We start from the raw sequence: 57,671 nt of genomic DNA, 5'->3' as shown, positions 1-57,671 counted from the left end.
TCGGTTCTGAAATTGTTAACTCTGATGGCAGACAATTTCAAACAGAAAATCGTCCACAAATGTTAAACTTATCTGTGGCATATTTATTCTAAAAGGTTGTTTGTAAATAAATTTATTGGATATATTTGTTCCAAATTGTATTTTTGCAACCTCGTAAATTATTAAAATGGCAAAAAATAATAAAAAAGAAGAATTTGCTACAGAGCAATTCGTAGAAAAATTAGATAGAACAGCTTTCAACGTCGAATATTTTGTTGAAAAATATGCTAAAGCAATTGGTATTGGTTTAGGCGTAATTATTGTAGCTGTTTTAGGTTATTTTGCTTACTTAAAATTAGTCGTTGAACCTAAGTCAGAAGACGCGTTCAAAGAAATGGTTCAAGCAGAACGTCTTTTCGATCAAGATTCTATCAATGTAGCGCTTAATGGAAGTGCAGGAAGTTTTCAGGGTTTACAACAAATTGTAGATGAATATGGAAATACTGACGCTGGTAATTTAGCACGCTTCAAAGCAGCTAGTTCATATTATAAATTAGGCGATTATGCATCTGCTGTAAAATTATTAGAAGATTTTGATACAGATGATAAGGTAATGCTTGCTCAAAAATACGGGATGCTAGGAAATGCTTTAGTCGCTTCTAACAAAATGGAAGAAGGACTGCCTTACTACGTAAAAGCAGCTGAAGCAACAGAAGTTGAAACTTTACAATCAACTTACTACACAAAAGCAGGTGAAATTGCGATGGAATTAGGTAAAAATGCTGATGCTTTAAAATATTTTCAAGCTTTAGAGGATAAATATCCAAATGCAAATAATGGTGAAACTGCGAAGTTTATTGAGCGTTTAAAATACGCTTCTGAAACTGCAAAATAATTCACTTCAAAAGATAATTACAAGCCGAACAAATTGTTCGGCTTTTTTTATTGATTCAAATCAAAGTTTATCCTAAATCATTTTTGTAATTTTACCATTCAAATTTTAAACAAAATGGCAACAGAAAATAAAAATTTATCTCAATATAATAAAGCAGAATTACCAAATGTAGCGGGCTCTAAGTTTGCAATCATTACATCTGAATGGAATAATCATATCACATTTAATTTGCGAGATGGAGCAAAAGATACATTGATTGATTTGGGCGCAAATCCTGATGATGTTACTTTATATGAAGTTCCTGGTAGTTTTGAGTTGATTTATGGAGCTGATAAAGTTGCGCAAACTCATCCAGATTTGGACGGAATTATCGTTGTTGGATGTGTGATTCGTGGAGCAACAGCGCATTTTGATTATGTTTGTCAAGGTGTGACGCAAGGTGTAAAAGATTTGAATATCAAACACAATATGCCAATTATTTTTTGTGTTTTAACAGACGAAAATGAACAGCAATCAATTGATCGTTCTGGCGGAAAACATGGAAATAAAGGAGTTGAAGCTGGTGTAGCTGCGGTTATGATGGCGGATATGAAAAAGAAATTAGGTAAATAATTTTAGAATGATAGATTCAAAACTTTATCGATGCCAATAGCAGAAGATTTTAAATCAATTTATACGAAAAATTGGGAGATTTATTTTTCTCAATGTGATCCGACAGGTAAGATGAAATTGTCTGAAATGGCAAATCTTTTTCAATTAACTGCTTCAGAACACGCGATAAAAGGAGGTTTAGGTTTCTTTGATTTACAAGAATTTAATCAATCTTGGGTAATGAATCGACTTCGAATTGAGATTGATGAATTACCTTCTTGGACAGATTTTGTTGATGTAAAAACTTGGATTGAAGTATTGAAAGGTGCAAAATCTATTCGTGATTTTACAATCGAGAAAAATGGAAAAAAATTAATTGGAGCTTCAAGTTTGTGGGCGGTTTTCAATACAGAAAAACGTCGTCCTGATATTCTTCAAATTGATTCATCTCACATTGAACGTTTTCCTGATCTGAAACCAACGGAAGTCGAGAATTCGATTTTAAACATCGATTTTGAACCAACAGAAGTTATTCAATATAAAGTTCAGTTTTCTGATTTAGATATCGTAAAACACGCAAATAATACCAAATATTTGGATTGGTGCTTGAATACTATTGATCCTGAAATCATATTAAAACATCGTATCAAAGCGATTGATATGAATTTCTTGAAAGAATTAAGTTTACATGACAAAATAGAAATTCAGAAATTAGAAACTGAACATTTAATTCAGTTTAAAATTGTTAATCAAGAAAAAGTAAACTTCGTTTGTCGATTGGAGTTGAGGTAAAGTTATTTGAAGAAATGTCATTCTGAATGTAGCATTAGCGCAATGAAAAATCTAAAATTATTACAATAAAAAAAGGTTTCATATCGAAACCTTTTTTATCTATTTTTCTTTTGTCAAAACAAATTTAGCAGAATCGGCCGACTCTATTTTCTTCTGATTTTTATTTAACTGAGTAATTTTTCCTTCTTCAACCAAAAAAGCATTCGGAACATTGGCAATTTCAGGAAAAACAATTGTATTTCCATCTTCTTTAAACTGAAAAGTTCCAGTTGTCATAATAGCCATTTTATCTAACCCCAAACGTTTTGTAGAATAGACATATCCTTTGTTTGGTAATAATTTTATTTCCATTTCAACCTCTTTGCAATCTTTCTCATAACAAGGCAAAATTCCTTTGTAAGCTCCTTCGTATTGAATAGATTCTTCGGCAGTTTTTGCTTCAACTTTTACTGAATCTTCTACATTTTCTACTTCATTTTTTATAGGTTCTGTTTCGCTTTTACAACTTGACACAACAAAAGCTGCGATTGTAAATGTGGCTAAAATTATTTTTTTCATTTTTTAGAATTTGATTTAAAGGTAAGTAAATTTTGAGCCAAAAAAAATCCTTCCGAATATTTTCAGAAGGATTTATATAATGTTTTGTAATCTTATTCGATTAGAAAATTTCTTTCGCAGCAAAGTGGAAAGCAGCTTCAATAGCAGCATTTTCGTCAGAATCAGAACCGTGAACAGCGTTAGCATCGATAGATTCAGCATATTTAGCACGGATTGTACCTTCTGCAGCCTCAGCTGGGTTAGTAGCACCGATTAAAGTACGGAAATCAGCAACTGCGTTGTCTTTTTCTAAAACTGCAGCAACGATTGGTCCAGAAGTCATGAATTCTACTAAATCCTTGAAGAAAGGACGCTCTGCGTGGATAGCGTAAAATGCTTCAGCATCTTGTTTTGCTAATTGAGTCATTTTAGCCGCTTTAATTTTGAAACCAGCGTCAGTAATGTCTTTTAAAATATCTCCGATGTGTCCTTTTGCAACTGCATCAGGCTTAATCATTGTGAATGTAATGTTTGCCATTTTATTGAATTGTATTTATTACTTAATTTTTGAGGTGCAAAATTACAAAAATGATTCGAATGTTTGTGTTTTATGATTAAAATTTCTTGTTTTAATAAAATACATCAATTATTATTCATTTAAGATTATTCCAATTCGATAATATTTCTTATTTTTAAAGTAAATCCAAAGTTATGAACACAAATAATCTTTCCACATTTCATCATAAAACGAAACTCAAAAAGGTTGGTGATAAATATTTTCTGCCTTTCGAAATTTGGAATTATTTAGATTTAGGTTTAATGTTTTTACTTATTTTGTTTTTCGCTTATGCATCAAGTGAAATCAATATTATTTTTATTTCAATGATTGTAATTTTTGGAATCCGAATAATAACGACAATTAATGATAGATTTTTTGTAGAAATTAAAACATCAAAATCGTTAAGTGAGAATATTAATTTAATCAAAGAATTAGCTCAGCGACAACTTAATTTTACCGAATCGTTGGATGAACAAGGTTTGTTTCTTTTTGAATATTCGGAACGAAATATTTTTTATAAATATAATTATCGAAGACGAGATTATATCGAAACAGTTGTAATTTATTGTGAAGACAATTCGATTTGGGTGAACTCTTTTAATCAACGTTATTTGGGGATTTTTAGACGATATAATCTAAAACAATGGATAAAATTAATCCAATTAAAAAGCGAGAATTAATCTCGCTTTTTAATTTTAATATCTTTCGATTAAATCGTTTCCTATTTCGTTGATAGAATCATCAGTTTCTTTTGGGTTTGGTCCCCATTGATTAGAACCTGGTTGGCTATCTGTAACTAATGCTATTATTAATAAAATAGCTCCCACAAGAGGAATTAAACCAATTAAATAATACCAACCACTTTTTCCTGTGTCGTGTAATCGTCTTACAACAACTGCTAAAGAAGGGATAAAAGTTGCTAATGCATACAACATTAAAATTCCATAAATTAAGTAAAATAAAATTCCAGGACTTTCTCCGTCGCTTCCAATAGCTACAGAGATAATAACTAGAATATACATTACAAATGAAATGATAACATTACATAATGTATAATACCAATATTCGCTTCTGCGGGCTCTTCCCGAGAAATTGGCGTAATTGTCAAACATTACTCGTTTGTATATTTCAATCATAGATTAAGTTGTTAAATTATGTTAAAAATATTAAAATAAATTTTATTACGTAACTCTTAATCTGCTTTTAAACGTTTAGTTTTGAACATTTCTGGCTTATAATTAATAATAAAAACACCAAGAATAATTAGAATAGTAGCGACGATAAACTTTGATGAAATTTGTTCGTCTAATATTAACCAACCCAAAATTATTGCAATAATCGTATTGAAATAAGAAAGAATAGAAACTTGTATTGGAGAAATTTTGGTCAACGCATAATGAAATGAAAAAAACGTAATCACAGAACCAAAAACAGCTAAATAAAGCATGGCAGAAATACTTTTTGTACTCCAATTTTCGAAATTATAATTTTTTGTAAAAGCGAAAGCAAAAATAATTTAAACAATTCCAGCAAATATAAATTGGTAAAAAAGATTGAGAGAAATATTTTTGGATTGAATATTCATTTTTTTAATGAAAATAGTTCCTGTTGCCCAACCTGTAATTGCACAAAAAAGTAAAATAATTCCAGTTCTATATGCTAGATTTGCTAATTCTTGATTTCCCTACCAAAAAATAAATATTCCACCCCCAAAATAAAGTAAAACACCTAATAATCCACGCTAACTGAATTTTTGTAAGCCAATAAAAATACTTCCTAAAAAAACGAGAATAGGTGAGGTTGCACTAATTAATGCAGCTAAAATACTCGATAAGTTTTCTTCTGCAGCAGTAGTTAATCCATTTGCCATTATCAGCATTAATGAAGCGAGATAAGTTGATAAGAAAGGTTTTTCCAGACAATCTATTTTAATTCCTTTTTAGATAGTAAAATAATTAGCATAATTAGTCCTGCCAAAAATTGACGAATTTCAGCAACAAACCAACTAGGAATAGTTTCTACAGCTATACGAATTCCGAGGAAAGTTGTTCCCCAAACAATTGCAACTATACTAACGGCAATCAATAATTTGATCTCTTTCAAGATAAAAAAGTTAAAAGTGTTAATTCTAAAATAGAATTATAAAAATAAAAAAAAAGCGACTTGATAAACCAAGTCGCTTTTAAAGTATTATAATAGAGATTTATTATTTAACAAAATCCTCTGCTTGTTTTAGTGCAGCATCTAATCCAGAAACCTCTTTACCACCTGCTGTAGCTAAGAAAGCTTGTCCACCACCGCCGCCATTGATGTGCTTCGCGATTTCTTTTACAATTTGTCCTGCGTTATAACCTTTTTCATCTACAAGGTTTTTTGCGATAGAAATTGTAATCGATGGTTTTACGGCATCATTCGTACCAACAACGATAAATGCATTTTCGATTTCTTTTGTTAAATCAATTGCATTTTGTTTTGCGGCATTTGTATCTAAATTCGTTTTAACCGCTAAGAAATTAACACCATTAATCTCTTTAATCGCAGCTTTCCAAGTCGCTTTCTCAGCAGCAGCTTGTTGCGCAACAAAAGACTCTAATTGCTTTTTCAATTCTGCATTTTCATCTAATAAATGTTGAACCGCTTTTACCGCATCATTTTTCGTTTTAAGTGCAGCTAAAACATCATTGTAATTTTTCTCAGCATCTTTGTATGCTTCGATTGCTTTGTTTGATGTAATTGCTTCGATACGACGAATACCAGCAGCAGTAGAAGATTCAGATAAAATTCTGAACAAACGAATATCTGCTGTGTTTTTTACGTGCGTACCACCACATAATTCGATTGAAGATCCGAAACGAATGACACGAACTTTATCACCATATTTTTCACCAAATAGAGCCATAGCTCCATCAGCAATAGCTTCGTTGATATCACAATCTCTTTTTTCGATTAATGGTAAAGCTTCTGCAATTTTATCGTTTACTTTTTGCTCAACAATAGCCAATTCTTCATCTGTCATTTTAGAGAAATGAGAAAAGTCAAAACGTAAATAATCGTCTCCAACATACGAACCTTTTTGTTCTACGTGCGTTCCTAAAACTTCGCGTAAAGCTTCGTGCATTAAGTGTGTTGCAGAGTGATTTTTCGTTGTCTCATTACGTTTTTCTGTATCAACTTTTGCATTGAATGTAGCGTTTACATTTTCTGGTAAAGTTTCAACAAAATGAATTACTAAGTTGTTTTCTTTTTTCGTATCAACAACTTCTATTGTTTCATTCAAAGTAGAAATAGATCCTGTATCACCAATTTGTCCTCCAGATTCTGCATAGAATGGCGTTTGGTTGAATACCAATTGGAAAAATTCTCCTTTTTTATTTTTTACTTTTCTGTAACGTGTAATTTTTACTTCAGCTTCTGTGTTATCATAAGCGATAGAGGTTTCCTTTCCTTTATCATCTAAAATAACCCAGTCATCCGTTACTAAAGCAGTTGCTTTTTTCGAACGTTCTTTTTGTTTCGCCATTTCAGCTTCAAAACCAGCTTCGTCAATTGTGAAACCGTGATCTTCTGCTACAATACGAGATAAATCTGCGGGGAAACCAAATGTGTCATATAATTCGAAAACCACATCACCAGGAACAACTTTAGAATCTCCTAATTGCTCAATGATTTGATTTAATCGATTTAATCCTTGTTCAATTGTACGTAAGAAAGATGCTTCTTCTTCGCGAATAACGCCAGTTACAATTGTTTCTTGTTTCACTAATTCTGGGAAGAAATCACCCATTTCAGCTTTCAAGATTGGATATAATTTATAGATAAAAGGTTCTTTAAGACCTAAGAAACGATATCCGTAAGAAATTGCACGACGTAAAATACGACGAATTACATATCCTGCTCCTGTGTTTGATGGTAATTGTCCGTCTGCAATTGCAAAAGAAACTGCACGTAAATGGTCAACTACAACACGAATAGCGATATCTGTTTTTTCTGCTGTTCCGTATTTTACACCAGAAATTTCTTCTAATTTTTGAATTGTTGGTTGAAAAACATCTGTATCATAGTTAGATGATTTTCCTTGTAAAACCATTGCCAAACGCTCAAATCCCATACCTGTATCGATATGGCGAGCCGGTAAAGATTCTAAAGAACCATCCGCTTTACGTTGATATTGCATAAATACCAAGTTCCAAATTTCGATAACTTGTGGATGATCCATATTAACCAATGTTTTACCATCAACAGCTAAACGATCAGCTTCTGGACGAATATCAACATGAATTTCAGAACATGGTCCACATGGTCCGATATCACCCATTTCCCAGAAATTATCTTTTTTATTTCCGTAAAGAATTCTATCTTCAGCAATATGTTGTTTCCAAAGTTCTAATGCTTCTTCATCTAATGATGTTCCGTCACCTTTATCACCTTCAAAAACGGTTACATAAATTTGATCTTTAGAGATTCCGTATTTTTCTGTTAGTAATTCCCACGCCCAAGCGATTGCTTCTTTTTTGAAATAATCACCAAAAGACCAGTTTCCTAACATTTCGAACATCGTGTGGTGGTAAGTATCTTTTCCTACATCATCCAAATCATTATGTTTACCAGAAACACGAAGACATTTTTGTGTATCCGCGATACGATTACTTTTTGGAGTTCCGTTTCCTAAAAAATATTCTTTGAATTGTGCCATCCCCGAATTATTGAACATTAATGTCGGATCGTCTTTCAAAACAATCGGCGCAGAGTCTACTATTAAGTGGCCTTTTGTCTCAAAAAAATGCAGAAATTCTTTTCTTATATCTTTGGATTTCATTTAATTAAATTATTTTTATCATTTGATTAACAAGTTTACTCGTACAATATTCGTTACTTTGCAAACGTTTTACAAAGATAATAAAAGGTTGGTTAAGTAATGGAAAATAAAAACTATAAGTATAATTCTGTGAAATTTTTAATGAGTTGGGCGAAGAAAAGAGTCCAAAAAACTCCTAAAACAGCATTATACGTATTACTATTTTTATGTCTATCGACAATATCTGCTGGAATGATTGGTTATCATTTTAATGATTCTGAATACGCATCGAGAGCAGGGAAATTCAAAGACGACAAAAGCAAATTATTAGCTGAGTTGGAAAGAATGGAAAATGAAAATCAGCAATTACATAAAAAATTCAAAGAAGTTGAAGAAGCTTTGACAGAAATCGAAGAAAAAGATCGCAATATTTATCGTACAATTTATGATATGCGTGTCAATGAAAATATCGATTCTGTAAACAAAGAAATTGATAATTATACAGCAGAAGATATCGAAAAATTGATTGATAAAATTGAAATTGAATCAAAATCGTTGGACGAAGTATTTCGTTCTGCTGGTGTAAAAGATGCCAATTTATCATCAATGCCAGTTCTAAAACCTGTTGCAGATAAATATGTAAGTAGATTAGCTTCTGGTTATGGATCTCGTTTTCACCCAATTTTGAAAGTGAATAAAATGCACAAAGGTTTAGATTTTGCAGCTTCTACAGGAACACCAATTTATGCAACTGGAGATGGTTCTGTAAAAGTTTCTGAATTTAATTCGGGTTACGGAAATATGGTGGTCTTGAAACACGGAAATGGTTACGAAAGTTTGTATGCTCACATGTCTCGTGCGAAAGTTCGTAGTGGACAAAAAGTGAAAAGAGGTGATGTAATTGGTTATGTTGGGACGACTGGATTGTCGACAGGAGCGCATTTGCATTACGAAATTCACAAGAATGGAGAACCTGTAGATCCAATTATGTATTTCTACAATGATGTAGATCCAGACGATTTCATTAAAATTTATCAAAACTCTAAAAAATTGTCATTATCTTTGGATTAAACGCTGATAATGAACGTAGACCTGCCTGATAAACTATATTACTCGATTGGCGAAGTCGCCAAAGCCTTTGATGTAAATGCATCGTTGATTCGATTTTGGGAAAAAGAATTTGAAATTATTCAACCCAAAAAGAACAAAAAAGGAAATCGATTATTTACCAAAAATGATATTGATTGTTTCAAGAATATCTATTATTTGGTCAAAATAAAAGGCTATACGTTAGAAGGCGCAAAACAAGCGATTGGTAAAAAAGGAATTGCGACAACAACAGATGAAATAGATGTTGTGAAGCGATTAGAAAATATAAAAGATGAACTCATCAAACTTAAAATGAGTTTTGAGTCGGAAGAAATTTTAGAAAAAGATGAACTGAATTAAGTTCATCTTTTTTGGTTATAAAACTTTTGTTTCAATAAATTTAAAGCCAATTGCAAGTATAAAACTTATAATGATTAGAATCCAGTTTGGTTTTAGTTTAGTTTTTAATTCAAATAGTTTCGAAAAAATTTCAATCACTCTTTCTTTGTCAATAATTAAGATAACAAAGACTAAAACTTGATAAAAAATAGAAGAATTTAGCGCAACAATTTTATAGAAATAATCTTGTAGAATAATATTGATTAAAATTGTAGTTAATAACAAGCATGCAAAAATTCTTGTCCTTCTAAAAAGTAATGTGATTGCACCAATCACTTCAAAAATTCCGATGATTATTGGATACCCTTTGGTAAAACTATAAAAATTCCACATCAATCGATGACCTTCAGAAAGATGATTATTAATGCTGTTATCCATATTTGTGAATTGAGTAGGTTTTACAATTCCATACACAAACATTGATATTGAAACCGTAAATATTGCTGACCAATAAAGTATATAGATTAGTTTTTGTTTCATTTATTTTTTAAAATTATTTAGAATAATCATTACAATTTTTATAATTAATACAATAATAGTGATTGGAAGTAAGAAGAGTAAAATGGAGTATAAACTCCAAAAATCATTTAAAATTTTAAAATATTGTAAAAAAAATAAGCTAATCAAGTAAAGCCAGAATAAAAAAACTAAAATGAGAAGGTTATTTATTTTGAATATTTTTCGTTCAACGAAATAAAAAGTCAAAATAATCAAAAGTGGTATTGCAATAGTATAAACGTAAAACATATTTTAGGTTAATAGTTGGTTATAAGCTACGATGAACTCTTCCAATTGTTGTAAAGTTACTTTATCAATAATTTTTCCTTCCGAATTTACTTTTCCTTTAACACCTTGAATGAGTAAAGTTGTTTCATTATTGAAGTTTGTCATCAACGTTTTCATTATCAATTGCAATTCTTCATGTCCTTTTTCTCCATTTGCAGACGCAGTGATAATTCCTAAAGGTTTTCCATCAAAAATAGTTGTAGAAACGCACCATTCTAATACATTTTTTAATCCACTCGGAATACTAAAAATATATTCGGGCGTACAAATAATTATTCCATCAGCTTTTTCTATTTCAGTTCTAAAACCAAGTATTTCTTGCGGCGTATTTTCGATAGAACGTTCTGGATCAAAATGAGGAAGAGTTTTTAATTCATCAAAAACAGTACATTTGAAATATTGAGATGTAGAAGAAATAAAATTTTCTATGATTTTTTGATTAGATGAATTTTCGCTTGTGCTTCCATTAATGATGAAAATATTTTTCATTTTCGTTGATTTGAACATCTAAAATAGATAATTATTCTTAACTTATCTTAAGAAAATCTTCTGCTAAGATTTCGTAAATTTACAGATTCAAACGAAAACTCAATGTACTTAATATACGATACAGAGACAACTGGTCTTCCGAAAGATTGGAATGCGCCGATTTCTGACTCCGACAACTGGCCGCGTTGTATACAAATCGCTTGGCAATTGCACGATGAAATGGGGCAAATTATTGAACATCAAGATTATTTGGTGCGTCCAGATGGTTTTGATATTCCGTATGATTCTGAACGTATTCACGGAATTTCAACTGATTTAGCAACCGAAAAAGGTGTTCCATTAAAAGAAGTTTTAGATAAATTCAACGAAGCTTTAGGTAAAGCTAAATTTATTGTTGGACAAAATTTAGGTTTCGATATTAACATTATGGGAGCCGAATTTTATCGTCTGAATTATGAAAATAATTTAGCCGAAAAACCTGTTTTGGATACCTGTACCGAGGTGACTGCTGAGTTATTGAAACTTCCTGGAGGTCGTGGAGGTCGTTACAAATTACCAACGTTAACGGAATTGCATCAATATCTTTTTGGTGTTTCGTTTGGCGAAGCGCATAACGCAACTGCCGATGTGGAGGCAACTACGCGTTGTTTTTTCGAGTTGATTCGTAAAGGTATTTTTACAAAAAACGAGTTAGAAGTTGAGGATGATTATTTTGTTCGATTTAATGAAATTAATCAGACAAATATTCAGCCAGTTGGACTAAATCACGTCAATCTTAAAAAAGCTTCACAAGAAATTGCGAAAATAAAAGCCAAAGAAGGAGGAGATGATGAGGTAGTTGAAATTTCGGAAGAAGTTTTAGCACAGTTTGAAAAAGCAAAATTTGCACATTTACATAATCACACACAATTCTCAATTTTACAATCAACCATTTCTGTAAGTGATTTGGTGAGCGCTGCAGCAAAAAATAAAATGCCTGCAGTTGCGATTACCGATCATGGAAATATGATGTGTGCATTCCATTTTAATGCGGCAGTTCAGAATCACAACAAAGCAGCAAAAGAAAAGAATGCAGAATTAATTGAAGAAGGAAAAGAACCAACGGAAGTATTGATTACGCCAATTATTGGTTCAGAATTTTTTGTGTGTGAGAATCATTTAGACAAATCTAAAAAAGATAATGGTTATCAAATTGTTGTTTTTGCAAAGAACAAAAATGGTTATCATCATTTAGCAAAAATGGCGTCGAAGGCGTATACAGATGGTTTTTACTATGTGCCTCGAATTGATAAATCGATTATCGAAGAATATAAAGAAGATTTGATTGTTTTATCTGGAAATTTACAAGGTGAAGTTCCAAATAAAATTTTGAATCTTGGTGAAAAGCAAGCCGAAGAAGCCTTACTGTGGTGGAAAGAGCAATTTGGCGATGATTTTTACATCGAATTGATGCGTCACGGACAAGAAGATGAAGATCGTGTTAATCAGACTTTGCTTGCATTTGCGCGAAAACACAATGTAAAAGTTGTGGCGACAAATAATACGTATTATATCAATCAAGACGATTCGAATGCACATGATATTTTATTGTGTGTGCGCGATGCAGAAAAGCAATCTACACCGATTGGTCGTGGTCGTGGATTCCGTTTTGGTTTGCCAAATCAAGAATATTATTTTAAGTCGGAAGCAGAAATGAAACAATTGTTTCAAGACATTCCCGAAGCAATTATTAATATTCAAGAAATTGTTGATAAAATAGAAGAATACACGCTTTATCGAGATGTATTACTTCCAAAATTTGATATTCCCGAAGAATTTCATCACGCAGAAGATGATGAAGATGGAGGGAAAAGAGGTGAGAATGCTTATTTAAAACATTTAACCTACGAAGGTGCAAAAATTCGTTATCCAGAATTGACAGACGAAATTAAAGAACGTTTGGATTTCGAATTAGCCACAATTGAAAAAACAGGTTATCCTGGTTATTTCTTGATTGTACAAGATTTTATTGCTGCGGCGCGTAAAATGGGCGTATCGGTTGGTCCAGGTCGTGGTTCGGCGGCAGGATCAGCAGTTGCTTATTGTTTATGGATTACCAATTTAGATCCAATTCAGTACGATTTACTTTTTGAGCGATTCCTAAATCCTGATCGTGTATCTATGCCCGATATCGATATCGACTTTGATGACGAAGGTCGATCGTTGGTAATGGATTATGTGATTGATAAATATGGAGCAAATCAAGTAGCGCAAATCATCACTTATGGTACAATGGCGGCGAAATCTTCGATTAAAGATACGGCGCGTGTATTGGATTTACCATTGTTTGATGCGAACCGTGTTGCAGGTTTGATTCCGAATATGAAGTTATCTAAAATCTTCAATTTAGATGAAGCTGCATTAAAAGGAGCCTTAAAACCAGAAGAGTTTGATGCTGTAAGCGAATTAAAACGTTTATCGAATGGAGACGATTTAGCTGCGGAAACTATTCAGCAAGCAAAAATCTTAGAAGGTTCTGTTCGTAACACGGGAATTCACGCGTGTGGGGTAATTATTACGCCAGATGATATTACGAATTTCGTACCTGTAACAACAGCTAAAGATTCAGATTTATATGTAACGCAGTTTGATAACTCGGTTGCAGAAAGTGCCGGATTATTGAAGATGGACTTTTTGGGGTTGAAAACCTTAACCTTGATTAAAGATACCATCAAATTAGTAAAAGCGAGAACAGGAATCGAAATCAATCCGGATGAAATTCCGATTGACGACGAAAAAACATATGAGCTTTTCCAGCGTGGCGAAACGGTTGGGGTTTTCCAATACGAGTCACCCGGAATGCAAAAATACATGAAGGATTTACGTCCGACAGTTTTCGCGGATTTAATTGCCATGAATGCCCTTTATCGTCCTGGGCCTATCGAATATATTCCGTCGTTTGTTCGCCGTAAAAATGGTGAAGAACCAATTCAGTACGATTTGGATGCGATGGAAGAATATTTATCAGAAACCTACGGAATTACGGTTTATCAGGAGCAAGTAATGTTGCTTTCGCAAAAATTAGCAGGTTTCTCGAAAGGTGATGCCGACGTTTTGCGTAAAGCAATGGGGAAAAAGCAAAAAGCTGTCTTGGATAAAATGAAACCAAAATTTGTTGCGCAAGCTTCAGAAAAAGGGCATGATCCTAAGATTTTAGAAAAAGTTTGGACAGACTGGGAAGCCTTTGCATCCTATGCCTTCAATAAATCGCACTCGACGTGTTATGCATGGGTAGCGTATCAAACAGCTTATCTGAAAGCACATTATCCAGCAGAATATATGGCGGCTGTTCTTTCAAATAATATGAATGATATCAAGCAAGTGACCTTCTTTATGGAAGAGTGTAAGCGAATGGGATTGGCGGTTCTTGGTCCAGATATCAATGAATCGATTACGAAGTTTAACGTAAACGAAAATTATGAAATTCGTTTTGGAATGGGAGCTGTAAAAGGTGTTGGGCAAGCCGCAGTAAACTCGATAATTTCTGAACGTGAAGCAAATGGTCCGTTCAAAGATATATACGACTTTGTTAAACGTGTCGAATTGCGAACAGTGAACAAAAAAACAATCGAAAACTTAGTTTTAGCTGGAGGTTTTGATTCGTTTGAATTTCATCGTGGACGTTATTTTTTTATCGATAATACGACAACTAATTTGGAAAAACTAATCAAATACGGAGCAAATTTTCAAGAGCAAAAAAACTCTGCTCAAACCTCTTTATTTGGCGATTTTGGTGGTGATTCTGTTGTAGAAGATGTGGTTCCGATGTTGCCAGATTGTGAGAAATGGAATATGTTACAACGTTTGTCGAAAGAGAAAGAAGTTGTTGGAATTTATATTTCTTCGCATCCTTTGGATGATTTCAAACATGAGTTGAAAATGGCTTCAAATTGTAGTATTTCTGATATCAATGCGAATGAAGATAATTTTGTTAACAAAGAAGTTTCGATTTGTGGAATGATGTCAAATATTCAACATAGAATTGCCAAAAATGGAAACGAATTTGGTATTTTTACGTTTAGTGATTACACCGATTCGATGGATATCATGGTTTTTGGTAGCGATTATATGAAATATAGACACTTTATGCAGGAAAATATGTTCTTGAATTTGAAATTGAATATCTCGAAAAAAGAATTCAAAGACAAAGAAGGAAATGTAACGCAAGGTCGTGTGTATAAAAACATCACAAATATTTTGTTGTTGAATGAAATTGTTGAAAAACAAGCCGAAAAAATGACGGTGAAGATTGAAGTTCCAGAATTTTCGGAAGAAACATTTAGCAAATTATCAGATATTATGTTCAAATATCAAGGAGATAAATTATTAAAAATTCAATTAATTGATCCAAAAGATTATTTGAATAATTTAGATTTACCAGCAAGTAAAATCAAAATTAACATTTGTCGAGATTTGTTGAAAGAATTAGATGAATTGCAGGAAATTACATTCAAACTGAATTAATTATTCGTTTCATCTATTCAATAATTGATAGATAATATGAACGAAATTTTTCAAGAATAAAATTTTATGTAGATTTGTAAACTTAAGATTAGATAAAAAAAATATAAGATTATGGCATTAGAAGTAACAGACGCATCATTTGCATCAGATATTATAGAGTCAGGAAAACCAGCAATGGTTGATTTTTGGGCTGTTTGGTGTGGTCCTTGTAGAATGGTTGGTCCAGTTGTGGAAGAGCTTGCTACAGAATATCAAGGAAAAGCAGTTATTGGTAAAGTTGATGTAGACACAAACCAAGAAGTTGCAGCAAAATATGGAATTCGCAACATTCCTACAATTTTATTCTTCAAAGACGGAGAAGTAGTAGACAAAGTTGTTGGAGTTGTTCCAAAAGAGCAATTAGTAGAAAAATTAAACGCGATTTTATAATAAATTAAATCGCTGATTTTGAAATAAAAGAATCTCGGATGCAAAATTTCCGAGATTTTTTTTGAAAAAAGTTTAGGTTTTATCAGAAAACCGCCTATATTTGCAATCCGAAATCGATACAGATTTTGATCCGGTAGTTCAGTTGGTTAGAATACTTGCCTGTCACGCAAGTGGTCGCGGGTTCGAGTCCCGTCCGGATCGCAAAAAGTTCGTTCTTTTACACAATATATTTTTTATAATTTCTGATCCGGTAGTTCAGTTGGTTAGAATACTTGCCTGTCACGCAAGTGGTCGCGGGTTCGAGTCCCGTCCGGATCGCAATTTTTTATAAAAATTCATAAAAAATATATCAATTTATAATTTTCTGATCCGGTAGTTCAGTTGGTTAGAATACTTGCCTGTCACGCAAGTGGTCGCGGGTTCGAGTCCCGTCCGGATCGCATCTATTTCTTTTTCTATTTTAGTGCGATCGAAAATTATAAATAAAAAAACAGACTGATCCGGTAGTTCAGTTGGTTAGAATACTTGCCTGTCACGCAAGTGGTCGCGGGTTCGAGTCCCGTCCGGATCGCCAACTTTTATAAGCTTCACTTATTGTGAGGCTTTTTTTTGCTCCAAACTTTTTATTTTTGCATAACGCATAACGCATAACGCATAACGCATAACGCATAACGCATAACGCATAACGCATAACGCATAACGCATAACGTATAACGTATAACGCATAACGCATAACGCATAACGCATAACGCATAACAATGAATCATATTTATTTGGTGAACGCCTTGGTTACAGATGAAACGGGTAGAATGTTAGCTGTCCGAAAAAAGAAATCGAAATTTTTTCAGATGGTTGGTGGAAAACGAGAACAAGATGAAGAATTATTAACCACACTTCGACGCGAATTTTTAGAAGAGATTAATGTTGATATTCTACAGCACGATGTTTCATTTTTAGGGCAACACACTTCTATTGCCGTTAATGAAGTTAATACCGAAGTTTATGCAAATGTATTTCATGTTAAATTAAAATCATTAGAAACGCTTAAAATCGCTTCTGAGATAGAAGAAATGGCGTGGATAACGAAAGAAAACTACAAAGAATTTCAATTGGCTCATTTATTAGAAGAATTCAGTTTACCGATTTGGTTAGAAATGGTGTTTTAAATTTTTTTTCAAAATTTTTGTAACGTTTTTACTTTATGTTTACTTACTAATAAACACTAAATAATTAAGCGATGAAATCTATTTTGGAAATAACAGTTGAAAATAATGTTATCATAATAGACGATGAACAAGTTGCGTTGAAAAAAATAAAGTAACGATTTTGGAAGCTAAACAAACCCTTTTTTTAGAATTAATCGATCAACACAAAGAGATTTTACACAAAATCGCTAAGATGTATATGGATAATTCTGAAGATCAAAATGATTTGATACAAGAGATTGTTTTGCAACTATGGAAATCTTTTGATCGTTTCGAAGGTAAATCTCAATTTTCAACTTGGATGTATCGCGTTTCGTTGAACACGGCGTTAACTTATTTTAGAAAAGAAAAGAAAAAAGCAGATCGTCATACTTTTTTAGAAAATATTGATCAAGTAGATGAGATGGATTTTGGTGAAAAAGAAACACAACTCGAATTGTTTTATAAAGCAGTTCATGAATTGAATAAAGTAGAAAAAGCATTGATTTTTCTGTTTTTGGAAGGACAAAATCACAAGGAAATTTGTATGAACTTGGGAATTTCGGAAGTAAATGCACGTGTGAAATTGAACAGAACGAAAGAAAAAATACAAATCATCATAAAAAAATACGGTTATGAATTTTGATGAATTACAAAAACAATGGGACAATCAATCTTCAGATGAAGTTAAAATTGATCCAAATCTTGAGTTTAATCAAGAAGCAAATACCATTATTGATAAAGTACGAAAAACCTTGAAGAAAGAGTTTTATGTTCAATTATTAGGATTATTGTTTTTATATACTTTTCCTTTCTTATTTGATGCAAATACGCCAACAATTTGGTGGACATTGTTGTGTATTTCGTTGACTTTTTTGGTGCCGTTTATTTATGTTTTCAAGTTTTATAAACGATCATATCATCTGGAATATAATTCGCTAAAGAACATCAATTGGTTTTATTATAATTACAAATCTGCGATTGATATTTACAGTATTTACTCGTACTTGATTTCTATTTTAGTGTTGATGATTATTGGGATTTCGTATATCCAGCATCCTAACTCGTTGCAATTTGAATACAAATTTCAGTTTTATCTTTATATTTTTCTTACACTATTTTTTTATGTATTAATTTGCGTTTTATTATTAAAATGGTGGATTTCTACTTATTATAAAAAGAATCTGGTAGAATTAGAAAATATATTGCATCAATTAGAAGAGTAACCAAAAGTTACTCTTCTTTTGTTAATGTAATGCGTTAAACTTTAACATGTCATTGTGTAACCTTTGTGAATTTTGAACATCTATATTTTATAAAATTGATAAATGATTTAAAAACCAAATAGATGACAAAAATTTACTTTCTTTTTTTATGTTTTATAACGTTTGCAAATGCACAAGATTATAAAAAAGATACGATAGAATGACATGAAACGATTTTGTATGATAAAAGCAAATTTCGATTGAAACGTGTTGGTTCGGATACCAAGACGAAATCAATTTTAATCGGATTAACGGCTGATATTAATTTTAGTAAAGATTCACTTCCTAAGTTTACCAAAGAATTTGCAATTCCAATAAATGCGCCTAAAAAAGAATTCACTTTTCAACGTATTAATTTCAATTTTAGTAATAGTTTGAAATTAGATTCTATTCTTTTGAAAGTTGATTTAACGGCAATGAATAATGGGAAACCAGCTCAATCAATTTTAGAAAAACCTTTTGAAGTTGTTGTAAAAAAAGAATATCAACAGAATGATGTCTTTTCGATGGATTTACGTGATTTGAATATTAAATATCAAGATGATTTTTTCATCAAAGTAGAATTATTAACAGAAGTTGAAAAGCCAATTTATTTTAGTGGAGCTTTGCTGGCTAAATGTTTATATAAAACGACTGATTCTGATGTGTGGATGAAAACACCATTAGGAATTACGCCTGCAATCAATGCTGATATTTTGATAAAAAATAAAAAAGAAGCGACATTTAATTTAAGAAAAATATTCCTAAAAAATATACAACAAAGGAAGAGCTAAATAAATTGAATAATGAACTTGAATCAATTTCTGGCGTAGAAAATGACTAACAAAAAAGCCCTCGCTTGTTCAGGGCGAGGGCATATAGTTAAGTGCTTTTTTCTTTTTTCAAATAAAAATTTTGAATTAAAATTAATTAATATCTATAATATTCTGGTTTAAATGGTCCTTCAACCGTTACACCAATGTATTCTGCTTGTTCTTGAGATAAAACTTCTAATTCTACTCCTAATTTAGCTAAATGCAATTCTGCAACTTTTTCATCTAAATGCTTAGGTAAAGTATATACTTCATTTTTGTAAGCTGATGAATTTGTCCACAATTCGATTTGAGCTAAAGTTTGGTTAGAGAAAGAGTTTGACATCACAAAAGAAGGGTGTCCTGTTGCACAACCTAAGTTAACTAAACGTCCTTCAGCCAAAATGATGATGTCATTTCCGTTGATGTTGTATTTGTCAACTTGTGGTTTAATTTCTTCTTTCGTGTTTCCGTAGTTTCCGTTTAACCAAGCCATATCGATTTCGTTATCGAAGTGACCAATGTTACACACAACTACTTTGTCTTTCATTTTCTCGAAATGCTCTGCACGTACAATTCCAAAGTTACCAGTAGTCGTAATTACGATATCAGCGTTTGCAACCACTGTATCTAATTTTTTTACTTCGTAACCTTCCATAGATGCTTGTAAAGCACAAATAGGGTCGATTTCTGTTACTGTAACAATTGCTCCAGCACCGCGGAAAGAAGCCGCTGTACCTTTCCCAACATCACCAAATCCACAAACTACAACACGTTTACCAGCGATCATCAAGTCAGTAGCACGTTTGATAGCATCTACTGCAGATTCACGACATCCGTATTTGTTGTCGAATTTAGATTTTGTTACAGAGTCATTTACGTTAATTGCAGGCATAGGCAATGTACCTTTCTCCATTCTTTCGTAAAGACGGTGTACACCCGTAGTTGTTTCTTCTGATAATCCTTTGATCTCAGCAACCAATTCTGGGTAACGATCAATCACCATATTCGTTAAGTCTCCACCATCATCCAAAATCATGTTTAATGGTTTACGATCTTCTCCGAAGAATAATGTTTGCTCGATACACCAATCGAATTCCTCTTCGTTCATCCCTTTCCAAGCATACACAGGAATCCCAGCAGCAGCTATTGCAGCAGCAGCGTGATCTTGTGTAGAGAAAATATTACATGACGACCATGTAACATCAGCTCCTAAAGCAACCAACGTTTCGATTAATACTGCAGTTTGGATTGTCATGTGTAGACAACCTGCAATGCGAGCACCTTTCAAAGGTTGAGCAGCTTTGTACTCTTCACGGATAGCCATCAACCCAGGCATTTCTGCCTCAGCCAACGTAATTTCCTTTCTTCCCCACTCAGCTAAAGAAATATCTTTAACTTTGTATGGAATGTATTGCGTTTTTGTATCCATCAATTGATATATTTAACTAACTTTTTTTTTAAGTTTATAAGGAACAAATTTACAAACAAATTTCGATTAATAAAATGCCCGTTATCGATTATATTAACGATTTTAAACATACCCGCATTATTACGTGGAATGTAACAGAATCGAATGAAGAATTATTAGAATATCTTCATTTAGAGGACTATAGAATAGAAAAATATAATAATCTTCGACCTAAACAGGCCAGAGAATATCTTGGTTTGCGCGCTTGTCTAAAGAAATTGGACTTGGATTATGATGTAAATTATGACGAAAGAGGAAAACCTTTTTTACCTACAAATAAAGAAATTTCCATCACACATTCCTATGGATTGGTTTCTGTTGGCGTGAGCGAATATAATATTGGGATAGATATTGAATTGTCTCGACCAAGAAAAATTTTGAACATCAAACATAAATTTGCCCGTCCAGATGAAATAGCTTGGATACCTCAAGAACATGAAACTGAATATTTGCATGTAATTTGGGGAATGAAAGAAGGTTTGTACAAATTGAATGGTGGAAATCTTTGGAATTTTCTGAATCATTATCGTGCAGAAGAATTTGAATTAATAGAAAATAAACAATTTATTTGTTGGATTTCGGATGATGTAAAATCTCGAAAATATCATGCATTCTATAAAATGATTGGTGAATATTATTTGGTTTGGGTGTTGGATTATGAATAGATTGAAGTTAGAAATTATAATTACGAATTTAGATTTACGATTTAGAATGAATTATTTTAACTCACAACTTAAGAATGAACGATTTTATTGATTACATCTTTGCTCCTTATAAAACCTATTCTACACTGAATATTTTACTTGAAATAATTGCAACTTTATTTGGGATTATTTCCGTTTATTATACCTACAAACGTAATATTTTGGTTTATCCAACCACTATTATTTCGACGTTTATTTTCATCTATTTATTTTTTAATTGGGGATTATACGGCGAAACTATTATTAATATTTACTATACTTCAATGGCGATTTATGGTTGGATTTTGTGGCAAAAAAATCTCGAAGCAGATCATAAACATGTCGATGTTTCGTGGGCTTCGAAGAAAGAATATTTATATGCAACTTTACTTTTCGCGTTGAGTTTTATCTTTATTTTGACGATTTATTATTTCCGTCCAGTTATTCAAAATGGTTTTGATTTCAGTTTTATCAACCAATGTAAATTACATTATTCTAAAATTGATTTTGTAGACGCTTCGACGACCGCTATCTTTTTGATTGGAATGTGGATGATGGCGCGACGAAAAATTGATAATTGGTATTTCTGGATTATCGGCGATTTAATCATGATTCCATTAATGATTTATAAAGGAGCAGTTATTACATCTTTTCAATACCTTGTTTTGTTGGGTATTTCTATATTGGGTCTGATAGAATGGAAGAAAAAAATCCTCCAAAAATGATGGAGGATTTTGAAGTAAACTATTTTATGATGATTTTTTTGGTTAGAATTTCTTGTCCGTTGTCATAAACTTTTAAAAGGTAAATTCCTTTAGGAAGTGCTTGAATGTTTGTTTTGATTCCTTTGGATGTTTTAGTAGAAGGACTAGTGATTTTTCGACCATTTATGTCAACTAATTTTATTGAGAGATTTTGATTCGAATTCACTTCTATATTGACCCAGTCTGTAGTAGGATTTGGATAGATCGTGATATTTTGTTTTATTTTTTCTGAAATAGATAAGTTTTCACATTTGTCGAATAAATTTTTGAAGGTGATTTGATTTCCAATCGAAACCATCGTTTTGAAACAAGAATCAGAGAAAGTCAACGCTTCCACTTTATTATTTGCGATATTATCAACATGAGAGACGTCGATTGCAATAACTTTATCATTGTACAATGAAGTGATTTGAGGGAAAACAGTGTGAGCAATAATGATATGTTTTGTCTTAAAATTGGTTAAAATATCATCAACTTGTGTTTGAGAAAGAACTTGATTTGCCATTCCGCGGTACCAGTATAATCCGGAAGCACTACCACCTGTTACAGTAGCACAATTGCCTGTACATGATTCTCCATTCATTTTTTTTCGTCCGTAGTCATTCATTTCATCCAAAGGTAATTTTAGATCAGAAACCTGTGGACTTATGCCTGCGTGTACAAAAGTGTAATCACCTACTTGTTCTATAATGTTTTTGGTTCTGAACCATTTTCCAAACGCTGTATTTGGTTCAAAGAAATCGCCATATGTCTTTTTTAAATAGCTGGCGTTTTCTATATATTTCTTGTTGACATAGCGAAAATCGTATGTCATGGTCATCATATCGTGATTCCCGATGATGTAATGTACTTTTCCTCCTTTTGCTTCAGCTTCGTTTTCTAGTTTATAGATTAACCACAGAACTTCTGTAACATAAGGCCCGCGGTCTACCATATCTCCATTCACAATTAAATGCCCGTTTTCATATGTCCATTCCAAACGATCATTCATCACACCACCGTCAATTAACATTTTTTTGAAAGCTGAAAACTGACCTTCAATATCTGATGTCATAAAGAATTTTGTTGGAGCTTGATATGTTGATAACTCTGTTTGATGTTGTTTTCTTAAAGGAACATCAAATGTCGTAGATGTAGTGGGATCAGTCACTTTAAGAATAACCTTGTCATTTGTTGTATATGTTTCGTTTACAGCACCAGCTTCCGTAATATAAGTCACTGTTATTTGATCGTTATCATAAAATACATAAGGTCCGTCTTTGTGGAAAGGAACAGGAGTTGTGTTATCTTCACTCACAAAACAATCAAACGATACATCTGAGCTTCTTGTATTTTGATTTCTAATTTCGATAGAAATAATATTTTCACCATTTACAAAATTTGAAGAAGAAACGTTGTACTGAAAAAAACTATTTTCTTTGTCGTTCGGTATAAACGTACTTAATTCATACTCATGAGGAATATCTCCGGACTGAGGAAGAAGAGAGCTTCTTAAAATTTCTTTTCCATTGATATGTAAGATCGCTGCATCATCATGAACGATATTAAAAATAACTTCTTCAGGAAGTTTTGTGACATCATCTATTGTAATTTTTTTTCTGAAAAAATAGCGGATATATCCCTTTTGGATCAAAGTGTCTTCATCCCCGTCTCCAAATCCGAAATGACCTTTTCCTTCTTTCCAATTCTTTGTATCATATGTTAAGAGAGTCCACTCTTTTTGTTGATTAGAACCGTCATCTAGGTAAAGCCAGGTAGAACCTTTTTCAAAAAATAATGGGTCATTTGGTGTTGATTGAGCGAGTAAGTTGGTTTTGATTAGGAAAATAAATAGTAATAATAATAAATGTGTTTTCATGGATATGATTTTTTAGGAGCAAATATATCTTTTAAAGAAGGTTAGGGGATTAACAAAACTTTAAGTAATTATTAAATAATCAATTAAATGAAGACAGCCTAAAAAATCCTGAAAATAGTGAGTAAAAGAATAGCTGAAATTTATTATTTTAGCAATAATTATTAAAAAAACATCTACCTAAATAGAATTGTATGGAAAATCAACATTTATATCAACAAAACCAATTGGTTGCCGAGGCAACAAGCGTAGAAAGGGCAAATTTTTATAAACATACTTACGGTCACGTTGCCGGAGGGGTGTTAGTCTTTGTACTCATAGAATCTTTGATGTTAAAATCAGAAGCATTAGTGAGCTTCATGTTAAGTTTAACTTCTGGATATCTTTGGCTTATTTTATTAGCAGGTTTCATGGGAATTACATGGATTGCACAAAAAATGGCCTACGGATCGATTTCAAAATCTAAACAATATTTAGGCTACTTTTTATACATAGTTGCAGAAGCTTTAATTTTTGTACCAATGCTTTACATCGCATTGTATTATGGCGGAACTTATGTGATAAAACAAGCAGCTGTAGTAACAGGCGGATTATTTGTAGGATTGTCAGCTATTGTATTTTTAACAAAAGCAGATTTCTCTATTTTACGAGGAGCATTAACTATAGGATTTTTCTTAGCAATTGGATTGATTATTGCAGGAATGTTATTCGGGTTCGATTTAGGATTATGGTTCTCAGTTGGAATGTGCGCCTTAGCTGGTGGAGCAATTTTGTACAACACTCACCAATTAAAATATGAGTTCGGAACACAACAGTATGTTGCAGCGGCATTGTCGTTATTTGCTTCATTAATGTTATTGTTTTGGTATATTTTGAGAATTTTTATGAGTAGAGATTAATCATGAAGAAACAATAAATTTGTATATTGAACCGTAGCATTTTTGTTGCGGTTTTTTTATTTAAGATACTATGACAGATAAAGAAAAAGAAGACGATAGAATACAATCTCCGTTTCGACCAAAAGATTGGAATGAGATTAGAATAAATGATTCTTGGGCGTTGTTCAAGATTATGGCAGAGTTTGTAAATGGTTACGAAGTAATGTCTAAAATAGGACCTTGCGTGTCTATTTTTGGTTCGGCACGTACTTCTCCAGATCATCCATATTATGCATTAGCAGAGGACATTGCGTATCGATTAACGCAAATAGGTTTTGGTGTAATTACTGGTGGAGGTCCGGCAATTATGGAAGCTGCAAACAAAGGAGCGCAAAAGGGTGGAGGAACTTCTGTTGGATTGGGAATTACATTGCCTTTCGAAACAGAATTGAACAAATATATCGACCGTGAATATGAAATTAATTTCGATTATTTCTTTGCACGAAAAGTAATGTTTGTGAAATATTCACAAGGATTTATCGGAATGCCAGGAGGTTTTGGGACGTTAGATGAATTGTTTGAGTCGATGACATTGGTACAAACGAAGAAAACAGGACGTTTCCCAATTGTGTTAGTTGGAACTGAGTATTGGTCAGGTTTAATTGATTGGATCAAAGAAACGGTTTTGAGAGAAGGTTATATTTCTGAGAAAGATTTGGATCTTTTCCGTTTGGTTGATACAGCGGAAGAAGCAGTTGCTCACATCGAGAATTTCTACGAAAAATATAATATTAAGCTTAATTTTTAAGCAACGAAAAACCTCATCAAATGATGAGGTTTTTTTATATTTTTATGATTGAATTTATTTTAAATCAACTACTTCAAAAACCATATCTTGGTAATCATCAGCTTCATAAAAAATACCAACTTTATTTTTTGATATATTCGTTAAAACGGAATAAGCCGAAGAATTTGGTTCTATAGTTTTGAAAAAATTCCATGTTTTCGCTTGATCTTTACTTACTTTCAATCCCAGGTTTTGACGATCTTTTGAATCATGCAAATTACTAAACACAATATCTCTTCCTAAAACTAATGTCGATGCATTACAAGTAGGATCAATTAATTGTTCTTCCATTTTAGAAACCCACGTTTTTCCTTGATCTTTTGAGATAAATATTTTACGGAAACCAGCATTTTGAATGCGCGCATTTAACATCCAATCTTTGTTCGGAAGTTGTACAATATTTGTTTCGTCAGCTTTTTCTGCAACACTCGAAATTCGTTCCCACGTTTTTCCATGATCTTTACTTCCGAATACGTAAACACCGTCTTTCAATCGAACCAATGTATTCAAAATCCAACCTTCTTTTGTGTATGCGCCACGACCAGAAGTAATGAATTTAAAATCTTTTTTCCATTCCGTTGGCGTAATTTGGTCTGTAATATCAACAGGTTTTGACCACGTTTCTCCATTATCAGCACTTTTTACAAAATGTAATCGAAATTCATTTTTCGCAATTTTATGATTCATGTAATTGTAAAAAAGATAAATTTCTTTTGTCTTTTCATCCAAAACCATCGATACATCAGAAGCAGATTCTTGATCTGGAAAATCGACAACTCGCTTGATTGTTGACCATGTTTTTCCTTTGTCATCACTTGTCCTAATCACAATATTGATATCAGGATTGTAAAGCAAATCGCCACAATTTGGAACACGCTCGTCGATTGCCGCAATCAATGTTCCTTTTGCTGATGTAATGATACTCGGAATGCGATAACATTTGACATCCGATTGATTTTTGCTTGTAAATAAAACTTGTTTGTTGGTTTGGGCAAATCCTAGCGTATAAGCGAAGGAAAAAATGGTAAGTAGAATTTTCTTTTTTGTCATGGTGTGTAAATTAACCGACAAGTTATTGATTTTTCAACGATTTGAGAAAATGAAAAAGCCATTAAAATTTGTTTTAATGGCTTTTTTGAAAAATTAATTTTTAATCAGCTTCGCAGACGATTTTCGATTTTTAGCTTCAATGTCAAGAATGTAAATACCTTTTGGTAATTCTTTGATGTTAAATTGATGTATCGCTGAAAATTTTCCTGAAAACTCTTTGATCAGTTTTCCTGTTAAATCATAGATTTTTACTTTTTCTGAATTAATATTTAATGAAAAAGAGGAAGAAACTGGATTTGGAGTTACAGAGATTTTTTCTGAATTAACCTCAATATTATCTGTTGATAAATTTGCTTTTGCATTCCCGAAAATTCTAAATTCACCTGGATTTAGATTAACTGTAAATGATGAATTTGTATTGGTGACATTCAGCGTTGTTTCGTCCATCAAATTGTACCAATTTCCTGTAAATGGAAAAAGTGGCGCAATTGCTTGAGTGCTTGTTGTGAAGTTTGCAATAACAATTACCTCATATAAATCAGACGACGATAATAAATTATTTGTAATCTGAATACGCGGTTTTAAATCTCCAGATGTAATTGTATAATTATCAGTTTCGAAAACTTTGTTGTTTAATTTAAGTCCAATAATTTTTGCCCAAACATCATAAACAGATTTTCTATCAGTATTTGTTAAATAACCAATTTCGCTTGGAATAGGTTTTGGATTGGTGCGACATCCGTCATTATTTGTTCCATCTTCGCAATGATTTATCGAGTAATCATATCCTAATTCTCCGAATTGCCACAACATTTTAGGACCAGGAATTGTAAATAAAACTGCACCAAGAGCTTTTTGTCTTTCCAAAGAAGTTTTTAAATCTTTTATATTATAAGTTCCTGATGATGCACCATATTGTAAATTCTTGTACATCATTCTTTCTTCATCATGACTTTCTGCATAGGCAACCAAATGTTTTTTCGTAAAACCTTTTACAGTATGCTTCAACCAATCAAAGTTACTATCCGAAGCATATCCCATTGTATTTTGATTAAAATTATTAGTCGCTTTACCCCAAAGCATAATTCCTTTACCTTCGTTAATGCGATAATTCGCCCATTCTGTTTCCTCTTGTGCTGAACCATTATTTCCTAAATGCTCAAAAATGATGTAGGAATTCGGATCAATTGTCCATTGCATATCTGCATATTTTTTTAAAATTGCTACACGATCAGCTTGATATCCGTTTGTACAAGTTTCATCAGAAGGTGTACAATTTTGTGTAAATCCTTTTGTTAAATCCCATCTAAATCCATCAATTTTAAACTCTTCAATCCAATGTTTTAATGTACGTTGTACATAATTTTGAGTTGGTGTTAATTGATGATTTAAATCGTATCCAACATTGTAACTATGTTTTGAGGTTTGATTAACATAAGGATTTGTAGTAGTTGGTTCTCCAAAACCATCATTGTCGGGATCATTCATCCACATTCTAACCAACGGAGATCGACCATAAACATGATTTAAAGCAACATCTAAAATGATTGAAATTCCATTTTGATGACACAAATCGATGAATTCTTTCATTTTATCTGCTGGTCCATAAGCTTTATCCAAAGCAAGATGATAAGCTGTATTATAACCCCAAGAAATATTTCCTTCAAACTCCATTACGGGCATAACTTCGATTGCGTTAATGTTTAATTTTTTGAAATAATCAAAATCATCAATTAAAGATTGCCATGTTTTTGTCGAATTGAAATCACGAATTAATAATTCGTAAATCATCAAATTCTCTTTATTTGGGCGATTGAAATTTGAAACTTTCCAATTGTATTTTGCTTGATTTGTTTGTAAAACCGAAACTTCAAATTGTTGTCCAGTAGGATATACAGGCATATTTGGGTAAGTTGCTGCGGTAATATACGGATCATCATAAGGCGATAAAACTAAAGTCGAATAAGGATCTGCAGTTTTGATTCCATCACTTGTTCGATATTGAAACGTATAGATTTCACTTGCTTTAAGATTAGATAATTCAATCCAATATAAATCCTTGTTAGTTGTATCTCGATTCATCACATATTGATCAGAAAGTTGCCAATTATTGAAACTTCCGATTACATGAATGAACTCTTTTTGTGGAGCGTATAAAACCAAATATGCTTTTGTAAAATCATTAGCCAAATAATTAATTCCTTCATGTAAATTAGATGGAATGGCTACATCTTTAACCGTTGGTTTGATATTAATTGTAAAAGATTTGCTTATTGTTTGACCATTAAAAGTTGCATTTAATGTATAATTCTGATTTTGTGAAATGGTATAATTTTTATCAAATGAATTACTATCATTTACTTGATCAAAAGTATTACCGTTACCTTCTAATGTCCAATTCACATGAATTGTACTTGTTGCTTGGATATTAAAACTAGAACCGCTATTCACATTGGTTGTGCTGTTTTCTAGCGGATGAATTAGATTAACTTGCAAAGCACCAACATTGATAAAAATATCTGATGAGGTTTGTTGATTACCTTCTGCGTTTCTTACCACAAAAGCCATTTTAGTTATAGTTTTGTTTGGCTCTACATTGTAAAAACTTGTGATAGAAGGTGTGATTTCTAATTTATAAACATTACCAGATTGATGAATAAATTGAGGTTGAGAAGAATTATCTCCCCAAGAACCAATCACATTTTGCCAATCTTGTCCATCAACAGTTACACCCGTATGAGCATAAAGATTTCCTTGGTAATTTTCTAGTGGAGTTCCTGTTTTGTCAAAATACAAAGTGACCGATTTGTCTGCTTCTGGCGGACTAGGATCTGAAGTGATTTGCGCATCGATCTTTAAGAAAGAAAGGCAAATCAACATGAAAGTTAAATAAAATGTTTTCATATTATTGCGATTTTTGAATTATTAGATTAGATAAAAAAAGCTGTTAAAACATACAAGTATGTTTGTAACAGCTCTATTTTTAAATGAGGAATTTCTTTATTGTTTTACAAAAGAATAAGTTTCTTTACTGAAGTTTGCTGTTACAATGTAAGTCCCAGCTTCAGTAACTTTGATGTTGTCGCCACCTGATTTTAAAACTCCAGGAGTTCCAGAATCACCATAGTTTACATCCCAAGATTTATTTTGTCTGAATTTAAATTCACCAACTTTTAATTCTATAGTAGCTATCCAAGAATCTATTGTGCCATCGTAATTTAGAGCAGTGTCAGCATCCCAACCAAGCGGTGTTGCATCACCAATAACTCCCCAAGTGAAAGCTTCTATTTTGAAAGTTGAATCACTTTGATTAAAAGTTACTTTATATCTTCCGATATTTGGAATTTTAATATTATTTCCACCAGCGTCTAAACTTCCAGATACTGTTCCGTCAGATGCAGTTGTTGGGTTGTTACTTCCAAAGTTTACATCCCAAGATCCGTTTTGTCTGAATTTAATTTCTGCGTTAGCTTCTTCAACATTAATATAAGCAACTAAAACATTAGTTTCTTCACTTTTCCAGAAAGGAATATCTTGATTATCTGCCCAATTCGTAATAGAACCTACAACACCCCAATTCGTAGATAAATCTGTAGGATATGCTGTGATTGTGATTGTTTTTACAGCAGAAACTAGTGGTTGAGATTGTTGTGTACCTAATTCTGATTTTACACGATAAATATAATCTTGCTCCACATTTGGTTCAACACCAAGATCAATTACTTTATTATTAAAGTCTTTAAATGATATTTGAAACTCTGTTGTTGTAGAATTACCTATTAGAACTGTTGCATTAGCAAAGTTACTATCGTCTTTTGTTGTAAATTCTAAAGAATATTTTGGGACAACATCAAGTCCATATTCTGCTTTGTTCCAAGAGAAAGTAATAATTGAATCTTGATGCTCCTCTGTTAAAATAAATTGCGCATTATCGTTTGGTGTTACCAATTCTGGCGCTTGATAATCTGATGGATTTACAGTTAGTAAATCATCATCTTCTGAACAGCTTGTAATGGCAATACTACCAATTAAAGCAATTGAGATATATTTTATAAAATTTTTCATCTTAATAACCTGGATTTTGAGTTAAGTTTGGATTAATGACAATAATATTGTTTGGAATTGGGAAGATAACTTTTGTTGCATCTACAGAAGTTCCATTTTGAACGCCACCTTTCCAAGGCCAATTGTAATTGTTAGTATATTTACTGAAACGAATTAAATCAGTTCTACGCGTTCCTTCCCAGTACAATTCTCTTGATCTTTCAGCTAAAATGAAATCTAAGTTTAATTGTCCGTCAGTAATATTACCTGAAGTATTTCCATATGCACGAGTTCTTAATTCGTTGATTAAGTTTAATGCAGTAGCGCGATCTCCACCAATTCCTCCACGTAAAACAGCTTCGGCATAGTTTAAATAAACTTCTGCTAAACGAATTACTGGAACGTCTGTGTCAACATATTCTCCTGTTGCATCGTTTGCACTTTTTCCGTCTGAACGTTTGTTAGACCATTTGTAAACAGCATAACCTTCTCCAAATGTACCTATGTTGTTAATTTCAAAAGTTTGTCCATCTGTAAAGAACATCGCACGTTTATCTTTCCATGCAGTTGGATTTCCGTTACTGTCTTTTGTTGTAACAGCATCTGTAAATTGATTCACCAATGCTTTTGTAGAACGAGGACCTCCCCATCCACCATTTACACCGTAATCAGCAGCAACCATTTTTCCACCAATTGCAGCTTTTACTAAGAAAGTGGAACCTCCGTAGGTACGAGAATTATTTCCATCAAAGTTTAAAACGAAAATAGCTTCGTTTTGCGCGCCATTCGTATTATTATCAGCTAAAAATAATTCGTCATAAGCAGAACCATTTTTATTTCCATCAGTTGTGTTAAGCGTATATCCAGCTTGCATAGCTAATTTAGAATAAGTAATAGCTTCTGTATATTTTGCTTGACCAATCCAAGTTTCTGCATTTAGATATAAACGAGATAATAATGCTTCGGCAGCTGCTTTGTCTACACGTCCGTATTCGTTTGTACGACCAGCTTTTAATTCAGCTTCGATAGCTTTTAGTTCGCTTTCAACGAAAGTGAAAATCTCTTTACGATTGCTTTGTTTCGGTAATTCAGAAGAAACTTCTGTTACTAACGGAACATTCGCATATAAATCCATTAAGCTATAATAAGCATATGCTCTAATGAAACGCGCTTCAGCTACATATTCTTTCACTTCTGGAGTTGTACTAGATAAAGCTTCAGCATTTGCAATAAACGAATTAGAGAAAGAAACGGTTTGTGCTAAACGATAATACATCGCTTCAACAAAACTGTTACTTGCTCCCCAAGAAATCTCATGCAAGTTTGGTAAACCTGGATCTCCCCAGCCAACAATAGATTCGTCTGTTGTCAATACATTTAAGTTGAACATTAAACGAGTATATTGAGAAGCACCTTCGTCAATACCTTGAATATCTCCACTTCCCGCAGGTCCTTTTTGTCCCGTAAGCGCTAAAGAAGCGTATACTTTTGCTAAAGCAGATTTTGCTGTAGCAGCATCTTTGAATACATCAAATTGTGTATAAGTATCTGGATCATTTGGCATTAAATCTAAATCATCATGACATGAAGAAACAGAGAAAGCCAATGCCGCAGCTAAAATATATGTTGAAATTTTAATCTTTTTCATTGTAGTTTTCTTAGAAATTAACATTTAAACCAAATACATACGTTCTCGGTCTTGGATAAAAACTATTATCAATTCCGCGGTAAATTTCAGGATCTAAACCGCTGTAATTTGTGAATACAGCTACGTTTTGAACCGCTCCATAAAGACGAATATCCAATCCTTTGATTGCTTGTTTTAGGTTGTAACCTAATGTAATGTTATCAATACGGAAGAAAGATGCATCTTCTATAAAGTGGTCACTTAACAAATTAGTTTCTGTGATACTTGTGAAACCAGTGTTGTAGTAGCTTGAAAGCACATTAGATAAATAGTTTTGACCATTTCCTGTCGCTTTTTTGCTGTAACCTTTAGACGAAGCCATGTTGTTGTAAGCATAGTTTCCGATGTTAGCACGAGCAGTTGCACTTAAATCCCAATTTTTGTAACGGAAGAATGTATTGAATCCCATTGTTACTTTTGCGAAAGGACTTTTGTGAATATAACGGTCTTTTTCGTTGATGATTCCGTCGTTGTTCAAATCTTCGTAAGCTCCTTCGATTGGTTTTCCGTTTGCATCATAAATCTGCTTGTATACATAGAAACTAAATGGTTCTTCTCCTTCACGTTGAATTTGAATATTGTTACCAGTTCCTCCATCGATACCACCTGTTAAGTTATCAGTAGGTAAGTTGACAATTTTATTATCATTGAAAGCGATGTTGTATCCAAAAGACCAATCAAAATCTTTTGTTTTTACGATATCAGCGTTGATGCTAAATTCGATTCCTTTGTTTTCCATATCACCGATATTTTTATCGATCATATTTCCAAAGTTTGTAAATGGATCTACATAAACACTCGCAATTAAATCACTTGTCTTTTTCTTGTAAACGTCTAATGTACCATAGATTCTATTTTTGAATAAAGAGTAATCAATACCAGCATTTAATGTACTCGAAATTTCCCATTTCAAATCACCATTAAATGGTTGAGGACGATAAGTTTGATAGAATGTTGAACCAAATTGATAATAAGCAGTTGATTCTGATCCTTGATAACGCGTTAAGAATTGGAAGTTTCCTAATCCGTTTACATTACCAACTTTACCATAACCTACGCGTAATTTCAAATCATTTACAACAGAACTTCCTTTTAAGAATTCTTCTTTAGAAATATTCCATGCAATAGCTGCAGAAGGGAAATAACCCCATTGGTTGTCGTGGCTTAATTTTGAAGAAGCATCTGCACGCATAGTCGCTGTTAAGATGTAACGATTATCAAAATTATAGTTTAAACGTCCGAAGTATGATAGTAAAGAATAGTGATCGCGGTCTACGAATGTAAATTGATCAGAACCTTGTTGTTCTAATTCACTATCGTAATTGGTATTGTATGTGTTAAAGTATTGATAACTGTAACCTCCAACAACAGTTAATCCGTGTTGTCCAAAATCTTTGTTGAATGTTAAATATGCATCAAATAATTTGTTGTAGAATTGTGCGCTAAATGTTGTTTTAGAACCATCCCATGTCAAAGAAGAGTTTGGCATATTTGCAGTTGTTACATTGCGCCCATTCGCATTAGAAATATCATAACCTACATTAACTGTTGCAGTAACAGACGGTAAGAAATGTAATTTATAATCCATTTTTGCATTTCCTACAAAACGACGAACTTCTGATGTATCTCTGTTTTCGTTGATTAATGCAACTGGGTTAGTTGGCGCTAAATTGTGTTTAACAGATCCGTCCATCCAAGTGTGGTAACCTCCAAATATATTTGCTCCAGAATAAACTGGTTGAGTTGGATCATACTCTAAAGCAGCTCCAATTGCACCTCTGTTTGCAAATTGATTTTCGATATAAGAACCTCGAGCATTCAATTCAAATTTTAAGTGATCATCTAAGAAAGATGGACTTAAATTCATAGAAGCTGTTGTACGATTGATGTTATCTCCTTTCAAAATACCATCCTGATCTGTATTAGAAATAGAAAAACGAGAAGGCATTTTACCTCCAATATTTCCTGTTGCACTAAAGTTGTGATCAAAACCTACAGCTGTTCTATAAATTTCTTTCTGCCAATCTGTATTTGCGTTACCTAAACGAGCAATTTCGTCAGCTGTTCCTACAGATTTTACCAATTCACGGAATTGATCTGCATTCATTACATCAATATAACCTTCTGGTTGATAAATTGATGTAATTGAATTATAATTAAAACGGAATTTTTTACCTTTTCCTTTTTTAGTTGTAACCATTACAACCCCATTCGCAGCTCGAGAACCATAAATGGCAGTTGCAGAAGCATCTTTCAAAATAGTCATCGTTTCGATGTCGTTAGGATTTAAGAAATCCAATGGATTTCGAGAACCTCCAATATTTACTTCAGATAAAGGAACACCGTCTACTACATATAATGGTTGAGAGTTTAATGATAACGAACTATTACCACGAATGATAATATTTTGTCCATCACCAGGAGCACCACCAGCAGATGTTACCACAACTCCAGCGATTTTTCCAGTCATTAATTCTTGCGCAGAAGTGATTGATCCTTTATTGAAATCTTCTGAATTTAATTGATTTACAGAACCTGTAACATCTTCTTTTTTCGCTGTTCCATATCCAATTACAACAACTTCTTTTAAGTTTTCTGTTGTTTTAGACATACGAAGTTGTAATTGCGTTTGTCCTGCAAAAGTTATTTCTTGATCGTCATAACCAAAAAAACTGATAACAATTATATCACCATCGTTCGCTTCTAATGTAAAATTTCCTTTTTCATCAGAAACTGTCGATTCTCCTGTTGTAATGTTCGAAACATCTGCACCAGCTAAAACCGTGTTATTAGCGCTATCTTGTACTGTTCCTTTTATCGCAGTTTGTGCAGATAAAATAGCAGGGCTTGATAAAACTAATGCTAGAAGAGATTGTTTTAAAATCCTCATATATTTTTTGTTTTGTTTCGTTAATTATTAATTTATATTTTTACTTCTCATTACCAAATATAAGTTGTTTAATTGATTGATTGTGTATGTAATACACTAACTAGTTAAACGAAAACGTTTTCGTGTTAATAAATAATTAAATTAATTGTTATAGCATGTTAATTTTTAATAAAAAAGACGGAAATTAGTAGAATAAGATTGATGGTTAAGGTAGAAAGAAGATTATGAAAAAGAATTTGACATTAAAACAGATTGCAAAAGAGTTAGATGTTTCGATATCAACGGTTTCTAAGGCGTTGAAAAATAGCGAAGAGATTAGTGCTGTAACGAAACAAAAGATTCAGGCATTTGCAAAATTATACAACTACAAACCGAATAATATAGCATTAAGTCTAAAGAATCGTAAAACGAAAACCATTGCCGTGATTATTCCCGAAATCGTTCACGATTTTTTTGCGATGGTAATTAGTGGAATCGAAAATTTAGCCAATCAATATGGTTATAATGTCTTAATATGTTTGTCAAATGAATCGTACGAACGTGAAGTGATTAATATGGAGATGCTTGCAGCGGGTAGTATAGACGGATTTGTGATTTCTCTTTCGAAAGAAACTCAAGCCAAAAAAGATTATCATCATATCAAAGAAATCATCAACCAAGGAATGCCAGTTGTGATGTTCGACCGTGTAACGCGTGAGGTTTATACTGATAAAGTGATTATTGATGATGTACTTGCGACACAAGAAGCAATTCAGTATTTTATAAGTAAAGAACGCAAGAAAATCGGTTTTATCACAACGCCAGATTATATAAGTGTCGGACGCTTAAGAACCGAAGGATATAAAAGAACATTAGAAGCGAATGGAATTGCAGTTGACGAAAACTTGATTTTGCGTGTAGAAGACGAGAGTCAGTTGGACACTATGATTGATGAGTTTTTCGAAAAAAATAAATTTGACGCAGTAATGGCAGTAAATGAATTATATGCCGTAAAAGTTTTGAGAGCTGCATTGAAAAAAGGAATTAAAGTGCCAGAAGAGTTACATTTAATAGCTTTTACAGATGGTGTAATTTCCAAGAACTCAATTCCAAGCATTTCTACAGTCAAACAAAATGCATTCAAAATGGGTGAGATTGCTGCGCGTTTATTGATTCAAAAATTAGAGTCAGAAAACGAGCACGAACATTACATTACCGAAGTTGTCGGAACTGAATTATTACACCGAGAAACTACAACGATTTAGTAAGTTTTTTTTGGTTAAATAATTGTTACAGTTGCAATAATCCCAAAAAAAAGTTTTAACATTGTAAACAAATCAAAACATATTTTTACTTCTCAAATTACAAAAATATAGTTTTGATAAGCATAAAACGCTTATCGTAAAATACATAAAAAAATTACGATAATGGGAAAGCGTAGATTAGGATTTCTTGAAATCTGGAATTTAAGTTTCGGATATTTAGGAGTTCAAATGGGTTTCGCCTTGCAAAACGCAAATGCGAGCCGTATTCTAAGTTCATTTGGTGCTGATGTGCACGAATTGTCTTGGTTTTGGATTGTTGCACCGTTAATGGGATTGATTGTTCAGCCTATTATTGGTCATTATTCAGATAATACTTGGTCCAAATTTGGACGAAGAAAACCATACTTTTTAGTAGGAGCTTTATTGGCTTCTTTCGGATTAATCTTAATGCCACAAGCAGGTGCATTTACGGCATTGATGCCTGCATTATGGATGGGCGCTGGATTCTTGATGATAATGGATGCTTCATTCAATATCGCCATGGAACCGATGCGCGCATTTGTAGCTGATATGTTGCCTTCGGATCAACGTACATTAGGATATTCAATTCAAACTGTAATTATTGGTTTAGGGGCTGTTGTAGGTTCGTGGTTACCTTATATTTTGAGCAACTGGTTTGGTGTTTCAAGTGTTGCAGCGGAAGGAGAAGTTCCGTTTCACTTAATTTTATCATTCATTATTGGAGCAATCGCAATTATTGTAACCGTTTTAATCACCATTTTTACAACAAAAGAATATTCGCCAGAAGAATTAGACGCTTTCGAAAAAGCAGAAGGTAGAGAACCAATTGTTGAAGAAAAAGCAAGCTTAACACAGATTTTTACCGATTTTGGAAATATGCCAAAAACGATGAAACAATTAGGCTTGGTGCAATTTTTTACGTGGTTTGCATTATTCGGAATGTGGGTATTCGCTACACCAGCAATCGCTCATCATGTGTACGGTTTGTCTTTGAGTGATACACATTCAGAAACATATCAAAAAGCAGGAGATTGGGTTGGAATTATCTTCGGTGTTTACAACGGAATTTCTGCAATTTTCGCCTTCTTTTTACCTGCAATCGCCTTAAAATTTGGTCGAAAAACAACACACGCTATTTCATTAATTTGTGGAGGATTAGGATTAATTTCAATCTATTTTATTCACGATCCAAAATTATTAATCCTTTCCATGATCGGAGTAGGAATTGCTTGGGCAAGTATCTTATCGATGCCTTATGCAATTTTAGCAGGAGCAATTCCAGCTAAAAAAATGGGTGTTTACATGGGGATTTTTAATTTCTTCATTTGTATGCCTCAAATCATTAACGCTCTTTTGGGCGGTCCAATTGTAAAATATTTATATCACGATAATCCAATCTACGCCATTGTTACCAGCGGTGTTGCGCTAATTATTGCAGCACTTTTTGTAACGCGCGTAAAAGATGTGGATGAACCAATCAAAGCATAATCATTTTGAAAACTAAAGTATTTATTTTTGATTTAGATGGTGTCATCGTTGACACTGCAAAGTACCATTATTTAGCATGGAAAAAATTAGCGAATAATCTAAATATCGATTTTACGCATGAACATAACGAATTATTGAAAGGTGTTTCTCGTGTGCGATCATTAGAAATTATTCTCGGATTGGGAAATGTTGAAGCTTCTGATGAGCAGAAAAACGAATGGTTAGTTCAGAAGAACAAAGAATATTTAGAATACATCGATAAGATGGACGATTCTGAAATTTTACCAGGTGTAATGGACGTTTTAAACTTTCTAAAAGAAAACAATCAACCAATTATTTTGGGATCGGCTTCTAAAAATGCGCGTCCAATTTTGGAGAAAGTTAATATTTTAAACTACTTCGATGATATCGTGGACGGAAACGATGTTTCTAACGCAAAACCAGATCCAGAAGTTTTTATCGTTGGAGCGAAAAAAGCAAATCAAACAAACGAAAATTCAATTGTATTTGAAGATTCTGTTGCAGGAATTGAAGCTGCAAATGTTGCAGGAATGACAAGCATCGGAATTGGAGAAGCTTCGGTTTTGAATGAAGCAAAATACAACTTTAATAATTTTACTGAAATCTCAACAGATTTCTTGGTCGAATTAATCAATCAATAATTATACAAACTACATACAACAAACAAAATGAATCAAGATTATATCATCCCGAATGCGTGGTCAATTATCGAAGAAGGGTTTGAAAAAGATCGTGTAAAATCGTCTGAAAGTTTATTTTCTATAGGAAATGGAGCAATGGGACAACGTGCTAATTTCGAAGAATTTTATTCAGGTGATACATTTCAAGGAAGCTATATTGCCGGCGTTTATTATCCTGACAAAACAAAAGTGGGATGGTGGAAAAACGGTTATCCAGAATATTTTGCAAAAGTATTAAATGCGTCAGTTTGGATTGGAATTGACATCGAAATTAACGGTGAAAAATTTGATTTAAACACTTGTAAAGAAGTCAAAAATTTCCGTCGCGAATTGAACATGAAAGAAGGTTTATTAGATCGTTCATTTATTGCGGTTTTACCTTCTGGATTAGAAATTGCGGTTTTTGTTCGACGTTTTCTTTCTGCTGATTTAGATGAATTAGGAGCAATTAAATATGACATCAAACCAATCAATGGAGATGCGAAAATTGTCTTCAAACCTTATGTTGATGCAGCTGTAAAAAACGAAGATGCGAACTGGGAAGAGATTTTTTGGGAACCAATTTCTTCTGAAATTAAAGGTGAACAAGGTTTCGTTCAAGCGCGTACGTTCAAAACTCATTTTGAAGTCGTAACATTTATGCAGAATAAAATCTTAGTAAATGGAAGTTATCAACAAATCGTGCCAACAAATGCTGTTAAAACTGAAACAAAAGTAGAATTCACATACGAAGTTGAGGTAAAAGCAAATGATACAGCGACAATTGAGAAATTTGGAGGTTATGTAGTTTCGACAAATCATCCTAAAAATGAATTAATTAACGCTGCCGAAAATGTATTATCTCAAGCAAATGAACAAGGTTATGAACAATTGTTAATAAACCAAAAAGAAGCTTGGGCAAAGATTTGGGAAATGGCTGATATCACGATAGAAGGTGATACGAAAGCGCAACAAGGTATTCGTTTTAATATTTTTCAATTAAATCAAACGTATTCTGGAAAAGATGCACGTTTAAATATCGGTCCAAAAGGCTTTACAGGAGAGAAATACGGAGGTTCTACATATTGGGATACAGAAGCATATTGTTTGCCATTTTATATGGTGACAAAAAATCAAGAAGTTGCGCGAAACTTATTAATGTACCGTTTTAATCAATTGGATAAAGCAATTGAAAATGGTGAGAAATTAGGTTTCAACAAAGGTGCAGCTTTGTATCCGATGGTTACGATGAATGGTGAAGAATGCCACAATGAATGGGAAATTACATTCGAGGAAATTCACCGAAATGGAGCGATTGCATTTGCGATTTACAATTACGTTCGTTTTACGGGAGATCAAACGTATATTCCAGAAGCTGGTTTAGAGGTTTTATTAGGAATTGCGCGTTTTTGGAAACAGCGTGTAAATTGGTCAAACGACAAAAAACAATATGTGATGTTAGGTGTTACAGGTCCTAACGAATACGAAAATAACGTTAACAACAATTTCCATTCAAATTATTGTGCGCAATGGTGTATGAATTATTTGTTGGAACAAGTTGAAAACGTCAAAACTAATTATCCTCAAGATTTCGCTCGTATCGCTGCAAAAAGAAGTATTACTGATGCAGAATTAGCAGAGATGAAAGAAGTTGCGGCGAATATTTATTTTCCATTCAGCGAAGAATTAGGAATCTATTTACAGCAAGATGGTTTCTTGGATAAAGATTTAACACCTGTTTCTGAATTACCAAAAGAAGAACGTCCAATTAACCAAAAATGGTCATGGGATAGAATTTTACGTTCGGCTTATATCAAACAAGCAGATGTTTTACAATCGTTCTATTATTTTGAAGATCAATTTTCGAAGGAACAATTAGAAAAACATTTTGATTTCTACGAACCATTAACGGTTCACGAATCATCATTATCGCCTTGTGTTCACTCTATTCAAGCGGCAACGTTGGGGAGAATGGAGCAAGCATATACATTTTATTTGAGAACTTCTCGTTTAGATTTAGACGATTATAACAAAGAAGTTCACGAAGGATTGCACATCACATCTATGGCTGGAACTTGGATGTCGATTGTAGAAGGATTTGGTGGAATGCGTGTGAAAAACGATCAATTGTATTTTGAGCCACGTTTACCAGAACAATGGGAAGGTTTTACATTTAAAGTAAATTTCCGTCATCAAATCCTAAAAGTTATTGTAAATAAAGGAGAAACAATTTTTGAACTGGAAGGAACAGAACCGTTAGAGGTTTATGTTTTCGACCAGAAAGTAGTTGTTCAGCCTTCGATTTAATAAAGGGAATCTAATACCTTGAAGGCTTCGGTTTTCAGGGTATTTTTATTTAGAATAGATGTTTTAAGTTCTAAGTTTATTCTGAAAACGTATTTTAAAAAAGTCATCCTGAATTCATTTCAGGATCGCATGAAGCAGAGAATGAGAAGCTGAAACAAGTTCAGCTGGACAGAGAATTTAAAAAGATTCTTTGATAAACTCAGAATGACAAGTTCATTAACGACAATAAAGTAAATGTCATTCCGCAGAATGGAGGAATCTAAAAAACAAAACACATGAAAAAAATACTATTATTATCATCTTTCCTATCAACATTTGCTTTTGCACAGATTCAAAAAGTAGAGCCAATGTTTTGGTGGAAAGGAATGAAAAATCCAGAAGTTCAAATTCTGGTTTATGGAAAAGATATTAGTAAATACAATATTGAATTATCGGATAATGTAAAAATTCAAAATTTACAGAAAACTGAAAATCCAAATTATGTTTTTGTAACGATTAATACGAATGAAGTAAACAAATCATCGTTCAAAATTAACATCAAAAACAAAAATAAAATTGTTGATTCGTATACATACGAGTTAAAAGATCGTCAACCAAATTCAGCGAATCGTTCATCGTTTTCATCAAAAGATGTGGTGTATTTGATTATGCCAGATCGTTTCGCAAATGGTGATGAAAGCAACGATTCGAAGAAAGAATTAACAGATAAAGCCAATCGTTCTATTCCAGATGGTCGTCATGGTGGGGATTTGCGAGGAATTATCAACAATTTAGATTATTTACAAAATCTTGGTGCAACAGCGGTTTGGTTAACGCCTGTTAATGAAGATAACGAGAAACAACATTCCTATCATGGCTATGCACAAACTGATTTGTATAAGATTGATGGACGTTACGGAAGCAATGAAGATTATCGCGAATTATCGCAGAAATTAAATCAACGTGGAATGTATTTGATTCAAGATTATGTCACGAATCACTGGGGAATCTCACATTGGATGATTCAGGATTTACCTTCAAAAGATTGGATCCATACATTTCCAGAAGGAGAAAATGGATTCCGTCGTTCGAATTATAGAACAACAACCCAATTTGATCCTAATGCTTCAGAGATTGATAAAATAGGCGCATTAAATGGTTGGTTCGATACGACGATGCCAGACATCAATCAAGCAAATCCATTAGTATTAAAGTACATCACTCAAAATGCCATTTGGTGGATAGAATATGCCGAATTAGGAGGTTTACGTGTAGATACATATCCTTACAATAACAAAGAAGGAATGGCAACTTGGGTAAAAGCAATTACAGATGAATATCCCAATCTAAATGTAGTAGGAGAGGCGTGGATGCATTCGCCAGCTCATGTATCGTATTGGCAAAAAGATTCGAAAATCGGTGAAATGGTGGGGTACAATTCGAATTTACCAGCGGTGATGGATTTTTCGTTGTATGCAAATATGACGAAAGCTTTTCAGGAAGAAGAATCGTGGGATAAAGGTTTGGTGAAAATCTACGAATCATTCACGAATGATTTCTTATATCCAGACATCAATAATTTATTGGTCTTTTTTGAAAATCACGATACCGAACGTTGGAACGAAATCTACAAAGGAGATATTAAGCCGTATCAACTAGCAACGACTTTAATCGGAACGGTTCGTGGAATTCCACAAATTTATTACGGCACTGAAATCGGTATGGCTGGAGATAAAAATACTGGTGGAGATGCAGCAATTCGTCAAGATTTTCTTGGTGGTTGGAAGTCTGATACACAAAATGCATTTAATCCAAATTCACGAACAGCAACGCAAAAAGCATTCTATGATTTTACAGCAAAACTTTTCAATTGGCGAAAAAATAAAGAAGTTATTCATTCAGGAAAAACAAAACATTACATGCCACAAAATAATGTTTACGTTTATTTTAGATACAATGAAAACGAATCTGTAATGATTATTTTGAATGCAAATCCAGAAAAACAAACGTTCAAATTAGATCGTTTTGCAGAATCATTAAACGGATTTACTTCTGGAAAAGATATTATTTCGGACAAAGTTTTACCAATCAATACAAACGGAGAAATCACAATTGATGGTAAATCTTCGATGATTATTGAATTGATGAAATAGAATTACTGTCACACTGAGCTTGTCGAAATGTTTTTTATAATTCTTAAAAAGCTCAGAATAACAAAATCGTATAACGTAAAACATATCACGTACAACGTAAAAAGCAAATGAAAAAATTAACAACAACTATATTTACTTTACTTGCCATAGGCGCATTAAATGCCCAAATCATTGAATCGCCATCAAAGGAAGTAAAAGTTAACTTCGAATTAACAGCTAATGGTCAACCATCGTATTCGGTAACTTATAAAGGAAAAGAAATTGTAAAACCATCTACATTAGGTTTCATTTTAAAAGATGCAGAAGCTTTAGAAAACGGATTTACAGTTACAAATTATACGACTAAATCAGTAAATGATGCTTGGCAACCTGTTTTAGGAGAATACAAAGAAATTAAAGATATTCATAACGAAGGTACGTTTCAATTAACGCAAACTTCTACTAACCGAAATGTAAATGTTACGTTTCGAGTTTTTGATGAAGGTGTAGCTTTTCGCTATGAATTTCCGAAGCAACAAAACTTAAATTACTTTGTCGTAAAAGAAGAAAAAACACAATTTAATTTAACAGGAGATCATCAAACATTTTGGTTACCTGGTGATTTTGATACGCAAGAATATACCTATATCGAATCGAAGATTTCTGGAATCGATCACGGGAAAATTGATATGAATAATGGAATTGGTGTAAAATCAATCGGGAAACCAAATTCAGTTCAAACGCCATTACAAATGAAAACTTCGGATAATATTTACTTAAATATTTTCGAAGCTGCAGTGGTTAATTATCCAGTAATGCATTTAGAATTTGATAAAAACTCCTATCAATTCAAATCGCATTTAGCACCAAACGCAATTGGAGATTTAGCTTATTTACAAGCGCCTTTCAACACACCTTGGCGTACAATAATGGTATCAGATGATGCCCGAGATATCGTAGGGAAAGGTCCTCAAATGATTTTAAATTTAAATGAACCATCAAAAATTGAAGATACATCTTGGATTAAACCAATGAAATATGTCGGAATTTGGTGGGAAATGCACGTTGGGAAATCAACGTGGGATCGTCAAGGAACTCAAAATGCCCAAAATCAAGTAGGGCAAGAGGCCATTAAATTTCCTCACGGAGCGACTACAGAAAATACAAAACGTTACATCGACTTTGCAGCGAAACACGGATTCGACGGAGTTTTAGTGGAAGGTTGGAATGAAGGATGGGAAGATTGGTATGGGAACTGGAAAGAAGATGTTTTCGATTTCACAACACCTTATGCTGATTTCGATATCAAAGAAATTTCTGCTTATGCAAAATCAAAAGGTGTAAAAATGATTATGCACCACGAAACTTCTGGTTCAGTAGCCAACTACGAACGTCGTTTTGACCGTGCAATGGAGGTAATGAAACATTACGAATATCCTGCAGTAAAAACAGGTTATGTTGGTCGCATCATTCCAAGAGGAGAATATCACGATGGACAAACAATGGTCAATCATTTCAATTGGACGGTAGAGCGTTTCGCTGAAAATAAAATTTTAGTCAATACACACGAGAGTTCTCGTCCTTCGGGTTATCACCGTACGTATCCAAATTATATTGCTGCTGAGGCAGGGAGAGGAAACGAGTTTAATGCATGGAGTTATGGAAATCCTCCAGCGCACGAAACCATTCTACCCTTCACACGTCAGTTAGGTGGTCCTATGGATTATACGCCTGGTATTTTTGAAACAGAAATGAAAGTGTATAATGTTGGTCGTGATACAAAAGTGCATACCACTTTAGCGAAACAATTGGCTTTATATGTGACGTTATATTCTCCGTTACAAATGGCTGCCGATTTACCAGAAAACTACGAGAAGTATGCCGATGCTTTCCAATTCATCAAAGATGTGGCAGTGGATTGGGACGATACAAAATACTTAGAAGCTGAGCCTGGTGATTATTTAACAGTAGCGCGTAAAGCAAAAGGAAGGGAGAATTGGTTTGTAGGTGCGATTACAGATGAAAATCCTCGAAAAACTGAAATTAAATTAGATTTCTTAACGCCTGGAGTAACTTACGAAGCAACAATTTACCAAGATGCGAAAAATGCACATTGGGATAAAAATCCAAAAGCATACGACATCAAAAAAGTAAAAGTAAATTCAAAATCAAAACTGAAATTGAATTTAGCGGCGAGTGGAGGAACAGCAATTTCGATTTTTCCAATAAAGTAGAAAATATTTTAAGTTCTACGTGATACGTTTTACGTAGAACTTCTTTCAATTCTCATTAATAAATTGTCACACTGAGCTTGTCGAAGTGTATTTTTAAGCTTCTTTGATAAGCTTAGAATGTTATTTAAAGTAATCTTGAATAGGTCACTGAGCGAAGTCGAAGTGCAGGATCAAATTAAAGATGATGAGAAGTTGAAATAAATTTAGCTTGACAATTTGAATACTTTTTTATCAAGAAAAGAATATTGGAGAATTAATTCTTCGGCAATCTCAAAAAGACAAAAAAATATAGATATAAAAAATAAACAAATTATAATGAAACACTTAAAATCAATTATAGCGTTAGGAATTTCAATGATGAGCGTCGTTTACGGTCAAGAATTGAAATCACCAAATGGAAATTTCAAATTAGATTTTTCTTTATCGAAAGATGGAAAACCAACGTATCAATTAAAATACAAAGGGAAAGATGTCATCAAACCTTCAACTTTAGGATTCGAATTTAAAGCGAACAATCAAATGAGTTTTGAATGGGAAAATCAAGTCGGAGATAAAAATGCATTTACAAATTTTGTATCTGGTTTTCAAATCGTAGATACAAAGACTTCAACTTTTGATGAAACGTGGACACCAGTTTGGGGAGAAGTAGCTAAAATCAGAAATAATTTTAACGAATTAGCAGTTACAGTTTCTCAACCGAAAACAGATCGTCAAATGGTGATTAGATTCCGATTATTTGATGATGGTTTAGGATTCCGTTACGAATTTCCTGAGCAAAAGAATTTAAAATATTTTGTGATAAAAGAAGAGCATTCTCAATTTGCTATGGCAGGAGATCACAAAACATGGTGGATTCCGGGTGACTACGATACGCAAGAATATGATTACACAGAATCAAAGTTATCAGAAATTAGAGGATTATTTGATCAAGCCTATACTGGAAATGCATCACAAAAATCATTTTCTAAAACAGGAGTTCAGACTTCATTAATGATGAAAGCTGAGAATGGATTATACATCAACATTCATGAAGCAGCTTTAATCAATTATCCAGCAATGAATCTAAATTTAAACGATAAAAATTTAGTATTTGAATCGTGGTTAACGCCTGATGCATTAGGTGATAAAGGATATTTACAAGCGCCTTTTAATACACCTTGGAGAACAGTTATTGCAAGTGATAATGCGGCAGATATTGCGTTTAAAGGGCCACAATTAGTATATAATTTGAATGAACCTTCAAAAATTAAAGATACTTCTTGGATCAAACCTGTAAAATACGTTGGTGTTTGGTGGGAAATGATTACAGGAAAAAGCTCTTGGGCATATACAGATGATTTTCCGACAGTACAATTAGGTGTAACCGATTATAAAAATGCGAAGCCAAACGGAAAACATGGAGCAAATAACGAACATGTAAAAGAATACATCGATTTTGCTGCAGAAAACGGATTTGATGCTGTTTTAGTTGAAGGTTGGAACGAAGGTTGGGAAGATTGGTTCGGTAATCACAAAGACTATGTGTTCGATTTTGTAACACCTTATCCAGATTTTGATGTGAAAATGTTAAATGCTTATGCAAAATCTAAAGGTGTAAAAATTATGATGCACCACGAAACTTCGGGTTCTATTCGTAATTATGAAAGACATTTGGAAAAAGCCTATAAATTCATGAACGATAACGGTTATACATCTGTAAAAAGTGGATATGTAGGTGATATCGTTCCTCGTGGAGATTATCATTACAGCCAAAATACGATTAATCATTATCAATATGCAATCGAAAAAGCGGCTGAATATAAAATTATGGTTAATGCTCACGAAGCGGTTCGTCCTACAGGAGTTGCGCGTACATGGCCAAATTTAATCGGAAACGAATCTGCTCGTGGAACAGAATACCAAGCTTTCGGTGGTTCTAAACCAAATCACGTAACGGTTTTACCTTTCACGCGTCTTTTAGGTGGGCCAATGGATTACACGCCTGGTATTTTCGAAATGGATGTGAAAAAATTAAATCCAAACAACCATTCTCACGTTAATTCTACGATTGCAAATCAGTTGGCTTTATACGTGACAATGTATTCTCCTTTACAAATGGCTGCTGATATTATCGAGCATTACAAACAATTTTCTGATGCATTTCAATTCATCAAAGATGTGCCTGTAGATTGGCAAGATTCTAATTATTTGGAAGCTGAACCAGGAAGATATTTAACAATTGCGCGTAAAGATAAAAATTCGAACAATTGGTTTGTTGGAAATGTAAATGGTGAAACGCCTCGTTCAACAAAAATTAAATTAGATTTCTTAGATAAAGGAAAAAAATACGAAGCGAAAATTTATGCAGATGCAAAAGATGCGCATTACAAAACAAATCCACAAGCCTATAAAATTGAAACAAAAAAGGTTGATTCAAAATCTGTTTTAGATTTAACATCTCAAGCTGGTGGAGGTTTTGCAATTAGTATCAAAGAAATCAAATAAAGTGATCCTGAATTGATTTCAGGATTACACAAAGTAGAGGATGAGAAACTGAAATAAGTTCAGCTTGACAAAACATTAAAAGATTCTTCGATAAACTCAGAATGACAATTTCATTAAAGTAAATATCATTCCGACGTAAGGAGGAATCTGAGAAAGTTTTAAGTAATATGTTCTACGTTATAAGTTTATTCTGAAAACGTATTTAAAAATGGCATTAAATCTATGACGTAAATAAAATTTAATAAGTGAAGAGTAAAAATGATTTAATGAGCGCTAGCGAATTTTTAAATCATTCTCGAAACGGTTTAAATTTTTAGTCATATAGATTTACCGCCTTGACTTTTTTGATTCGTTTTTGTGTCAAGACAAAAATGAATATGATTGTAGAAAGTCATCCTGAATTCATTTCATGATGACATAAAGTAGAATGAAAAGCTGAAATTAATTCAGTTTCTTATTAAATCATAAAAACATAATTATGAAAAAAATACTTTTCACGTTAGGAATAGCTTCATTGTTTTTAAGCTCTTGTTCAAAAACAACAACACAAGCTACGCAAACAAATCATTCAGAAAAACAACCATTTGTTTGGAATGGTGCAAATATTTATTTTTTATTGACTGATCGTTTCGAGAATGGAGATAAAAAGAATGATATAAATTACGGGAGAACTGCTAAAACATCTAAATTAAGAGGTTTTGAAGGAGGAGATTTTCGTGGGGTAATCAATAAAATCGAAGATAATTATTTTTCAGATTTAGGAGTTAATGCGATTTGGATGACACCGATTGTGGAGCAAATTCACGGTTTTGTAGATGAAGGACAAGGAAAAACATATGGGTTTCACGGTTATTGGACAAAAGATTGGACGTCGATTGATAAAAACTGGGGAACTGAAAAAGAGTTGCAAGAATTAGTTGATAAAGCGCATGCGAAAGGCATTCGTATTATGTTGGATGCGGTGATTAACCACACAGGTCCAGTCACAAATTCGGACGGCGTTTTTCCAGCTGATTGGGTTCGTGTTTCGCCACAATGTACCTATGAATCTTACAAAACGACGATTGAATGTACGTTGGTGAAAAATCTTCCAGACATTTTAACGGAATCTGAAAATGATGTAATGTTGCCACCGCAATTGTTAGCAAAATGGTCAAAAGAAGGTCGTTTAGATAAAGAAGTTGCTGAATTGAATGCTTTTTTCGCGAAATATAATCTTCCAAAAGCACCGAAATATTACATTATGAAATGGCTTTCAGATTATATTAGAAAGTATGGAATTGATGGTTATCGTGTCGATACGGTGAAACATACGGAAGAAAATGTTTGGAAGAAATTCGAAGAAATTTGTCAAGATGCTTTCGCAGAATATAAAACGAATAATCCTACAAAAGTATTGGATCAAAATAAGTTTTTCTTGTTAGGAGAAGTTTATGGATATTCGATTAATGATGGTCAGCAATATAATTTTCCTGATAAAACAGTTAATTATTTCGAGAATGGATTTGATGCATTAATCAATTTCGATTTGCGTTCAACTCAAAAAGAATCTAATCAAACTGTTTTTGATCGATACAATGATATTCTTCAAAATAAGATGAAAGGAAAGTCTGTGATGAGCTACATTACCTCGCACGATGACGGTTCGCCTTTTGATAAAAATCGTCAAAATCCTTGGGATGCAGGAACTCGATTGTTATTGGCGCCAGGGATTTCGCAAATTTATTATGGAGACGAAACGGCTCGTCCGTTAGAGATTGAAGGTGTTGATGGAGATGCAAATCTTCGTTCGAATATGAACTGGGAAGATATTAAACCAAATTCAGAAACGGAATCATTATTGAATCATTACCAAAAATTAGGACAATTTAGACGAGATCATCCAGCGGTTGGAGCAGGAAATCAAACAGATTTGCAAAATTCTCCGTATATTTTTACAAGAAAATATAAAACAGACGAAGTGGTGATTGGATTGGAAATGCCAATTGGTAAAAAAACAATTAATGTAAGTTCTATCTGGAAAGATGGTACTAAAATTCGCGATGCTTATTCAGGTTTTTCAGGAAAAGTTGTGAACGGAAATTTAGAATTGAATACGACTTCTGATATTGTATTATTGGAAAAAGTGAATTAATTTTTTGAGAAGTAATAGAAGAAAAATGATAAAAAAAATAGTTGGTTTAACCTTGATAACAACTTTGTTTTTGACAAGTTGTGAAAGCAAAAAGGAAACAAAGTCAGAAGACGTTAAAAAAGAAAGGAAAGAACAAAGTATTTTGCCTTTTACGGCTGATATGGCGGAAACTTCTGTGATTTATGAAGTGAATGTTCGTCAATTTTCGCCAGAAGGAACTTTTGCTGCGGTAACAAATGAGATTTCGAATATCAAAAAATTAGGTGTTAAAATCCTTTGGATTATGCCTATTTATCCAATTGGAGAAGAAAATCGAAAAGAAGGTTTAGGTTCGTATTATTCGATCAAAGATTATAGAGGAATCAATCCAGAATTTGGAAATGCCGAAGATTTTAAGAAATTAGTTGATGAAGCGCACAAAAACGGAATCTATGTGATTTTGGATTGGGTTGCGAATCACACGGCTTGGGATCATCCTTGGGTAAAACAACATCCCGATTGGTACGAACAAGATAAGAACGGAAAAATGCATTCTCCTTACGATTGGTCGGATGTTGTGGCATTAAATTTCGATAACAAAGAAATGCGCAAACAGATGATTGCCGATATGAAATATTGGTTAGATGATTTCAAAATTGATGGTTTCCGTTGTGATATGGCGCACGAAGTTCCAACAGATTTTTGGAACGAAGCAAAACCACAATTGGCAAAAGGTCGCGAAATTTTTATGTTAGGTGAAACAGAGAAGCCAGATTTATTAGCAAATAATGCGTTCGATGCCGCTTACGGATGGGAAATTCATCATATCATGAATGACATTGCAAAAGGTAAAAAGAATGTTTCTGCGATTGATGCGTATATGGATTCGATTCCGAAAAAATGGCAAGCGGATGATTATAAATTATTATTCACATCAAATCATGACGAAAATTCTTGGGCTGGAACTGAATATGAAAGAATGGGTGATGCAGTCGAAACATTTGCTGCATTAACATATACTTTACCAGGAATTCCTTTGATTTATAATGGACAAGAAGAAGATTTTAATCGTCGTTTAAAATTCTTTGTCAAAGATTCTATTGATCGTAATTCAACAGCAAAAATGCGTGGCGTTTACGAAAAGTTAGGAGAATTAAAAATCACAAATGAAGCGTTTAATGGAGCGAAAAAAGCGGCTTCTTACGAACGTTTGAAAACATCTGATGATAAATCTATCTTAGCGTTCAAACGTCAAAAAAATACGACAGAAGCTTATTTTATTGCGAATTTTACGAAAGCAAATAAAGAAATTACAGTTCCAATTAATGGTGTGTACAAAAATTTTATGAATAACGAAGATGTGACATTTGATGCTACAACAAAACTGAAATTAAAACCTTGGGAATACCTGATTTTAGTTCAGAAGAAAAAATAAACTCTTAAAAGCTGGTTAAATTTTTAATCAGCTTTTTTTATGGTATAATGCTTGTTGATAAACGTTTAAAATCCAAATCATGAGAAAAGTAATTTTATCAACAGCCGTCATTTTAAGCTTAGTTTTCTCTTCGTGCGAATCGAAGAAAACAGAAAACTCAGAAGTTATCACAAGTAAATCTGAAGTTGCAGAACAACCAATTGTTTCGGAAAGTGATATTGCGAATCATCCAGAGTCATTGACTTCACAAAATACTTATGTGGTTTTACAAGATAATGGTCAACAAAAAACGGTAAATATTGATCCGAATGAAACGGTGATTTCAGCAAATAGTTTACCTGTTAATGCACAAAATTTTGTTTCGAAAAACTTTGGTAATATGGAGTTTGTGAATGCGATAAAAGAAGTTGAACGCAATATCACAACATATAATATTCAGTTGAAAGACGGAACAAAAATAGAATTTACAGATAATGGTGATTGGAAGGAGGTGAAAAATGGTTTAGGAAAAGCGATTCCGATTAAATTTTTCCCAGATAATATTCAAAAATATCTTCAATCAAAATATCCTAAAATCGATGCGAAATCAATTGAAATGGATACAAAAGACAAAGAAATAAAAGTAGAATTGTTACAAAATAATGTCGATTTGAAATTTGATCTGAATGGTAATTTTATCAAAATTGATTAATCAAATACATCAAAAACCTTGTCAATAGATGAGGTTTTTTTTAATTTCTAATTTTTAAAATTTTACAATAACCTTCACATCAACTTTTCGCAATTTTCAATATATTTATAGTAGAAAAAATCAACCAAAATGGATAAAAAATATTTGAGATCGCTAATTTTTAGACATCTCGATGGTTTGGTAACGGCTCCTGTATTGAGCGCTTTGGCTAAAAAAGGAGCTTTGCATTACATTGTCGAGCACAAAACTATACAGTTAGAAGAATTGACAAAAGAATTTCAGGCGAACGAAGGTTATCTAAATGTTGCTTTGCGTGTGTTGGCTTCGCAAAATATGTTAGAATATTCGGTGGACAATGCGAAAGATAATGTTGAAATTCAAACTAATAAATATTCGGATCGAGCATTTACAAATATTGATATTTACCACGATTTAGCTGTTTTTTTAGCAGAAAATGAGGTAATCAATCAACATGATTTTTCGGATGAGTTTTGTAAAAAATGGATCAAATTATTTGATAAATATAAAACTTATTTGATGACTGCTGATGATGAAGAGTTTCTTGAAAAACCTTTGCATTATCAAATTACCAAACATATCGAAGGCGTTTTGGTTGGACCAATTATTGTGCGAATGGGAATGAGCGGTTTGTTTCATAAATACTTTATGGAAGCTTCTTTCAATCCAGATGAATTTCACAAAAATCCACAAACTTTCGAAAAAATATTAGAAAGATTAACCGAATTAGGTTGGTTTACTAAACACGAAAAAAACTATAAATTCACCGAAATAGGATTGTTTTTTGCACGTCGAGCAACATCGTATGGTGTTACAGTTTCTTATTTACCAATGTTTGCAAAGTTGAATGATTTACTTTTCGGTTCGCCAACAAAATTGCGTGAAATTACCGATGGTGAAGATGAGCAACATGTGAATCGCGAAATGAATGTTTGGGGTAGTGGAGGAGCGCATTCCACTTATTTCAAAGTGATTGATGAGTTTATTGTTGATATTTTCAATCGTCCGATAGAAGAGCAACCGAAAGGGATTTTGGATATGGGATGTGGGAATGGAGCGCTTTTGCAACATTTGTATGATGTGATAGAATGTCAAACTTTGCGCGGAAAACATCTCGACGAATATCCACTTTTCTTGGTTGGTGCAGATTATAATCAAGCAGCGTTGAAAGTAACGCGTGCCAACTTAATTAAAAATGATATTTGGGCAAAAGTGATTTGGGGCGACATTGGCGATCCAGATCGTTTGGCAACAGATTTGAAAAATGATTATTCAATAGAGTTGAGTGATTTATTAAATATCCGAACATTTTTAGATCATAACCGAATTTGGGAAGATGTAGAAGATGTCAAAACAAATCGAATTAGTGCTTCTACAGGAGCTTTTGCGTTTAGAGGAAAACGATTGTCAAACAATGATGTGGAACAAAATTTATTGAATCATCTCAAAAAATGGGCGCCTTACGTAGATAAATTTGGTCTGTTGTTGATCGAATTACATACGATTTCTCCAGATTTAACGGCGAAGAATTTAGGAAATACGCCGGCAACAGCGTATGATGCGACGCATGGATTCTCGGATCAATATATTGTGGAAGTAGATGTTTTTCATCGTATTTGTCAAGAAACAGGTTTGGTTCCAGATAAAACATTGTTCAAAAAATATCCAAATAATGAGTTGGCAACAGTTAGTATTAATCTTTTGAAACGATAATATTTAAAAAATATATTAAATCAAAAAAAGCTCAGCAATTGCTGAGCTTTCTTGGTTAGTCTTGTATCAATAATTAGTTTAGGGTTATTTTTGCTTGACTAATCTTAAATCCATTTTCGTAAACATTGAACGTGTAAACTCCTTTTTGGAATTCCTCGTTTTCCCAATCAAACGTAATATTTTTTGTTTGTCCGTTTGTGTAATTAAAGTTGATTGCATCAGAGAAATTTACTGTATCTCCAGATCTCAATTCAATTTGTCCACCTTGTGCATTTCCATATCTTCCTAAAGTTCCATCAGGATTATAGATAGCAACATATAATTTTTTGTCTCCAGATTCTGTTCTCGAATTACGATCTACATCAAAAGAAACACGAATTTTATCAATACGTTTTGCACGTGTTTTTTCAACTTCTTTTCCGCTATTTCTTACACGAATTCCTTTGATTTGTTGATTAGAAACAGATAAAGTTGAACTTAATTCATTGATCTTTCCTTTCGAAATTGCATTGTCTTTTTGACGAACACTTTTTTCTGTTTCGTAGTTATATGTTAACTCTTTATTGTTTTCTCTTAAATTATTGTTGTCTGTTGTTAAAGCAGAATTTTTATTATTTAATTCGTCAACACTACGTACAAGAATTGCATTTTCTTTTTGTAAACGCGCAACTTCAGATTTGTAATTTTTTACACTTCCTTCTAAATCGTTGATCATTTTACGAGCACGATTCATTTCCTCTGCAGTTGGATTGTCTTTATCTAAAATTTCTTGAATATCTTGATTCTTTAACTGAATCATATTTTCTTTATCGCTCAATAAATTGTTACGATCTTCGATGCGTGCTTTATATTGTGTATAGTCGTTTAAAATCGAATCATATTGTTTACGAATTTGATCCTTTTGACCTGTTTCGTTTTTAAGGATTTGAGAATTTAAAGATTCATTTTTTTCAAGATTCCCGATTTGGTTTGCTTGATAAATATTATATCCTACGCTTCCTGCTAATAAGATTCCGACTAATGCCAAAGGAACTACTAAACCGTTTTTTCCTTTGTTTGTTGGTTGATTGTTTTCTTCTAATCCTTGCATATGAATTATTATTTAAGGTTAATTGTTTTTTTATTGTTTCTAGTGTTAAGAAATTATGATGCCAAAAACTTAGGATGATGTTAAAATGAGGGTTTTTTAACAAATTTTTTCACATTTTAGACCGAAAATGAATAATCATGCAGAATTTTATTCTAAATAAATCATAAAAAAAGCTCCAAAATAATCTGAAGCTTTCTTTTAATTAATATGAATTGTATTTACTTTTTATCAAAAGTTCCTGTGTAAACAGAAGTTAATTTATCTAAAGAAATGTACTTTTTGAAAACCTCGTTTACTTGGTTTACATTCAATGCATCTACCTTTTTCTCTAAATTATCAAATTCATCAAACGTAATTCCGTTCAATAAATAACCATTCGATAAGCCTAACAAAGTTCCGTCAGTTCCCAAAGAAGTCGTACGTCCGTTTTTCCAACTTACAATATTTGTTTTCAATTCATCCGCTGTGAAACCATCTTTCAATGCTTTTGCAACTTCTTCTTTCAATGCTTTTTCAACCGCTTCACGTTTTGTTGGATTCAAGAATGCATAATATCCCCAAGAAGAAACGTCGTTTTTAGGATCGCTTGGAATCGAAACATAAGAACCTGCGCCGTAGCTGATTCCTTCTTTTTCTCGTAATCGCATTGGAATACGAGCAGATAAAAATCCTCCACTTCCAATCATTTCATTTGCCATAACCATTGCGGCGTAATCAGCACTTTCACGATTCATTTTGAAGTTAATTGACCCAACTGCTGCTGCATTTTCTTTATCTGGAATGTTATAAAGTTTATCCTCTTTTTTCGTTGCTGTAAAAGTTGGATATGCTTTTTCGTACTTCGATTTGCTGTTCCATTTACCAAAAGTATCGTTCAATAACTTTTCAACTTTCGCTTTGTCATTTGTTCCAACAATAGAAACAACGCCATTTTGCGCACCTAAAATATTTTTATAAAAATCAACTAAATCAGTTTGTTTAATTTTCTTCAAATCATCTTTCGTTTCAGTAAAAGAAGCTGTATAAAAAATAGAAGATTTAGGATAATTAGATGTTAAACGACTAATTTCGTTAAAGGCAAATGCTTGCGGATCGTTTGTATTTGCATCTAAATATGTTATGTATTCATTTACAGATTTTGCTAATTCAGCTTCAGGAAAAGTTGGTTCTGTAATGATTTGACGCACGACATCCATTGTTTTGTCTAATGAATTTTTGTACGTATTAATTGTTACAGATAAATTTTGTCCTCCAAATCTAAATCCAACCGAAGATTTTAAAGCATCTAATTGATCTTTGATTTGTTCTTTTGTTAAATTCTTCGTTCCAGACATTAACAATTCAGCCGTTAATTGACCGATCATTCCTTTGTTTGCCAAATCTTTTTCATTCGAAACAGGTAAATTAAATGAAAGAATTACTTTTTCACCTTTAATTTCTTTGTCGATGATTCCATATTTTAGACCATTGTTCAATTTTCCTTCTGCATAATGAGCTTTTAAGTTTTTGATTGAAGCTTCAAATGGTTTTGCTTCTTTCTCAACTGCACGACCTTTGTAATTCGAAACTAATTCTGTAATCTGTTTATTCGTTAATTCAGCTGGTTTTACACGAATTTCATCTTTTGTCGGAATAAAAGTTCCAACTGTTCTATTATTCGCTTTAAAATATTTTTCAGCTACACGTTTTACATCTTCTTTGGTTACTTTTTCGATATTATCGCGGTATAAGAAACCTAAACGATAATCACCCGCACCAACAATTTCTGTTAAACCAATGGCATAATTAATCGTATTATTTTTTTGATTTTCGATGTTTTTCACAATACTTGCTTTCGCACGTTGTACATCTTGATCAGTATAATTAATTGTAGCAACTTTGTCTAATTCTGCACGAATATCATTTTTCGTTTGTTCGATGTTTTTCTCTTTTGGAATTTCAGTTCCGATATAGAAGAAACTTGCATCACGAACTTCTGGACTATACGCCCAAATTGAAGCAATTTTGTGTGTGTCAACTAAAGATTTGTACAAATATCCCGAAGGATCTGAAGTTAAAATATTATTTAAAACATCAATTGCTGCATAATCTTTATCGCTATATGCTGCAACGTGATACATTACACCAACAGATTGTGAATCTCCTGCACGTTTTACTTCAACAAATTTTTCACCATCTTGCGCTGGCTCAACTGTTAAAATTTCGTCTAAAACACGAGTTGGTTTTGGAATCGAAGCAAAATACTGATTCACATATTCCATTGTTTTTTTTTCGTCAAATTTTCCAGCAATAATTAAAGTTGCATTATCTGGTTGATAATATTTTTCGTAGAATTTGCGCAACTGTGGTGTTTTTACACGCTCAATATCTTCTTTAGATCCAATGGTAGATTTTCCGTAATTGTGCCATAAATAGCCAGCAGAAATAACGCGTTCCATTAAAACACTTGAAGGATCATTTTCACCAATTTCAAATTCATTACGCACAACTGAAAACTCTTTGTCCAAATCTTCTTGTTTAATGGTTGCATTAATCATTCGATCAGCTTCCATTTCTAAACTCCAACGTAAATTTTCGTCGCTTGATGGGAAAACTTCGTAATAATTTGTACGATCATAATATGTTGTTCCATTTGCGCGTCCACCTTTGTCAGATAACATTTTCTTGATATCGCCTAAGTTTTTTGTTGATTTAAACAACATATGTTCTAACAAGTGCGCCATTCCTTTTTCGCCATAACCTTCATGTTTAGATCCAACATTGTACACAATGTTAACCACAACATTACTT

Annotated in this window: 44 protein-coding genes, 4 tRNA genes and 1 pseudogene (2 of these 49 cut by a window edge); 32 read left to right on the top strand and 17 right to left on the bottom strand. The window is 32.9% G+C overall.

Annotated elements, in window-relative coordinates:
- The 4 genes from N5E64_RS01380 to N5E64_RS01365 all read left to right on the top strand — a co-directional run.
- A protein-coding gene (locus N5E64_RS01380; RefSeq protein WP_280035371.1) for a porin family protein crosses the window boundary here: on the top strand, nt 1-92 show its 3' end. Its footprint begins 505 nt before the window's first position; 92 of the gene's 597 nt are visible here — the last part of the coding sequence; its start codon lies off the left edge, out of view; the stop codon is at nt 90-92.
- Between the two features lie 74 nt (nt 93-166).
- The gene (locus N5E64_RS01375; protein ID WP_280035370.1) at nt 167-874 is read left to right on the top strand and encodes a tetratricopeptide repeat protein; all 708 of its coding nucleotides are present in this window, start codon (nt 167-169) and stop codon (nt 872-874) included.
- 114 nt (nt 875-988) lie between these two features.
- Nucleotides 989-1,486 carry a 6,7-dimethyl-8-ribityllumazine synthase gene (gene ribH / locus N5E64_RS01370; protein WP_125349547.1) on the top strand — a complete coding sequence of 166 codons (498 nt, stop codon included), beginning with the start codon at nt 989-991 and terminating at the stop codon, nt 1,484-1,486.
- A gap of 30 nt (nt 1,487-1,516) precedes the next feature.
- Nucleotides 1,517-2,257, top strand: a complete 741-nt coding sequence (locus N5E64_RS01365; protein WP_280035367.1) for an acyl-[acyl-carrier-protein] thioesterase — start codon at nt 1,517-1,519, stop codon at nt 2,255-2,257.
- A gap of 99 nt (nt 2,258-2,356) precedes the next feature.
- On the opposite strand, the gene N5E64_RS01360 is transcribed toward N5E64_RS01365, so the two are convergent.
- Nucleotides 2,357-2,815, bottom strand: coding sequence for a copper resistance protein NlpE N-terminal domain-containing protein (locus N5E64_RS01360; RefSeq protein ID WP_280035366.1), 459 nt, complete (start codon nt 2,813-2,815; stop codon nt 2,357-2,359).
- A gap of 100 nt (nt 2,816-2,915) precedes the next feature.
- Nucleotides 2,916-3,332: a nucleoside-diphosphate kinase gene (locus tag N5E64_RS01355; RefSeq protein ID WP_038330990.1), complete on the bottom strand. Its 417-nt coding sequence runs from the start codon at nt 3,330-3,332 to the stop codon at nt 2,916-2,918.
- 173 nt (nt 3,333-3,505) lie between these two features.
- Between N5E64_RS01355 and N5E64_RS01350 the strand changes: the two genes are divergently transcribed.
- A complete protein-coding gene (locus tag N5E64_RS01350) occupies nt 3,506-4,033 on the top strand; it encodes a hypothetical protein (RefSeq protein ID WP_038330992.1) in 528 nt (175 codons plus the stop codon).
- 15 nt (nt 4,034-4,048) lie between these two features.
- On the opposite strand, the gene N5E64_RS01345 is transcribed toward N5E64_RS01350, so the two are convergent.
- The 3 genes and pseudogenes from N5E64_RS01345 to alaS all read right to left on the bottom strand — a co-directional run bounded on the left by N5E64_RS01345 (nt 4,049) and on the right by alaS (nt 8,169).
- Nucleotides 4,049-4,489: a DUF805 domain-containing protein gene (locus N5E64_RS01345; RefSeq protein WP_038330995.1), complete on the bottom strand. Its 441-nt coding sequence runs from the start codon at nt 4,487-4,489 to the stop codon at nt 4,049-4,051.
- Between the two features lie 56 nt (nt 4,490-4,545).
- Nucleotides 4,546-5,456, bottom strand: a pseudogene (locus N5E64_RS01340) (DMT family transporter).
- Nucleotides 5,457-5,559: 103 nt separating this feature from the next.
- Entirely contained in the window at nt 5,560-8,169 is a 2,610-nt protein-coding gene (alaS, locus tag N5E64_RS01335; protein ID WP_280035363.1) for an alanine--tRNA ligase, read from the bottom strand.
- A gap of 99 nt (nt 8,170-8,268) precedes the next feature.
- On the opposite strand from alaS, the gene N5E64_RS01330 reads away from it, so the two are divergent.
- Nucleotides 8,269-9,219, top strand: coding sequence for a M23 family metallopeptidase (locus N5E64_RS01330; RefSeq protein WP_038330999.1), 951 nt, complete (start codon nt 8,269-8,271; stop codon nt 9,217-9,219).
- Between the two features lie 9 nt (nt 9,220-9,228).
- Complete coding sequence (locus N5E64_RS01325) at nt 9,229-9,597, top strand: MerR family transcriptional regulator (protein ID WP_038331000.1); 369 nt, start codon at nt 9,229-9,231, stop codon at nt 9,595-9,597.
- A gap of 15 nt (nt 9,598-9,612) precedes the next feature.
- Here N5E64_RS01325 and N5E64_RS01320 read toward each other — a convergent pair whose 3' ends face one another.
- Complete coding sequence (locus N5E64_RS01320; RefSeq protein ID WP_280035362.1) at nt 9,613-10,116, bottom strand: hypothetical protein; 504 nt, start codon at nt 10,114-10,116, stop codon at nt 9,613-9,615.
- Between the two features lie 270 nt (nt 10,117-10,386).
- Nucleotides 10,387-10,911, bottom strand: a complete 525-nt coding sequence (locus N5E64_RS01315; RefSeq protein ID WP_115001941.1) for an NADPH-dependent FMN reductase — start codon at nt 10,909-10,911, stop codon at nt 10,387-10,389.
- A gap of 102 nt (nt 10,912-11,013) precedes the next feature.
- Here N5E64_RS01315 and dnaE point away from each other — a divergent pair, with 102 nt between their 5' ends.
- The 6 genes from dnaE (at nt 11,014) to N5E64_RS01285 (ending at nt 16,417) form a co-directional block, all read left to right on the top strand.
- Complete coding sequence (gene dnaE, locus N5E64_RS01310) at nt 11,014-15,414, top strand: DNA polymerase III subunit alpha (protein WP_280035360.1); 4,401 nt, start codon at nt 11,014-11,016, stop codon at nt 15,412-15,414.
- 111 nt (nt 15,415-15,525) lie between these two features.
- Nucleotides 15,526-15,843 (top strand): thioredoxin, encoded by a 318-nt coding sequence (trxA, locus tag N5E64_RS01305; RefSeq protein WP_038331009.1) that lies wholly within the window; start codon nt 15,526-15,528, stop codon nt 15,841-15,843.
- Between the two features lie 127 nt (nt 15,844-15,970).
- Nucleotides 15,971-16,044 (top strand) — tRNA-Asp (locus N5E64_RS01300).
- A gap of 43 nt (nt 16,045-16,087) precedes the next feature.
- A tRNA-Asp gene (locus N5E64_RS01295) sits at nt 16,088-16,161 on the top strand.
- Between the two features lie 48 nt (nt 16,162-16,209).
- A tRNA-Asp gene (locus N5E64_RS01290) sits at nt 16,210-16,283 on the top strand.
- Between the two features lie 57 nt (nt 16,284-16,340).
- A tRNA-Asp gene (locus tag N5E64_RS01285) sits at nt 16,341-16,417 on the top strand.
- 17 nt (nt 16,418-16,434) lie between these two features.
- On the opposite strand, the gene N5E64_RS01280 is transcribed toward N5E64_RS01285, so the two are convergent.
- Nucleotides 16,435-16,602: a hypothetical protein gene (locus N5E64_RS01280; protein ID WP_280035359.1), complete on the bottom strand. Its 168-nt coding sequence runs from the start codon at nt 16,600-16,602 to the stop codon at nt 16,435-16,437.
- On the opposite strand from N5E64_RS01280, the gene N5E64_RS01275 reads away from it, so the two are divergent.
- From N5E64_RS01275 to N5E64_RS01260, 4 genes are all read left to right on the top strand, one after another.
- Nucleotides 16,602-17,009, top strand: coding sequence for an NUDIX domain-containing protein (locus N5E64_RS01275; RefSeq protein ID WP_038331012.1), 408 nt, complete (start codon nt 16,602-16,604; stop codon nt 17,007-17,009). The genes N5E64_RS01280 and N5E64_RS01275 overlap by 1 nt on opposite strands.
- A 160-nt stretch (nt 17,010-17,169) precedes the next feature.
- Nucleotides 17,170-17,673: an RNA polymerase sigma factor gene (locus tag N5E64_RS01270; RefSeq protein WP_038331014.1), complete on the top strand. Its 504-nt coding sequence runs from the start codon at nt 17,170-17,172 to the stop codon at nt 17,671-17,673.
- On the top strand, nt 17,663-18,253 hold the full coding sequence (locus N5E64_RS01265) for a hypothetical protein (RefSeq protein WP_038331016.1): 591 nt from the start codon (nt 17,663-17,665) through the stop codon (nt 18,251-18,253). The genes N5E64_RS01270 and N5E64_RS01265 overlap by 11 nt, the downstream gene beginning before the upstream one ends.
- 215 nt (nt 18,254-18,468) lie before the next feature.
- Entirely contained in the window at nt 18,469-19,065 is a 597-nt protein-coding gene (locus N5E64_RS01260) for a hypothetical protein (protein ID WP_125349459.1), read from the top strand.
- Nucleotides 19,066-19,201: 136 nt separating this feature from the next.
- Here N5E64_RS01260 and ahcY read toward each other — a convergent pair whose 3' ends face one another.
- Nucleotides 19,202-20,515 carry an adenosylhomocysteinase gene (ahcY, locus tag N5E64_RS01255; RefSeq protein ID WP_038331025.1) on the bottom strand — a complete coding sequence of 438 codons (1,314 nt, stop codon included), beginning with the start codon at nt 20,513-20,515 and terminating at the stop codon, nt 19,202-19,204.
- A gap of 74 nt (nt 20,516-20,589) precedes the next feature.
- Between ahcY and N5E64_RS01250 the strand changes: the two genes are divergently transcribed.
- Nucleotides 20,590-21,219: a 4'-phosphopantetheinyl transferase superfamily protein gene (locus N5E64_RS01250; RefSeq protein ID WP_038331028.1), complete on the top strand. Its 630-nt coding sequence runs from the start codon at nt 20,590-20,592 to the stop codon at nt 21,217-21,219.
- A gap of 74 nt (nt 21,220-21,293) precedes the next feature.
- Complete coding sequence (gene pnuC, locus N5E64_RS01245) at nt 21,294-21,962, top strand: nicotinamide riboside transporter PnuC (protein WP_280035357.1); 669 nt, start codon at nt 21,294-21,296, stop codon at nt 21,960-21,962.
- Between the two features lie 19 nt (nt 21,963-21,981).
- On the opposite strand, the gene N5E64_RS01240 is transcribed toward pnuC, so the two are convergent.
- Nucleotides 21,982-23,859, bottom strand: coding sequence for a T9SS type A sorting domain-containing protein (locus N5E64_RS01240; RefSeq protein WP_280035355.1), 1,878 nt, complete (start codon nt 23,857-23,859; stop codon nt 21,982-21,984).
- A 191-nt stretch (nt 23,860-24,050) separates the two neighbouring features.
- On the opposite strand from N5E64_RS01240, the gene N5E64_RS01235 reads away from it, so the two are divergent.
- A complete protein-coding gene (locus N5E64_RS01235) occupies nt 24,051-24,755 on the top strand; it encodes a Bax inhibitor-1 family protein (protein WP_280035353.1) in 705 nt (234 codons plus the stop codon).
- 70 nt (nt 24,756-24,825) lie between these two features.
- A complete protein-coding gene (locus N5E64_RS01230; protein WP_180905791.1) occupies nt 24,826-25,542 on the top strand; it encodes a TIGR00730 family Rossman fold protein in 717 nt (238 codons plus the stop codon).
- A gap of 54 nt (nt 25,543-25,596) precedes the next feature.
- On the opposite strand, the gene N5E64_RS01225 is transcribed toward N5E64_RS01230, so the two are convergent.
- The 5 genes from N5E64_RS01225 to N5E64_RS01205 form a co-directional block, all read right to left on the bottom strand.
- A complete protein-coding gene (locus tag N5E64_RS01225) occupies nt 25,597-26,631 on the bottom strand; it encodes a sialidase family protein (RefSeq protein ID WP_280035351.1) in 1,035 nt (344 codons plus the stop codon).
- Nucleotides 26,632-26,724: 93 nt separating this feature from the next.
- Nucleotides 26,725-29,535: an alpha-amylase family glycosyl hydrolase gene (locus N5E64_RS01220; RefSeq protein ID WP_280035349.1), complete on the bottom strand. Its 2,811-nt coding sequence runs from the start codon at nt 29,533-29,535 to the stop codon at nt 26,725-26,727.
- Nucleotides 29,536-29,631: 96 nt separating this feature from the next.
- Nucleotides 29,632-30,696, bottom strand: a complete 1,065-nt coding sequence (locus N5E64_RS01215; RefSeq protein ID WP_280035348.1) for a SusE domain-containing protein — start codon at nt 30,694-30,696, stop codon at nt 29,632-29,634.
- Nucleotide 30,697: 1 nt separating this feature from the next.
- A complete protein-coding gene (locus tag N5E64_RS01210; protein ID WP_280035347.1) occupies nt 30,698-32,323 on the bottom strand; it encodes a RagB/SusD family nutrient uptake outer membrane protein in 1,626 nt (541 codons plus the stop codon).
- Between the two features lie 10 nt (nt 32,324-32,333).
- The gene (locus tag N5E64_RS01205; protein ID WP_280035346.1) at nt 32,334-35,252 is read right to left on the bottom strand and encodes a SusC/RagA family TonB-linked outer membrane protein; all 2,919 of its coding nucleotides are present in this window, start codon (nt 35,250-35,252) and stop codon (nt 32,334-32,336) included.
- Nucleotides 35,253-35,476: 224 nt separating this feature from the next.
- Between N5E64_RS01205 and N5E64_RS01200 the strand changes: the two genes are divergently transcribed.
- The 11 genes from N5E64_RS01200 to N5E64_RS01150 all read left to right on the top strand — a co-directional run bounded on the left by N5E64_RS01200 (nt 35,477) and on the right by N5E64_RS01150 (nt 53,791).
- Entirely contained in the window at nt 35,477-36,496 is a 1,020-nt protein-coding gene (locus N5E64_RS01200; protein ID WP_038331040.1) for a LacI family DNA-binding transcriptional regulator, read from the top strand.
- 162 nt (nt 36,497-36,658) lie between these two features.
- A complete protein-coding gene (locus N5E64_RS01195) occupies nt 36,659-38,005 on the top strand; it encodes an MFS transporter (RefSeq protein ID WP_114998827.1) in 1,347 nt (448 codons plus the stop codon).
- Nucleotides 38,006-38,010: 5 nt separating this feature from the next.
- A complete protein-coding gene (gene pgmB, locus N5E64_RS01190; RefSeq protein ID WP_280035343.1) occupies nt 38,011-38,667 on the top strand; it encodes a beta-phosphoglucomutase in 657 nt (218 codons plus the stop codon).
- 27 nt (nt 38,668-38,694) lie between these two features.
- On the top strand, nt 38,695-40,992 hold the full coding sequence (locus tag N5E64_RS01185) for a glycoside hydrolase family 65 protein (protein WP_280035342.1): 2,298 nt from the start codon (nt 38,695-38,697) through the stop codon (nt 40,990-40,992).
- 275 nt (nt 40,993-41,267) lie between these two features.
- The gene (locus N5E64_RS01180; RefSeq protein ID WP_280035341.1) at nt 41,268-43,124 is read left to right on the top strand and encodes a glycoside hydrolase family 13 protein; all 1,857 of its coding nucleotides are present in this window, start codon (nt 41,268-41,270) and stop codon (nt 43,122-43,124) included.
- A 107-nt stretch (nt 43,125-43,231) separates the two neighbouring features.
- Nucleotides 43,232-45,337, top strand: coding sequence for a glycoside hydrolase family 97 protein (locus N5E64_RS01175; RefSeq protein WP_280035340.1), 2,106 nt, complete (start codon nt 43,232-43,234; stop codon nt 45,335-45,337).
- A 315-nt stretch (nt 45,338-45,652) separates the two neighbouring features.
- Nucleotides 45,653-47,821, top strand: a complete 2,169-nt coding sequence (locus N5E64_RS01170; protein ID WP_280035339.1) for a glycoside hydrolase family 97 protein — start codon at nt 45,653-45,655, stop codon at nt 47,819-47,821.
- A 478-nt stretch (nt 47,822-48,299) separates the two neighbouring features.
- Nucleotides 48,300-49,955 (top strand): alpha-amylase family glycosyl hydrolase, encoded by a 1,656-nt coding sequence (locus N5E64_RS01165; protein WP_280035337.1) that lies wholly within the window; start codon nt 48,300-48,302, stop codon nt 49,953-49,955.
- A 25-nt stretch (nt 49,956-49,980) separates the two neighbouring features.
- Nucleotides 49,981-51,369: an alpha-amylase family glycosyl hydrolase gene (locus N5E64_RS01160; protein ID WP_221853991.1), complete on the top strand. Its 1,389-nt coding sequence runs from the start codon at nt 49,981-49,983 to the stop codon at nt 51,367-51,369.
- Between the two features lie 79 nt (nt 51,370-51,448).
- Complete coding sequence (locus N5E64_RS01155) at nt 51,449-52,060, top strand: PepSY-like domain-containing protein (RefSeq protein ID WP_280035334.1); 612 nt, start codon at nt 51,449-51,451, stop codon at nt 52,058-52,060.
- 129 nt (nt 52,061-52,189) lie between these two features.
- Nucleotides 52,190-53,791 carry a class I SAM-dependent methyltransferase gene (locus tag N5E64_RS01150; RefSeq protein WP_038331053.1) on the top strand — a complete coding sequence of 534 codons (1,602 nt, stop codon included), beginning with the start codon at nt 52,190-52,192 and terminating at the stop codon, nt 53,789-53,791.
- A gap of 73 nt (nt 53,792-53,864) precedes the next feature.
- On the opposite strand, the gene N5E64_RS01145 is transcribed toward N5E64_RS01150, so the two are convergent.
- A complete protein-coding gene (locus N5E64_RS01145) occupies nt 53,865-54,881 on the bottom strand; it encodes a hypothetical protein (protein WP_038331054.1) in 1,017 nt (338 codons plus the stop codon).
- Nucleotides 54,882-55,099: 218 nt separating this feature from the next.
- On the bottom strand, nt 55,100-57,671 hold the 3' portion of the coding sequence (locus N5E64_RS01140; protein WP_280035330.1) for a pitrilysin family protein. 170 nt of this gene lie beyond the right edge of the window; the window shows 2,572 of its 2,742 coding nt (coding positions 171-2,742); its start codon lies beyond the right edge, outside the window — the gene reads right to left on this strand; the stop codon is at nt 55,100-55,102.

This window comes from Empedobacter sp. GD03739 (genome assembly GCF_029843245.1).
In the GTDB taxonomy this organism is placed as follows: Bacteria; Bacteroidota; Bacteroidia; order Flavobacteriales; family Weeksellaceae; genus Empedobacter; species Empedobacter falsenii_B.
The sequence above is the reverse complement of the archived record's forward strand: the minus strand, read 5'-3'. Positions and strand labels throughout refer to the sequence as shown.

Bases quoted from the DNA above. Each gene is read 5' to 3' on its own strand.
- N5E64_RS01375 (WP_280035370.1), top strand. From the start codon at position 167: ATGGCAAAAAATAATAAAAAAGAAGAATTTGCTACAGAGCAATTCGTA.
- ribH (WP_125349547.1), top strand. From the start codon at position 989: ATGGCAACAGAAAATAAAAATTTATCTCAATATAATAAAGCAGAATTA.
- N5E64_RS01365 (WP_280035367.1), top strand. From the start codon at position 1,517: ATGCCAATAGCAGAAGATTTTAAATCAATTTATACGAAAAATTGGGAG.
- N5E64_RS01360 (WP_280035366.1), bottom strand. From the start codon at position 2,815: ATGAAAAAAATAATTTTAGCCACATTTACAATCGCAGCTTTTGTTGTG.
- N5E64_RS01355 (WP_038330990.1), bottom strand. From the start codon at position 3,332: ATGGCAAACATTACATTCACAATGATTAAGCCTGATGCAGTTGCAAAA.
- N5E64_RS01350 (WP_038330992.1), top strand. From the start codon at position 3,506: ATGAACACAAATAATCTTTCCACATTTCATCATAAAACGAAACTCAAA.
- N5E64_RS01345 (WP_038330995.1), bottom strand. From the start codon at position 4,489: ATGATTGAAATATACAAACGAGTAATGTTTGACAATTACGCCAATTTC.
- alaS (WP_280035363.1), bottom strand. From the start codon at position 8,169: ATGAAATCCAAAGATATAAGAAAAGAATTTCTGCATTTTTTTGAGACA.
- N5E64_RS01330 (WP_038330999.1), top strand. From the start codon at position 8,269: ATGGAAAATAAAAACTATAAGTATAATTCTGTGAAATTTTTAATGAGT.
- N5E64_RS01325 (WP_038331000.1), top strand. From the start codon at position 9,229: ATGAACGTAGACCTGCCTGATAAACTATATTACTCGATTGGCGAAGTC.
- N5E64_RS01320 (WP_280035362.1), bottom strand. From the start codon at position 10,116: ATGAAACAAAAACTAATCTATATACTTTATTGGTCAGCAATATTTACG.
- N5E64_RS01315 (WP_115001941.1), bottom strand. From the start codon at position 10,911: ATGAAAAATATTTTCATCATTAATGGAAGCACAAGCGAAAATTCATCT.
- dnaE (WP_280035360.1), top strand. From the start codon at position 11,014: ATGTACTTAATATACGATACAGAGACAACTGGTCTTCCGAAAGATTGG.
- trxA (WP_038331009.1), top strand. From the start codon at position 15,526: ATGGCATTAGAAGTAACAGACGCATCATTTGCATCAGATATTATAGAG.
- N5E64_RS01275 (WP_038331012.1), top strand. From the start codon at position 16,602: ATGAATCATATTTATTTGGTGAACGCCTTGGTTACAGATGAAACGGGT.
- N5E64_RS01265 (WP_038331016.1), top strand. From the start codon at position 17,663: ATGAATTTTGATGAATTACAAAAACAATGGGACAATCAATCTTCAGAT.
- ahcY (WP_038331025.1), bottom strand. From the start codon at position 20,515: ATGGATACAAAAACGCAATACATTCCATACAAAGTTAAAGATATTTCT.
- N5E64_RS01250 (WP_038331028.1), top strand. From the start codon at position 20,590: ATGCCCGTTATCGATTATATTAACGATTTTAAACATACCCGCATTATT.
- pnuC (WP_280035357.1), top strand. From the start codon at position 21,294: ATGAACGATTTTATTGATTACATCTTTGCTCCTTATAAAACCTATTCT.
- N5E64_RS01240 (WP_280035355.1), bottom strand. From the start codon at position 23,859: ATGAAAACACATTTATTATTATTACTATTTATTTTCCTAATCAAAACC.
- N5E64_RS01235 (WP_280035353.1), top strand. From the start codon at position 24,051: ATGGAAAATCAACATTTATATCAACAAAACCAATTGGTTGCCGAGGCA.
- N5E64_RS01230 (WP_180905791.1), top strand. From the start codon at position 24,826: ATGACAGATAAAGAAAAAGAAGACGATAGAATACAATCTCCGTTTCGA.
- N5E64_RS01225 (WP_280035351.1), bottom strand. From the start codon at position 26,631: ATGACAAAAAAGAAAATTCTACTTACCATTTTTTCCTTCGCTTATACG.
- N5E64_RS01220 (WP_280035349.1), bottom strand. From the start codon at position 29,535: ATGAAAACATTTTATTTAACTTTCATGTTGATTTGCCTTTCTTTCTTA.
- N5E64_RS01215 (WP_280035348.1), bottom strand. From the start codon at position 30,696: ATGAAAAATTTTATAAAATATATCTCAATTGCTTTAATTGGTAGTATT.
- N5E64_RS01210 (WP_280035347.1), bottom strand. From the start codon at position 32,323: ATGAAAAAGATTAAAATTTCAACATATATTTTAGCTGCGGCATTGGCT.
- N5E64_RS01205 (WP_280035346.1), bottom strand. From the start codon at position 35,252: ATGAGGATTTTAAAACAATCTCTTCTAGCATTAGTTTTATCAAGCCCT.
- N5E64_RS01200 (WP_038331040.1), top strand. From the start codon at position 35,477: ATGAAAAAGAATTTGACATTAAAACAGATTGCAAAAGAGTTAGATGTT.
- N5E64_RS01195 (WP_114998827.1), top strand. From the start codon at position 36,659: ATGGGAAAGCGTAGATTAGGATTTCTTGAAATCTGGAATTTAAGTTTC.
- N5E64_RS01185 (WP_280035342.1), top strand. From the start codon at position 38,695: ATGAATCAAGATTATATCATCCCGAATGCGTGGTCAATTATCGAAGAA.
- N5E64_RS01180 (WP_280035341.1), top strand. From the start codon at position 41,268: ATGAAAAAAATACTATTATTATCATCTTTCCTATCAACATTTGCTTTT.
- N5E64_RS01175 (WP_280035340.1), top strand. From the start codon at position 43,232: ATGAAAAAATTAACAACAACTATATTTACTTTACTTGCCATAGGCGCA.
- N5E64_RS01170 (WP_280035339.1), top strand. From the start codon at position 45,653: ATGAAACACTTAAAATCAATTATAGCGTTAGGAATTTCAATGATGAGC.
- N5E64_RS01165 (WP_280035337.1), top strand. From the start codon at position 48,300: ATGAAAAAAATACTTTTCACGTTAGGAATAGCTTCATTGTTTTTAAGC.
- N5E64_RS01160 (WP_221853991.1), top strand. From the start codon at position 49,981: ATGATAAAAAAAATAGTTGGTTTAACCTTGATAACAACTTTGTTTTTG.
- N5E64_RS01155 (WP_280035334.1), top strand. From the start codon at position 51,449: ATGAGAAAAGTAATTTTATCAACAGCCGTCATTTTAAGCTTAGTTTTC.
- N5E64_RS01150 (WP_038331053.1), top strand. From the start codon at position 52,190: ATGGATAAAAAATATTTGAGATCGCTAATTTTTAGACATCTCGATGGT.
- N5E64_RS01145 (WP_038331054.1), bottom strand. From the start codon at position 54,881: ATGCAAGGATTAGAAGAAAACAATCAACCAACAAACAAAGGAAAAAAC.